Source organism: Erwinia mallotivora (genome assembly GCF_000590885.1).
GTDB classification, from domain to species: domain Bacteria; phylum Pseudomonadota; class Gammaproteobacteria; order Enterobacterales; family Enterobacteriaceae; genus Erwinia; species Erwinia mallotivora.
Genome location: NZ_JFHN01000044.1, coordinates 1 through 57671 on the forward strand (window position 1 = coordinate 1; position 57671 = coordinate 57671).

General features: G+C 53.5%; 57 protein-coding genes and 2 pseudogenes (1 of these 59 running past the window's edge). 28 read left to right on the forward strand and 31 right to left on the reverse strand.

The genetic code is table 11. The features are described 5' to 3' along the window. Together BG55_RS22505 and BG55_RS08465 are read left to right on the forward strand one after the other, a co-directional pair. Window positions 1-158 (forward strand): annotated as a pseudogene (locus BG55_RS22505) (IS630 family transposase); the annotation flags it as partial. A 60-nt stretch (window positions 159-218) separates the two neighbouring features. Continuing rightward, on the forward strand, window positions 219-1124 hold the full coding sequence (locus BG55_RS08465; RefSeq protein ID WP_071994998.1) for a T3SS effector OspC family protein: 906 nt from the start codon (window positions 219-221) through the stop codon (window positions 1122-1124). Between the two features lie 549 nt (window positions 1125-1673). On the opposite strand, the gene BG55_RS22510 is transcribed toward BG55_RS08465, so the two are convergent. After that, window positions 1674-1904 carry a hypothetical protein gene (locus BG55_RS22510; protein ID WP_160170841.1) on the reverse strand — a complete coding sequence of 77 codons (231 nt, stop codon included), beginning with the start codon at window positions 1902-1904 and terminating at the stop codon, window positions 1674-1676. After that, window positions 1891-2046 carry an FMN-binding negative transcriptional regulator gene (locus BG55_RS22805; RefSeq protein ID WP_160170842.1) on the reverse strand — a complete coding sequence of 52 codons (156 nt, stop codon included), beginning with the start codon at window positions 2044-2046 and terminating at the stop codon, window positions 1891-1893. Before BG55_RS22805 ends, BG55_RS22510 begins: the two co-directional genes overlap by 14 nt. A gap of 272 nt (window positions 2047-2318) precedes the next feature. On the opposite strand from BG55_RS22805, the gene BG55_RS08480 reads away from it, so the two are divergent. Further along, window positions 2319-4229, forward strand: a complete 1911-nt coding sequence (locus tag BG55_RS08480; protein ID WP_052018755.1) for a diguanylate cyclase domain-containing protein — start codon at window positions 2319-2321, stop codon at window positions 4227-4229. Between the two features lie 117 nt (window positions 4230-4346). Here the strand turns inward: BG55_RS08480 and BG55_RS08485 are convergent, their stop codons facing one another. Together BG55_RS08485 and BG55_RS08490 are read right to left on the reverse strand one after the other, a co-directional pair. Beyond that, window positions 4347-4766, reverse strand: a complete 420-nt coding sequence (locus BG55_RS08485; RefSeq protein WP_034936486.1) for a type III secretion system chaperone — start codon at window positions 4764-4766, stop codon at window positions 4347-4349. A gap of 55 nt (window positions 4767-4821) precedes the next feature. Further along, entirely contained in the window at window positions 4822-10560 is a 5739-nt protein-coding gene (locus BG55_RS08490; RefSeq protein WP_034936488.1) for an AvrE-family type 3 secretion system effector, read from the reverse strand. A gap of 200 nt (window positions 10561-10760) precedes the next feature. Here BG55_RS08490 and BG55_RS08495 point away from each other — a divergent pair, with 200 nt between their 5' ends. Both BG55_RS08495 and BG55_RS08500 read left to right on the forward strand, forming a co-directional pair. Then, window positions 10761-12287 (forward strand): pectate lyase, encoded by a 1527-nt coding sequence (locus BG55_RS08495; protein WP_034936490.1) that lies wholly within the window; start codon window positions 10761-10763, stop codon window positions 12285-12287. Beyond that, entirely contained in the window at window positions 12284-12613 is a 330-nt protein-coding gene (locus BG55_RS08500) for a DNA-binding protein (RefSeq protein ID WP_420889613.1), read from the forward strand. Before BG55_RS08495 ends, BG55_RS08500 begins: the two co-directional genes overlap by 4 nt. Window positions 12614-12736: 123 nt before the next feature. On the opposite strand, the gene BG55_RS23580 is transcribed toward BG55_RS08500, so the two are convergent. The 3 genes from BG55_RS23580 to BG55_RS08510 all read right to left on the reverse strand — a co-directional run bounded on the left by BG55_RS23580 (window position 12737) and on the right by BG55_RS08510 (window position 14643). After that, window positions 12737-12907, reverse strand: coding sequence for a YopJ family acetyltransferase (locus BG55_RS23580; protein WP_478210294.1), 171 nt, complete (start codon window positions 12905-12907; stop codon window positions 12737-12739). 22 nt (window positions 12908-12929) lie between these two features. Beyond that, window positions 12930-13157 carry a hypothetical protein gene (locus tag BG55_RS23585; RefSeq protein ID WP_478210293.1) on the reverse strand — a complete coding sequence of 76 codons (228 nt, stop codon included), beginning with the start codon at window positions 13155-13157 and terminating at the stop codon, window positions 12930-12932. Between the two features lie 91 nt (window positions 13158-13248). Beyond that, a complete protein-coding gene (locus BG55_RS08510) occupies window positions 13249-14643 on the reverse strand; it encodes a harpin HrpZ family protein (protein ID WP_034936492.1) in 1395 nt (464 codons plus the stop codon). Window positions 14644-15192: 549 nt separating this feature from the next. On the opposite strand from BG55_RS08510, the gene BG55_RS08515 reads away from it, so the two are divergent. From BG55_RS08515 to BG55_RS08545, 6 genes are all read left to right on the forward strand, one after another. Continuing rightward, on the forward strand, window positions 15193-15381 hold the full coding sequence (locus BG55_RS08515) for a hypothetical protein (RefSeq protein ID WP_034936495.1): 189 nt from the start codon (window positions 15193-15195) through the stop codon (window positions 15379-15381). Between the two features lie 257 nt (window positions 15382-15638). Then, entirely contained in the window at window positions 15639-16028 is a 390-nt protein-coding gene (locus BG55_RS21425) for a CesT family type III secretion system chaperone (RefSeq protein WP_052018759.1), read from the forward strand. Between the two features lie 10 nt (window positions 16029-16038). Then, complete coding sequence (locus BG55_RS08525; protein ID WP_034936497.1) at window positions 16039-17175, forward strand: T3SS effector HopA1 family protein; 1137 nt, start codon at window positions 16039-16041, stop codon at window positions 17173-17175. 127 nt (window positions 17176-17302) lie between these two features. After that, a complete protein-coding gene (locus BG55_RS08530; protein WP_034936500.1) occupies window positions 17303-17527 on the forward strand; it encodes a hypothetical protein in 225 nt (74 codons plus the stop codon). Window positions 17528-18016: 489 nt separating this feature from the next. Further along, on the forward strand, window positions 18017-18628 hold the full coding sequence (locus BG55_RS08540; protein WP_034936505.1) for a DUF8812 domain-containing protein: 612 nt from the start codon (window positions 18017-18019) through the stop codon (window positions 18626-18628). Beyond that, window positions 18625-19011, forward strand: a complete 387-nt coding sequence (locus tag BG55_RS08545) for a lysozyme inhibitor LprI family protein (RefSeq protein ID WP_034936508.1) — start codon at window positions 18625-18627, stop codon at window positions 19009-19011. The genes BG55_RS08540 and BG55_RS08545 overlap by 4 nt, the downstream gene beginning before the upstream one ends. Before the next feature lie 18 nt (window positions 19012-19029). Here the strand turns inward: BG55_RS08545 and hrpV are convergent, their stop codons facing one another. The 14 genes from hrpV to BG55_RS08615 all read right to left on the reverse strand — a co-directional run bounded on the left by hrpV (window position 19030) and on the right by BG55_RS08615 (window position 29375). Then, window positions 19030-19380 (reverse strand): HrpV family type III secretion system protein, encoded by a 351-nt coding sequence (hrpV, locus tag BG55_RS08550; RefSeq protein WP_034936511.1) that lies wholly within the window; start codon window positions 19378-19380, stop codon window positions 19030-19032. Continuing rightward, on the reverse strand, window positions 19373-19567 hold the full coding sequence (hrpT, locus tag BG55_RS08555; protein WP_034936514.1) for an HrpT family type III secretion system protein: 195 nt from the start codon (window positions 19565-19567) through the stop codon (window positions 19373-19375). The genes hrpV and hrpT overlap by 8 nt, the downstream gene beginning before the upstream one ends. A gap of 13 nt (window positions 19568-19580) precedes the next feature. Next, the gene (sctC, locus tag BG55_RS08560) at window positions 19581-21620 is read right to left on the reverse strand and encodes a type III secretion system outer membrane ring subunit SctC (RefSeq protein WP_034936517.1); all 2040 of its coding nucleotides are present in this window, start codon (window positions 21618-21620) and stop codon (window positions 19581-19583) included. Next, complete coding sequence (locus BG55_RS08565) at window positions 21613-22029, reverse strand: type III secretion system chaperone (RefSeq protein ID WP_034936519.1); 417 nt, start codon at window positions 22027-22029, stop codon at window positions 21613-21615. Before BG55_RS08565 ends, sctC begins: the two co-directional genes overlap by 8 nt. Before the next feature lies 1 nt (window position 22030). Further along, entirely contained in the window at window positions 22031-22255 is a 225-nt protein-coding gene (locus tag BG55_RS08570; protein WP_034936520.1) for a serine kinase, read from the reverse strand. Window positions 22256-22333: 78 nt separating this feature from the next. Then, on the reverse strand, window positions 22334-22933 hold the full coding sequence (gene sctL / locus BG55_RS08575; RefSeq protein WP_034936522.1) for a type III secretion system stator protein SctL: 600 nt from the start codon (window positions 22931-22933) through the stop codon (window positions 22334-22336). After that, the gene (locus tag BG55_RS08580; RefSeq protein WP_034936523.1) at window positions 22927-23517 is read right to left on the reverse strand and encodes a hypothetical protein; all 591 of its coding nucleotides are present in this window, start codon (window positions 23515-23517) and stop codon (window positions 22927-22929) included. Before BG55_RS08580 ends, sctL begins: the two co-directional genes overlap by 7 nt. Then, window positions 23510-24289: a type III secretion system inner membrane ring lipoprotein SctJ gene (gene sctJ / locus BG55_RS08585; protein WP_034936525.1), complete on the reverse strand. Its 780-nt coding sequence runs from the start codon at window positions 24287-24289 to the stop codon at window positions 23510-23512. The genes BG55_RS08580 and sctJ overlap by 8 nt, the downstream gene beginning before the upstream one ends. 6 nt (window positions 24290-24295) lie before the next feature. After that, complete coding sequence (locus BG55_RS08590) at window positions 24296-24661, reverse strand: EscI/YscI/HrpB family type III secretion system inner rod protein (RefSeq protein WP_034936528.1); 366 nt, start codon at window positions 24659-24661, stop codon at window positions 24296-24298. Window positions 24662-24725: 64 nt separating this feature from the next. Further along, entirely contained in the window at window positions 24726-24962 is a 237-nt protein-coding gene (locus BG55_RS08595; protein ID WP_034936530.1) for a type III secretion system major pilin HrpA, read from the reverse strand. A gap of 250 nt (window positions 24963-25212) precedes the next feature. Continuing rightward, entirely contained in the window at window positions 25213-26187 is a 975-nt protein-coding gene (locus tag BG55_RS08600) for a sigma 54-interacting transcriptional regulator (protein ID WP_034936533.1), read from the reverse strand. A gap of 361 nt (window positions 26188-26548) precedes the next feature. Beyond that, window positions 26549-27190 carry a response regulator gene (locus tag BG55_RS08605; RefSeq protein WP_034936534.1) on the reverse strand — a complete coding sequence of 214 codons (642 nt, stop codon included), beginning with the start codon at window positions 27188-27190 and terminating at the stop codon, window positions 26549-26551. Further along, on the reverse strand, window positions 27183-28679 hold the full coding sequence (locus BG55_RS08610) for a PAS domain-containing sensor histidine kinase (protein WP_034936536.1): 1497 nt from the start codon (window positions 28677-28679) through the stop codon (window positions 27183-27185). Before BG55_RS08610 ends, BG55_RS08605 begins: the two co-directional genes overlap by 8 nt. A 147-nt stretch (window positions 28680-28826) precedes the next feature. Further along, window positions 28827-29375, reverse strand: a complete 549-nt coding sequence (locus BG55_RS08615; protein ID WP_034936538.1) for an RNA polymerase sigma factor — start codon at window positions 29373-29375, stop codon at window positions 28827-28829. A 278-nt stretch (window positions 29376-29653) separates the two neighbouring features. On the opposite strand from BG55_RS08615, the gene sctW reads away from it, so the two are divergent. The 14 genes from sctW to BG55_RS08685 all read left to right on the forward strand — a co-directional run bounded on the left by sctW (window position 29654) and on the right by BG55_RS08685 (window position 41693). Further along, window positions 29654-30817, forward strand: coding sequence for a type III secretion system gatekeeper subunit SctW (sctW, locus tag BG55_RS08620; protein WP_034936539.1), 1164 nt, complete (start codon window positions 29654-29656; stop codon window positions 30815-30817). After that, a complete protein-coding gene (gene sctV / locus BG55_RS08625; RefSeq protein WP_034936543.1) occupies window positions 30818-32971 on the forward strand; it encodes a type III secretion system export apparatus subunit SctV in 2154 nt (717 codons plus the stop codon). After that, window positions 32950-33876, forward strand: coding sequence for a type III secretion system inner membrane ring subunit SctD (sctD, locus tag BG55_RS08630; protein ID WP_034936546.1), 927 nt, complete (start codon window positions 32950-32952; stop codon window positions 33874-33876). The genes sctV and sctD overlap by 22 nt, the downstream gene beginning before the upstream one ends. Then, the gene (gene sctN, locus BG55_RS08635) at window positions 33870-35234 is read left to right on the forward strand and encodes a type III secretion system ATPase SctN (RefSeq protein ID WP_084276254.1); all 1365 of its coding nucleotides are present in this window, start codon (window positions 33870-33872) and stop codon (window positions 35232-35234) included. Before sctD ends, sctN begins: the two co-directional genes overlap by 7 nt. Next, window positions 35221-35664 carry a hypothetical protein gene (locus tag BG55_RS08640; RefSeq protein WP_034936551.1) on the forward strand — a complete coding sequence of 148 codons (444 nt, stop codon included), beginning with the start codon at window positions 35221-35223 and terminating at the stop codon, window positions 35662-35664. Before sctN ends, BG55_RS08640 begins: the two co-directional genes overlap by 14 nt. Beyond that, window positions 35661-36140, forward strand: a complete 480-nt coding sequence (locus BG55_RS08645; RefSeq protein WP_034936554.1) for a type III secretion system HrpP C-terminal domain-containing protein — start codon at window positions 35661-35663, stop codon at window positions 36138-36140. Before BG55_RS08640 ends, BG55_RS08645 begins: the two co-directional genes overlap by 4 nt. Then, window positions 36140-37156 carry a type III secretion system cytoplasmic ring protein SctQ gene (gene sctQ / locus BG55_RS08650; RefSeq protein ID WP_034936557.1) on the forward strand — a complete coding sequence of 339 codons (1017 nt, stop codon included), beginning with the start codon at window positions 36140-36142 and terminating at the stop codon, window positions 37154-37156. The genes BG55_RS08645 and sctQ overlap by 1 nt, the downstream gene beginning before the upstream one ends. Continuing rightward, window positions 37153-37806: a type III secretion system export apparatus subunit SctR gene (sctR, locus tag BG55_RS08655; protein WP_034936559.1), complete on the forward strand. Its 654-nt coding sequence runs from the start codon at window positions 37153-37155 to the stop codon at window positions 37804-37806. The genes sctQ and sctR overlap by 4 nt, the downstream gene beginning before the upstream one ends. A 7-nt stretch (window positions 37807-37813) precedes the next feature. Further along, the gene (gene sctS, locus BG55_RS08660; protein WP_031590837.1) at window positions 37814-38074 is read left to right on the forward strand and encodes a type III secretion system export apparatus subunit SctS; all 261 of its coding nucleotides are present in this window, start codon (window positions 37814-37816) and stop codon (window positions 38072-38074) included. Between the two features lie 2 nt (window positions 38075-38076). Next, the gene (gene sctT / locus BG55_RS08665; protein ID WP_034936562.1) at window positions 38077-38874 is read left to right on the forward strand and encodes a type III secretion system export apparatus subunit SctT; all 798 of its coding nucleotides are present in this window, start codon (window positions 38077-38079) and stop codon (window positions 38872-38874) included. A 1-nt stretch (window position 38875) separates the two neighbouring features. Continuing rightward, entirely contained in the window at window positions 38876-39958 is a 1083-nt protein-coding gene (gene sctU / locus BG55_RS08670) for a type III secretion system export apparatus subunit SctU (protein WP_034936564.1), read from the forward strand. Between the two features lie 106 nt (window positions 39959-40064). Next, window positions 40065-40511 (forward strand): GNAT family N-acetyltransferase, encoded by a 447-nt coding sequence (locus BG55_RS08675; RefSeq protein WP_034936565.1) that lies wholly within the window; start codon window positions 40065-40067, stop codon window positions 40509-40511. Window positions 40512-40638: 127 nt separating this feature from the next. Next, the gene (locus tag BG55_RS08680; protein ID WP_034936568.1) at window positions 40639-41022 is read left to right on the forward strand and encodes an acyl-CoA thioesterase; all 384 of its coding nucleotides are present in this window, start codon (window positions 40639-40641) and stop codon (window positions 41020-41022) included. 290 nt (window positions 41023-41312) lie between these two features. Continuing rightward, on the forward strand, window positions 41313-41693 hold the full coding sequence (locus tag BG55_RS08685; RefSeq protein ID WP_052018760.1) for a hypothetical protein: 381 nt from the start codon (window positions 41313-41315) through the stop codon (window positions 41691-41693). A 122-nt stretch (window positions 41694-41815) separates the two neighbouring features. Here the strand turns inward: BG55_RS08685 and BG55_RS08690 are convergent, their stop codons facing one another. Together BG55_RS08690 and BG55_RS22810 are read right to left on the reverse strand one after the other, a co-directional pair. Further along, complete coding sequence (locus BG55_RS08690) at window positions 41816-44305, reverse strand: type III effector HrpK domain-containing protein (protein ID WP_034936619.1); 2490 nt, start codon at window positions 44303-44305, stop codon at window positions 41816-41818. Window positions 44306-44619: 314 nt separating this feature from the next. After that, window positions 44620-44772 (reverse strand): hypothetical protein, encoded by a 153-nt coding sequence (locus BG55_RS22810; protein ID WP_160170843.1) that lies wholly within the window; start codon window positions 44770-44772, stop codon window positions 44620-44622. Window positions 44773-44851: 79 nt separating this feature from the next. Between BG55_RS22810 and BG55_RS08695 the strand changes: the two genes are divergently transcribed. Further along, window positions 44852-46048, forward strand: coding sequence for a diguanylate phosphodiesterase (locus BG55_RS08695; RefSeq protein WP_034936570.1), 1197 nt, complete (start codon window positions 44852-44854; stop codon window positions 46046-46048). A gap of 69 nt (window positions 46049-46117) precedes the next feature. Here the strand turns inward: BG55_RS08695 and BG55_RS08700 are convergent, their stop codons facing one another. The 8 genes from BG55_RS08700 to pdhR all read right to left on the reverse strand — a co-directional run bounded on the left by BG55_RS08700 (window position 46118) and on the right by pdhR (window position 55168). Further along, window positions 46118-46372 (reverse strand): biofilm development regulator YmgB/AriR family protein, encoded by a 255-nt coding sequence (locus BG55_RS08700; protein ID WP_034936573.1) that lies wholly within the window; start codon window positions 46370-46372, stop codon window positions 46118-46120. 56 nt (window positions 46373-46428) lie between these two features. After that, window positions 46429-46704, reverse strand: coding sequence for a hypothetical protein (locus tag BG55_RS08705; protein WP_034936574.1), 276 nt, complete (start codon window positions 46702-46704; stop codon window positions 46429-46431). Window positions 46705-46765: 61 nt separating this feature from the next. Next, window positions 46766-47005, reverse strand: a complete 240-nt coding sequence (gene ycgZ / locus BG55_RS08710; RefSeq protein ID WP_034936577.1) for a regulatory protein YcgZ — start codon at window positions 47003-47005, stop codon at window positions 46766-46768. Window positions 47006-47525: 520 nt separating this feature from the next. Further along, complete coding sequence (locus BG55_RS23215; RefSeq protein WP_235192738.1) at window positions 47526-47693, reverse strand: hypothetical protein; 168 nt, start codon at window positions 47691-47693, stop codon at window positions 47526-47528. A gap of 388 nt (window positions 47694-48081) precedes the next feature. Further along, complete coding sequence (gene lpdA, locus BG55_RS08720) at window positions 48082-49506, reverse strand: dihydrolipoyl dehydrogenase (RefSeq protein WP_034936579.1); 1425 nt, start codon at window positions 49504-49506, stop codon at window positions 48082-48084. A gap of 187 nt (window positions 49507-49693) precedes the next feature. After that, window positions 49694-51574 (reverse strand): pyruvate dehydrogenase complex dihydrolipoyllysine-residue acetyltransferase, encoded by a 1881-nt coding sequence (gene aceF, locus BG55_RS08725; protein WP_034936582.1) that lies wholly within the window; start codon window positions 51572-51574, stop codon window positions 49694-49696. 14 nt (window positions 51575-51588) lie between these two features. Then, a complete protein-coding gene (aceE, locus tag BG55_RS08730) occupies window positions 51589-54252 on the reverse strand; it encodes a pyruvate dehydrogenase (acetyl-transferring), homodimeric type (RefSeq protein ID WP_034936585.1) in 2664 nt (887 codons plus the stop codon). Between the two features lie 151 nt (window positions 54253-54403). Continuing rightward, the gene (gene pdhR / locus BG55_RS08735; protein WP_034936587.1) at window positions 54404-55168 is read right to left on the reverse strand and encodes a pyruvate dehydrogenase complex transcriptional repressor PdhR; all 765 of its coding nucleotides are present in this window, start codon (window positions 55166-55168) and stop codon (window positions 54404-54406) included. 360 nt (window positions 55169-55528) lie between these two features. Between pdhR and aroP the strand changes: the two are divergent. Continuing rightward, a pseudogene (aroP, locus tag BG55_RS08740) lies at window positions 55529-56884 on the forward strand (aromatic amino acid transporter AroP). Between the two features lie 673 nt (window positions 56885-57557). Then, window positions 57558-57671, forward strand: the start of a protein-coding gene (locus BG55_RS08745; RefSeq protein ID WP_152542706.1) for a hypothetical protein. The gene runs 162 nt beyond the window's last position; the window shows 114 of its 276 coding nt (coding positions 1-114); its start codon is at window positions 57558-57560; the stop codon falls past the right edge of the window.

Consider the following 57671-nt stretch of genomic DNA (forward strand, 5'->3'; position numbering starts at 1 on the left):
GGGTGAACCACGTTGAACGGCTATGGCAGGCACTGCACGACACAATAACCCGGAATCATCGGTGCCGGACAATGTGGCAACTGCTGAGGAAGGTTAGCCATTTTATGGAAACCGTCAGTCCATTCCCCGGGGCGAAACATGGGCAGGCAAAAGTGTAGCGGTATTAGGCGCACCTATTTAGTCAGATTAGCACTGAAAAACATACGAACTCATCAGATATAAAACGTTTAAGCAATCATGATTTTGTTTTTTTTGGTGTCGAATTTTCTGATGATAAGGCTAACCTCCCTCTCAACACCCGGCATAAAGCCCTGGATTTTGGAGCTAATGCTTACATAGTAGATGAGCAGTTTCCTCATGGGTATCTGACGCTAACCGATCATTTATATAACGATGTACCTCATGCATCCAGGCACGAACATCAGGAATTCATAGCTCAATTCTCTGGGGTAAAAAAAGAAGTTTTCCGTTTAGTTCATGGGAATAAAGGTACAACAGATATTCCTGTTTTTAATACCAAGGACATGAGGCTGGGACTGGGGTTGCACCTCATCGATTTCCTCAGAAACAGCAATGATACAGAGTTCAAAAATTTTGCCCTGAACAAAAACCTGAACGGCAAAAATTTAGACAGAATTTTAAATTTTGTATTTCAACCAGAGTTCCATGTTCCGAGAATGGTTAGCACGGATAATTTTAAAGAAGTAAAATTACGTGAAATGAGTGCAGAGGAGGCAGTCAGAGCATATAATTTTGCGGCTCTCTCAGCACATATGAAAAACAAGGATGATGCATGTAAAGTTATGGGGATTGCTATAAATAACGCCAGGAAAGATGTTATTGATTTATTATTTTCAAAATTCAGTTTTACTCGAGAAGATCTCATAAAAAAGACAAATATGTATTATGATATTGAGTACTCACTAAGCGACAGCGATGCGGATGAAAAAATTCTGAAAGATTTTTTAGAACGTGGGTTAGTGGAACCGAACCATGTATTCAGGAAAATTAATTCTGGTGATACAATGTTAGATAATGCGATAAACAATGATAATAAAAAAATGATTAATATATTACTTGAATATGGTGCCATGACCGGAGAAGAAATTAATAATCACAGCTAAGTAAAATCCAGGCTACAATTTCTAAAAAAGCTGGTATTTTGTAATAGGTGAAAATTACCCGTCTGAATGCCTTCACAAGCGGGTAATCATAACAATATGAAAACACATCTTTTTATCAATATTGATCGGTTATGGCTGATTAATAACTGCACTCAGCGTACATTTTCGAACGGTTGAGCTTCAGACTCCGGCAATCAACGGCACAGAATGTGGCCTGACGGGTCTTTTCTGCCGCTGGCAATATCTCAGGATGGAATTCGCCAGCGGCGCTGATTACCCGGAACAGAATAAGCGGGAGTATGTTTTTTATATCCCGGAATGGCTGAAAAATATGCCACCTGTCAGTAACAGCTGTTATTTTCACTACGCCAGTGTTTCCGACCCCAATCCCGCGCTGAATTATCAGGTACGTCTTTTCGGCACAACGGACAGCCACCTGCCTGGTCGCTGGCTGGAAAAAAACGGCTGTAAAAAACCGGGAGCTGTAAAAGCAACGACTATTCCGTGCCCTTCGCGTGTTTCAGCATATATTCCGCCAGCGCCTGGGCATCAGGGTGAGAGCTCTCTGAGCGTCCCTCTCTGGTCTGCGACCGGGCGGTACTGTCCCAGCTTCTCCTTTGCCTCGAGCCTGCTGATATCCAGACTGAAACCGACGATGCCCGCCAGCTGCCGTTGCCAGAATGCTTCCGGCATCAGCTGCGGATAGTGTTGCAGCTCCAGCTCATAGTGGTTAACCCGTTTCTGCATCATGGCTGCCAGCTCGCTGTCAGTGAGTTTCACCACCGTCCCGTAACAGTGGATGGCGACAAGGCAGGTGGCTGGCTGCCAGCGAAGACGAAACCAGCATGGCAAAACCATTTTGCTCAAGATATTGGTAAATCTTATCGTTATCTTTCATCTTCATTGCTTCAGGGATATACACCTTTCGCTCCGGCAGGGACAGAAATTATCTCTCTGCATCATAACGATAAAATGCCTGCCGTGGGGGGTCTGCATCCCCTGTCTGGCAAACATGATGCCAGTGCGCCCCGGCACCCGGTCGGTTTTCAGCAACGACAAACCGCCACCCCGGCTAAAGATATAGCGCCCCTGACCGATAATTAATCGATATAACAACTCAACGATGGTTACTGACCAGATTTAACGTTAATTATTTCGATTTTGTCAGTTTTTTATGTTGCAAGGGGGAGTGAATTGATTAGTTTTCTGAAAGGAAAGACGGTAGCCAGTCAGGCCCTGCTGCTGGCCGCACTCCGCACCACGCTCGTTGTGGCGGTGGTGGGGTCGATTTCTTATTATTTTGATTACTCCACCATTCTTAAATCCAGCCAGACCCAGCTGTTAATATCGACTCAGCAGAAGATTTTCCGCGAAAGCCTTCCTTTTCAGGAAATTATTCAGACGGAAAAAAACTTCCTCGAAGAATTTAAATATTTATATCATGAAGATAATAAAATTATAAATTACGAAAACTATTTCCAGGAGATATTCGTTAAACACGAAGATAATTCCTGGACCCAGAATGATAAAATGTATGACGGCCATATTTTACCCGGCGGTCAATATATCTATGGCACCTCAGCTACCTATGCACCGGATATACAACCTGATGCAGATACGCGAAAACGGTTTGTGCTGGCCTATTTATTATCCTACAAATATGGCATGGTATTAAAAGACCGCTTTTTGAATTTTTACGGCGTGGTCCCTGAAAAAGGATTTACTATTTTTCAGAAAGAAGATATTGCCAAAGCCTTTCACTATTCCGGTGCTGATGCGCTGGACCTCTCTGGCTACGAATTTTACAGCAGAGGCTTTAAACAGAAAGGTGAGGATACTATCTTCACCAGCATCTATTACGATTATTCCAACAAAGCCTGGATGACCACCATTGCCACACCCGATGCGCCTTCCGCAGATGGGAAGCATAAAATGATGGCCTGCGTCGATCTGCTGTTAACCAATTTAATGAAGAGGACCTCCGAGCCTGAAATCAAAGGCACCCGCAGCACTATTTTTGAAGTGACCCCACAGGGCAAGCTGATATCGGATGAAAAATATCAAAAAGAGATCTTTTCCAGCCAGGGCTCGGCATCAATAAAATCACTGAAAATTGAGGATTATTATCCACTTATCAACGCCACGCTGAGTAACAAATCAGGCAAAGTCAGATTACTCAATTTAAAAAATGAGATTGTTGCGGTAGGGCAAATCCCCTCCACCCCGTGGGCCATTGCGGTACATTATCCAAAATCATTGCTGTATACCGAAGTATTATTCAATATTAAGGTTATTATTTATCTGGCGATGACCACCCTGGCACTGGAGCTGATTATTCTCTCCAGCGTGTTGAAAAATAAAATAACCATACCGTTAAATAACCTGATTGAGCTCTCTTCAAGGGTGGTGCCTTCAGGAAAAATCAGCCATTTCGCCAGTAAAAGAGATCATAAGGATGAGATTGAACGGCTGCAATATGCCTATATTGACATGATGGACAGGGTTAAAAAATCGCAGGAATCGCTGGAAGAAAAAATTAACGAACGAACCCGCGAGCTGGAGAAGGCCAATCAGGAGCTGTTTGTTATTTCTCATACCGACCCATTAACCAAAATCGGCAACCGTCGTTACTTCTTTAATCAGGGCGAAGGTTTGTTATTAAAACTGGGCGAGATAAAAGACCGGATAGTGCTGGCAGTAATCGATTTTGACTTTTTCAAAAAATATAATGACTTCTACGGTCATCCCCAGGGAGATGAATGCCTGAGAATGGTCGCCAATATTCTTGCAGAAAATATCGAGGCTGAAACGGATATTCTCGCCAGAATCGGCGGCGAAGAGTTTGCGCTGATAAAAACCGTTTCGAATGAACGGGAAGCAGAAGAACAGATCACCAAACTCTGTGATTCCGTCGTATCAGCAGCGATACCCCATACCGCCTCAGAAACCGGTATCGTGACCATCAGTATCGGCTATGTGACAGAGAGTTACAGCAAAAACACCACGCTGGATTCGCTGGTATCAAGAGCCGATCGCGCGCTGTATGTCGCCAAAAACTCAGGCAGAAACACCGCGGTTAATTTCAGTAATATTAAGGCAGAATAATCTGTTGCTGCACACGGCAAAGCGCCTGGCGTGAGCCATTACCAGCATGCTGAAAGGCCACAGCGCTGAACAGGCGGGGCCGGGATCGTTTTCCCCGCTCCGCCTGTTCAGACAGCCTCAGGCCGCGCTGCGTCCGCCGATCTGCCCGATAAACTCGCGCACTTCAGCCGCCTGTTCGATAAAGCCGCTGACCACATGGCTGAAGGTGGCCTCATCAAGCTGGGTCAGCGCCTGCTGGAAGCAGAGACGCACTTTGTACTGCTCATCCATCGCCAGCCAGCAGCCCCGCATCGCGGCCATCTCAAAGTTCAGCTGCAACAACAGCGGATAGAGCGTCAGCGAGGACTGCGGATCGGTCTCGGTTAACTGACAGTGAATCAGCAGGCTGTCACTCTGTTCCGGCACCTCCAGCACCGCGGCTTCCTGCCCCTGAGCATCGTACAAGGCGCAGACCCCGTCCTTCAGATGCAATGGCGTTTTGCAGCCCGCTGAGAAGTACTGTAAAAATTTTTCCACCTGCCGTTGTGATGCTGTCATCCTCTCGCTCCTTAATTCTCTGTTTAACGGTCTGGCCGACGACGATTAACGGCGGTCAGCTTTTCATTTCAAACCCTTCTTTTCTCAGCTCAGAGAGAGCCGATGCCACTTCCGGATTGGCTTTAGCAATTTCACCCTCAAGCGTGAAGCGCCGTGGCGTGTCCTGGTCCTGACCGTATTTGAAGTTAATGGTGCCGATATTGCGTTCCATACTGACGCCCGCGCTGTTGCTGGCACCCAGTAACAGCGTCGGCGTGTTGAATCCTTCGCTTTTGGTGACGTTCTGGCTGACGCTGATCGAGCGGATGCGCAGGTTATTACGATCCTGGAACAGCAGCCCCAGCTCCTCGCGCCCGACTTTACCGTCAAGAATGGCTCTTTCGGTCTGATCGCGCAGGCCATCCTTCAGCTCCATCGAGACGCTGGCGCTACTGAACGGCGTGCTTTGCAACTGTTTGATCAACCCCTTCAGTACCGGATCGTTGTCCATCATCGCGCTCAGACGGGTGGCATTAGTGGGCGGCAGGGCGGCATGAAAATGCTGCTTCAAGGTATCCACAATGCCGTTCTCATCCAGCCGGGACAGATTGCTGTAAGAGGTACTGTGCCTGGCCGAGCCTAATCCCATCACGTTAGTTTCAGCGGCCCGCTGACGCAGCGTCAGCTGTTCCAGGTTGCGTATTGCCTCATAGCGATCGTCACCGACCACGTTACTGCGGCTGAAATGGCGATGCAGATCGTTCAGCTGTTTTACCGGATCCGGGTTTTCCTGCTTTTTCAGATCGGCCAGCAGTTTGGTGCTCTCGCTGTCCTTGAAATGTTTACCCAGTGTCGAGGTCAGCTCGCTGATATCGTTGCTGGTGATCGGATCGGCCTGTTTCATCTCCACGCTGATCCTTTGGGTGGTGCGGTTATCCATCGCCAGCGACACCGCCACGTTAGTGGAGGTAAAGGCCGGGAAAGTCCCGACCGATTTAGCCGGCTCTTTAGTGGCATTGCCCATCGCCTTGCCATCACGGGTAAAACCGTGGGCAACCCCCACACTCAAGGTGAGGTTGGCGCCAACGTTGGCCGAGTTAAGGAAAGTCGCACGGTTGTCACTGGCCGCTACCGTGCTGCCAAACTCGCCTTTTTGCGTACTGCGTTCCCGTTTAGCGGTCACCAGGTTGGCCGAACCGCTTATCCCGGTGGAGGCACGGAAGGTCACGCCGTCAGGTTTTGCGCCGTCGTTGGTGATGTTAATCCCGGCACGCAGGTCAAACGCCGCCGAGGTATCGACGTTGAACACCAGTATGGTGCCCTGCTTCATCTGATGTTCAATCCCTTTTTTCATCAGTTCGGTCGGCGTCAGCGTGCCGTGCGTCAGGCCATGCAGAAAATCAGGCAGTTCATCTTCGGTCAGTTTGAAATTCAGACTGTTTTGCAGCGTTCCCTGGATGTTACTGCTGATGCTGCCGCCGATACGAAAATCCGGGCTGATCTTATGTTTTTTACTCAGCCAGTCGCTGGCGTTTTCGGCGGTGGTTTTTTTGCCGGTCATATAGGGCATCAAATCGTGGCCGGTGGCGACAGAGATGGTGCCGGTGGCCCCGCCGTCACGACCAAAGGTGACATCCAGTCCGCCGCTGGTACGGCCAAAGCTCAGGTTATAAGCCCTGTCCAGGGTGATCCCCGCGCCGGGCACAATCGGCACCGGGATTTTGTTCAGCGTCGGTACAAAAGCGGTGCTGAGGCCGCCGCCGTAGGCGCGGCTGAAACTCATGCTTTCGCCGCCGTCCAGCGACAACAGCGTGTCTTTTAATTTTTTCTCCAGCTGCGCGTTGCCCTGGGTGTCAAGCACGGTACGGGTGGTCAGGTTGACGCCATGGTGCTCTTTCTTAAAGGCGTTGATAAAGGCTTTCACCGCATCGTAATTGGCCTCCAGCGGTGCGTTATGGCTGAAGCCCATGTCGGTAAACTGCTTAATCGGGTTAGCGCCATACTGCTTTTCGCGCAGGGTATCGAACTGCTGACGCAACTGCTTGATCTGGCCGGGATCGGGCTGATGTCCCGATACCAGCGCCGCCTTATCCGCCAGCTGATGCAGATCGCCGATGGTAACGGTGTCCAGAATCAGCCGCGATTTGGTGAGGGATGTTTCGTCGTTGGGATCGCGCTGACGCCCCATCGGCACGTCACCTTTCTGGTGACTCATGTTCACCCCGGCTTTAACGAAGTGGCTGAGCAGCGTTTGCAGCTTACTTTCTGGTGACGGTGCGGCTGAACTGACCGCTTTTTCTAACGCTTTACTGAGGTCGCGTCCCGAACGGTTAACGTTAAAGATCTGTATCACCGCCTTGCTGGCTGAAGGTTTAAACTCTTCGTTAATCTGGCCGTTGCTTTTCAACACCCCCTGATGCTGTCCCAGTTCGGTGGCCGAGCGCACGGCACTGTGCTCCAGCTCTTCACGGAACCGCTTCATATCATTCAGCAAGGCCGCACCATGCTCACCTAAATCCAGCGCTTCCATTTTGCTGTGCAAATCCATTTGCGTGCCGCTGTTACGCACGTTGTGCGCTTCCAACTGCTTAATCAGTGCGCCCTGCATTTCGTAAACCGAGTTCAGACCACGCCGTCCCTGCCAGTTGTGCTGCATGTTATAGGCCGCATTTTTGATCGGACGCGGCGTCGCCATGGTCGGATTGAAAATATAGGCGCGCACCCGATCGGTGAATTTACTGGCGATTTTGCGGTTTTCCATCCCGGTCTGCCCACCGACCTGCGCGGTAAGCTGCATGTTCACGCCGGTTCCGGGGATCAGGCGGCCTTTGAGGCCCTGATTTAAGCGGGCAAATACCTGTTCCGAACCACGCTGGCCGACTTCCAGCGGCGCAGGCTCTGGTGCGGTATGCGCGTGCCACTCACCCTCCCGCAACTGATGCAGGGTGCCGTCGGTCATGGTGGCGACCGGCTGGTTTTCATGGTCCATCTCCAGGCGTTCCAGCTCACTTTCGCTGTGCGGCATCGCCAGTTTTTGCCAGCTACCGCCAGCTTCGCCGCTCTGCCACTGCTCACGCGGCTGATGGAAAATCTCGCCGTCGTGGTTTACGGCGTACAGATTCTGCTGGTGATCGACATGAATATCCTTCAGGGTGCCGGTAATGCCTTCACGGCTGAGGGTTTGCGCCGGCCGCGCCAGTTGCTGGGTGCCAGGCTTGATCTGAAATGAGCGAATATCGCCTTTTTCCGACAGCGCCAGGTATTTATTCACCCCAATCACCGCCATCGCCTGAGCTTTATCGGCTTTATCCAGCCCCTGTAGTGCGCTTCCCGGCTCCGGCTTGTTGCGTACATGCGGCAGCGTAAAGAAGTTGTCTTTGCCCTGACTGATGGAGGAGGTGCTCTGGTTAATATCCAGCCGCTTGACCTCACCCTCTTTGAGAATATATGCCGCGCCGTCCAGCCCTTTTTTCAGCTGCTTACAGTCTGATTCTGCGGCGGTCCAGCCTTTGGTCAGCTGGTCGAAGTAGTGAACCTTACCTTCCTGAAGCGTCAGGCTGCCTTCACGCCCCATATTGAGAATCTGGTGCGGCTCCGGGTTAACATTTTGCAGGCCAAGATGACTGTTGATCACCAGCGTGTCGCTGAGGTTCCAACCCGCATGGAACTGGTGGTCGTCGCCCAACGGGCAGGCGTGCTGCTGCCTGAAGTTATCTTTCACCAGCGCATTCAACTGACCGTGATTGTCAGTGAAAAAGCCTTCAATACGGTGGTCATGTCCGAAATGCTGTTTGAGCACCTTTTGTGACATGCTCTTCATCGGCAGCTCGTTATCCCTGACCTGCGACAGTACGCCGCTGTAGAGTTTGCCCTCGCTATCGGCGGCGTATAGCTTGCCATTGCTGATACCAATCGATTGTGTTTCCAGATGCGGTTCACCGCGCTTCAGCATCTGCATGGTATCGGCAAGATGCAGACTGAACTGGACACGCTGTTCCGGAGAAGCATTGGACGACGGCATCAGACAGATATGATGCGGGCTCTCAGTGTCGGTCAGGACGGCCACCTGCCCATGCTCACTGACGGCAAAGGATTTGATCTTATCGACGAATTTTTCCGAGGTGTGATTATCGGACAGGTTGTGCAATGTCCGGCTGTCCTGCACCGCATAGAGTTTGCCATCGGCCTGACGGGAAAGCTGGCCGTGCGACTCTTTACCGGCGGTCTGCCAGACGCCGATTTCCGGATTGAGAATATGGATCTTATCGTCATGCAGACGAATTGACTCTCCAGCAGGCTGTGCTCCCCCTGCGGGATGCTGCCAGACGCCGCTCAGCAGTGAGCGGTGAACGTCGCCCGGCTGATTGACGTTCAGTTTATTCTGGCCGTCAGTCCCGATGCTGATCTGAATTTTGCCGTTGTTATTCTCCAGACTGACCGGCGTATCGCCAACCTGCGCCAGCTTTGTCCTGATCGCAGAGGACTGGCTGTTATGCAGCACGCTGTAGCCGCTCTCATGACTTTTGATATCAAACAGCCGTCCCTGCTTGTCCAGTAACAGATGCTGACGCCCATCGCTGCTGGCCGAATGGGCCAGATAGTGCTGATCCTCTTTACCCAGCGTTTGTGACAGTAACGTATTGATCGCCGGAGGATTGCTGGAGGCCAGCTGCAATTTACCGTTCGCCAGCGCCATCCCCAGCGGGGCGATCGGCGTGGTGGACAGCGTCGACGCTCCCTGAAGGGATGACGGTTTTATGCTGCTTTCCGTTTCCAGCATGCTCTCGGCAATCGTTGACAATGTCGGCTGGAATTTGCGGGTAATGGGGGTCGCTTCGCCCAGTCTTGGCGGCTGCGTGGGGTTTTCCCGCTCGCGCGCCAGTCGCTGTTGATTCAGTTGCTCAAACTCGCTGTCGTCATCTTCCTCGGTAATTTCTGAGGTGCCGGAAGAGGTGGCGGCAGCAGGCTGATGCGCTTCGATCTGCTGGTGGTGACCATGGCCGTGCGTTTCACCCGCACCGTGCGTTGTTTCGGGACTGCCTGGCGGCGTGGGTGGCAGCTCTTCGATTTCATGGTGACTACCGGGAATATGGGCCGTAGTCGGAGGGGAAAGCGGTTCTTCTTCAATTTCGTGATGACTGCCGGGGATATGTGCCGTGGCAGGCGGGGAAAGCGGCTCTTCTTCAATCTCGTGGTGGCTGCCAGGGATATTGACCGGCGTCTGGCTGGCCGTGGTGGAAGAAGGCTGGTTGATTCTGCTCAGCATGTTCTGGCGCATCTGGCTGAAGTTTTGCAACTGTTGGTGCTTCAGATGCGTCGGCACGCTGTCGCTGTGGCCCTCTTTTACCATCGGCCGACCGTTCATATCCCCCAGGCTGTGGCGTTTCACACCATCGGAGCGGGTCAGACGCGCGGCGGCGGGCGGCGCGGCGGTTTCTGGCTCATCTTCTGCCTGAGGCTCTGCCAGTAAATCCCCCAGGGTGGGACGTCGGGTGCGGCCAGCTTCAGGCGCTGCCGCGCTGGAGGTGGCGGTCTGTGCTGAGGTTCTTTCGGACTTTTTAAACCCGAACATGCTTTTCAGACTGAACGATTTTTTCTGCTGGCGACCGGCGCTTTTGCCATCCTGTCCTGCGGGTTGCTGATGGACATCGGGCAACTTTCCACGATTTTTACCATCGCTCGCCAGCGACCCGGCAGCGGCCTGCGGCGCACTGCTGCTGCTGCCCTGTTGCAGCGCGGCCCCCTTTCCGGTTTTTTTCTGCTCAACGTTCTGTACTACGGCTTTCTGATCAGTTCCATGCAATCTCAACTTCATGACCTGCCCCCGTCCAACATCCCGCGTAAAACATTAATGAAAATTATGTAGCGAGCTAAAGCCAAAGGTTCCCGCCAGAGGCAAAAAAAGTCTGCCTTAACCGCACAAAATGAGGAACCCCAGAGACGCTCCTCCCACTCACCCCTTGCAGCCGACGCTGCATGTTCTCGGGTAGTTAACCTTCAATAAGGGGAAAATCTATGTCAGGTCTTACACTTAGCATTACTATCCCGAACTCGCTGGGGCATTTTCAGCCCGGAGAGAACAACGGGCTTTCCACCGGTAACAACACAAATTCCTCGCTGGGCCAGCAGCCCTTTGATCAACAAACCATTGAACAGATGGCTCAGCTGTTGGCGGAGCTGTTAAAGCCCCTGCTCACCTCCCAGAGCGGTGATTCCTCCAGTGATGCTAATGGGACCAGTCCGATATCCGGGCTGGGCAACACCGGCGGAACCAGTGGCGCATCGGGCAACAGTCTGCTCTCCGGCCTGGGTGGCGCTGGTGGCCTGTCGGGCCAGAATGGCAGCGTCAGCGGCACATCACAGGATGACAGCCAGTCAACGCTGAATGATATGAGCAGCAACGGACTGGATCAGAGCCTCAGTTCTGACGGTCAGGGCGGCGGTAATATCAGTGATAATCCGTTACTGAAAGCGTTACTGAAGCTTATCGCTCAGATGATGGACGGGCTGAACGGTCAGTTCGGGCAGCCGGACGGCAGTGACGATTCGTCTTCTTCCGGCGGCGGCACCTCGGGGGCGGATGGCTCGGGTGGTGGAGGATCGGGCGGCAGCTCTCCTTTTAGCGGTACTTCACTTGCCGATGGCTCAGGCGGCGGTTCTTCTCTCGGCGGTGGCTCGCTGAGCGGCGGCGGTTCTCCCTTTGGCGGCGGTTCACTGACCGGCGGCGCTGGCGGGGGTTCTTCTTTGGGCGGCGGTTCTTCTCTCGGCGGCGGATTCTCTCCCAGCACCTCACCGGTTTCCAGCGGTCAGGGTGGCACTTCACTGCTTTCCGGCAATCCTGCGGTGGGTTCCACCACGCACACCCCGGTCAGCGATCAGGCCGATCCGCTGGGTAGCGCAGGCACCGGCGCGGCGCAGGATGTCGGTTTCCCGACCGCCAGCGCTAATCCTAATGTGGTACACGACACCATTGTGGTTAAAGCGGGCCAGGTATTTGATGGTAAAGGGCAGACCTTCACCGCCGGGAAAGAACTGGGCGATGGCACCCAGTCCGAAAGCCAGAAACCGTTGTTCAAACTGGAAGACGGTGCCAGCCTGAAAAACGTGGTGATTGGTGATAACGGCGCAGATGGTATTCATCTGTACGGTGATGCCAAAATCGATAATCTGCATGTCACCAATGTTGGCGAGGATGCGATTACCGTGAAGGCCAATAAAGAGGGCAAGAAATCCAACGTTGAAATCAGCAACAGCACCTTCCAGAACGCTTCAGATAAGATTCTGCAACTGAATGCGGATACCGACCTGACCGTTAACAATGTGAAAGCGAAAGACTTTGGCACGTTCGTGCGTACTAACGGCGGCCAGCAGGGCGACTGGGATCTGAATCTGAGCCATATCAGCGCGCAGAACGGCAAGTTCTCCTTTGTGAAAAGCGACAGCGAAGGGCTGAAAGTCAATACCAGTGATGTCTCGCTGGACAACGTTGAAAACCACTACAAAGTTCCGGCGTCCGCCAAACTGACAGCGGTGGCATCATGATGACCTCTCAACAGCACCCCCCGGTCACCCGCTGGGTGGACGTGGTGGAGAATCAGCAGCGTCTTACTCCGGCGCAGTATCAGGCCTTTCAACTGGCGATTGCCCAGGTGAAAGAGCGACTGCATCAGGTGTTGAGTCGTCCGACGCCGCAACGCCAGGGCCGCTTTGAGCTGAGCGCGTTTGTTGACAGTCTGCACACCGATTTTCTGCACGGTGAGCAAGGCACTGCCACGGACGTGGGCCAGACCGCGTGGTGGGTAACCCGTTATCTGGCCGACCGGCTGCTGGAGCTGCAACAGTTAGAACAGGCGCGCAGCAGGATGTAATTGTGCCAGTGCGTCGGCCGGGAGCCCACGCACTGGCATTATTGATGCGCAAATAAAAAAGCACCGGGCGTTACTCCGGTGCTTTTTTTTACAGCAAAAGTCAGGACGTCTGACTGTCTACCACTACTTTTTGCCTCTTTGCGCCGCCAGAAACTCGCCGGCACGCGCTATCTCCTGAAAGCGGAAGCCTTCAATTGAGGTGCTGTAAGCTTTGTTATAGCGCTGTGCACGCCAGGCCAGATTACGGTGCTTAAGGGTTTCCGCATGCAGGCCGCCTTTGTCTTTTGAGACAATCGAGTTCTGATGCTGACCATTCTCAACACGGGTTTTGGATTGCGTATGTTTGAGGAACTACGGCGGAAGGTGTACTCATCATGGTGCTTAAAGGATTTCGGGCATTACTCAGTGCAAACATGGCACTGTCCCACTCTGAGTCCTGCGTAATATCAGATATCATCTCGACTTTGTCCCCTTCAGGGCCGTTCTTTATGCCTACCGCCATCGACTCCATCATGCGGGGAAGTGCTGACTCAAAACAAACCACTGAGGGACGATGTCCGGGACGCAGCTGGAGCGTTACAGCCGTTAACCCAATAAGGGAGGCGGACAGGCGTACCTGCCCGCCCTGCGACAACTTATGCCGCGCTCAGTTTGCCCAGTGCCATATTGTTGATGGCATCACCGGCCAGCATTGCATCAATACCCAGCGACGAACCTCCTGCACCGCGTGCCTGGAGGTTGGTGTTGCCGGTATCGCCCGCCATCGCACTTTTGATCATGCCTTTGGCTTTGCTGAACTGGTCCATGCTGGATGGCGTCATACCGTCATCATCTGGCTTGCTCAGTGCTTCTGCCCAGGATTTGGTGTCGGTTTTGGCTTCTGAACCGGCACTTTTCTGGTACTGAGGTTTACCGAAGGTTTCAGGATACTGGTCCATAAACTGACCAACTTCCTTCGCCATTCCACGATCTTCTTTGTTAACGAAAGAGCGGGTGCTGCTGTCGCTGTGCGTACCGATGTTGTTCAGCGCTTCGATACCCGCTTTCATGCCGACACCGGTTCCTACCGCATTGCCCAGCTGCTGGAAGTCAGCCGGACCGCTCAGGTTTTGCAGGCTCTTGCCGCCAAGACCGTTACCGCCACCCAGACCACCGCCCAGACCTGAACCACCACCCAGGCCAGTGCCACCGCCCAGACCGCTACCGCCGCCCAGGCCAGTACCGCCACCCAGACCGCTGCCGCCGCCCAGACTGTTACCCAGGCTCTGGCTCAGGCCGCCACCCATCAGGGCAGTCAGTGCATCGGTAACGCCTTTGTTATAGGCATTTTGTTCATCCTTAGTTGGCTGGCTGCCGGTGCTGCTGCCCGATGATGAGCCATCCTGATCGCCAAACATGCTTTGCATGATTTCAGCGAAGATTTTCATCAACTGTTCCATCGGGCTCATGCCAGAACTGGAGTCAGAACCAGAAGTAGAGCTGTCACCATAGGTGGTTGGATCCAGACCCAGCGCCTGGTCCAGTGAAGAACCCAGCGTCGATCCGGTGTTGCCGCCCAGCGTTGATCCTGCGGTGCCACCCAGCGTTGAGCCGAGCGATCCACCCGCGGTCGCGCCCAAAGGACCACCCAGCGCGCCGCCAGCAACGGTGCCTAAACCACCACCCAGCGTGCTGCCCAGCTTACCACCGGCAACGCTACCCAGACCGCCGCCCAGACCACCGAGACCACCACCCAGACCGCCGCCGAAACCACCGCCCAGACCGCCATTTGAACTGCTACCAGAGCCATTGCCCAGCAGGCTGCTCAGACCGCCGCCGCCCATGATGCTCATCATCATCATCATGCCGGTAAGCATACCTGCCAGCTGATTGATGGTGTCATTCTGGCTGTTACCGCCCAGACCCAGTGAAGAGTTCGAGCTTAAACCTGCATTCTGCAAACTTGTACCCAGCAACCCGTTGCTACCACTTGTACCACCGATGTTGATTTGCAACGTGGTCGCTCCCAGCGGACTCGTATTCAGACTCATACCATCTTCCTCTGTGAATTAATGAAAATTTACCCTGCGGACGAAGCACCTGATGCGTGCCATGCCAAAGCCTCTATTGAGTGCCGTGACAGCGGTGGCGGTTCCTCTGCTATGCGAAAAAATAAGCGATGGCACAGGGGCAGGAACTGCACGCAAATCATTGATGTGTTTCCGTAAGATAAGACTGACCCGCGCATCAGTGCGGACCTGGGGTGGGTAAATGGTGTTGAAACTGCGGCAGGATCTGCGTGGCTGCGTGATTATCTGAATGATTTTTATACCATTACCCTGGTACTTCTCTGTCGCCTTTTCAGCGTGGTGTCGCTGGGATTATTCTTTGCCGGATTACCCGATGTCAGGCGTTCCGTACAGGGATGCAGCCATATTGTCAGGCAGCGCCATCACCCATTTTGCCCCTGCTGCGATGCCCTGCGGCACCACATGCTGCCTGCGACGGTCAAAAAATAAAATTTTTCTTGCTTTTTAGATTTAAAAAAAACAGGGCTGTCCCTTGTCCCGGGACAAGGGACAGGGCATTGAGAAGGATATATGAAAGGCCAGGACATTTTATTGTTGTTAAAACTGATGTCGCTTGAACGTCATGAAAAAACGCTGAGCGGAAACGAAGAGTTGAGGCCACTACCGGAAGTATGGCAGGACTGGGAGATAACCGAAGAAGAGGAATTAAAGCAGAAAGGCATTATCGAATTCAGTGAGATTGGGGCTTATCGCGAATGAAAAGCTATTGAGTTCAGGTGAGCTAATTACCGTATGGCCTGATTAAAGAGCAAAGAGCAAAAAGTGAAACGGTATCAGACGCAGCTATTTAGCACACATCCATCACCTGTTCACATTCATTGCCAGCGGCAGCATGATTAACCAGGGACGGCTCATGGTCTGGCAATCACAAAAAGCAGCAAATCAATTTCCTGACCATGAACTCTTCTCCTGTTTTCGCCACTCATTTGCAGATGGAGCAAACGTACAGGTGAAACATGAGCACGCTTTTTTACGACACGCTACTACGCAATTTCAGCCATAAACTGGGCATCCCGCCACTCAAGCCGGACAAACGAGGCGCCTGTAGCCTGATTATTGATGAAGATATTCCCCTCCGTATACAACAGGATATCGCGAGTCAGCGTGTGCTGCTGATCGCCTTGCTGGGAGATATGCAGGATCATCTGCCGCAACCTTTGCTGGAGGCCAATCTTACTGCAATACGCGATAACAAGCCGGTGATTGCCGCCGATCCTCGTGCCAGCCAGTATTACGCCAGCCATATGCTCGAACAGAGCAGCCTGACTGCCGATCTGCTGGCGCTCAGAGTCGGTGAGCTGGCGGAACATATTCGATTCTGGCGTAACGCCAGCCAGGTTAAATAAGGAAGAGACAATGCAGCCAATTAACAATCGTTTTACCAATACTCAGCAGTTACAGTCATCTTCTGTTGATGTCAAAAAACTCCTCGATCACGGCTCGCTGGAAGTGAATGGGAAGACTTATCGCATCAGTGCAGCGGAAGGCTCGAAAATTAATGTTGAAATGGCCACTAAAGCTAAAGGCTTTTTCAATGCGGTCGAAAATATGATGGGCTCCTCCGGAGAAAGCAAAGCCATCGCGCAGATACTGGAAAGTAAACCGCGTCTGGTGCGCTCGAATGCTCTGCATATGTACGATAAGGGCGATCTGACCGCTGGGCCGTCTGGTCATGCAGGCCGGGCAGAGAGCAGCACAGAAAGCAGCAAAATGCCCGCTGACAATTCGCAACAGCAACTGCAAAAGTGGGCAAAACAGGCGCACAAGATGAGCCATCCCACCGACCGTGATATCTACAAGCTTTATAAGTCTGATAAGCCGAACTTACCGAACGTTAAACCGGAAGAAGGGCAGGCCATGATGCGCCGGGCTGTACGGCTTAGTAACGTTGATGGGGTAGGCGTTTTTCCACAGAAGATAGGGTCGATCCCTAAGGATCAGATGAAAGCATATCTGCAAAATAGTCCGATGGCCGAGAAGGATTTTATTATGTTCCGGCGTAACAACGTTAGCGACGCTGATCCCCACCTCAGCAGAATTACGCTTAGTGTTCATCCGCAACATGCCGGGCAACTGCCAGAGATGCTGCACGGGTTAGTCCGTGACAAAGATTACCTGCATACGGCTAAAATCGCGCATCCCTCTTTTTTTGGTCAGGACACCGACAGCGTCATCCTTTATCTCAACGGTCATCTTGGTGAAGCTCTCAATCTGGCTGATGAAATTCAGAAAAAGCTGCCGCGAGACGCGATGGTTAATCACAATCCTGCCGGAATGTATCGAATGTCAAAAGGCTTTTCCTATGCTGAAATCTCGGAAAATGATGTGTCCAGTTATGGTATGTCACGCGCCGCAATCATTGGCAGTGCACTGACAGATAAAACGCAGGGTAATTTTGAAAAACGTCTTGATTTCCAGTTGGCAGCCAAAGGCTATGATCCTAAGCATCCGGCGTTTATCAAAGACTCGCCCAGCCTGGACATCATTAAATAAGCCTGTTAATGGGGTTTAAGAACGGACGGTATTAAAATCGGTTTCTGACACCCCTTAACGTGATTTTTTACATTTCTGACCGTAACCTCTGCCCCATTCGGCATTATCTGCATCATCAGGGGATAGTTTGCTGGTTACCTACAACAACGGAGAACACCGCACGGATTCTCATGCGCGTATTGAGGACTGGCTGCGACACCCTCAGATGCATCTGGCCCTCGCGTCTGAACAGGCCTTTCGCCTCGGCACAAGGCCCGTCACCGCCGGTATTGTCCAACAGATTTGTCGCGCGCTATTGACGATTCAGAACCGATCGTGTGCCGTTGACGCTGATGATGCCGCAGCGCCTTGATTCCTCAATTGTTATTTTTCCAAAAGGGAAAAGGTCCCTGTTAAGGTGCTGGACAATCGGACCATACCTGACGCTTTGTTAAATCCCCGCGATTAAAACACACCTCAACCCGCCAGCTCGATGCCCGCCAGATTAAACAATTGCGCTATTTGCTGCCTGTCGTCTGCGAACTCTTCATCAGGTCTCCGCTAGCAGACCTACAATGCCAGGCCGTGCATAAGGTGGCGGTATGGCCGATCACAAAAATGCCGACCTGTGCACAAAGAAGATAAAATCCAACGACTTTAATTCGTCGTTCATTACATTGATCATTTACAGGCTGTTCTGGCACGGTATGATTTATATCTGGCGAAGAAAAGTTCGCCTGTGTGGACGCATAACATCGGATATAGCATTACGGAATTTTCAGCATCAGCAGAGATATTGACAAGCGTTGTTAGTTTTTTATTGCCAGTGAATGGCGTGATGTGACAAGGAGAGAGGTGGATTATGACAGAACCAAAACAAGGACTTCTGACATTCAGAGCTGAAGGTAATAATATACGTGGCAGCAAATTTTACAGCAGAAAAATACACTTCCCTGAGAATATGAAAACCTGCTCAGGAACACTATCTGGTGTCACTATCGGACGTGGTTATGACATGGGTAAACGTTCTGAATCGCAAGTGATAAGTGATTTGCTTTTTTCTGGCATTGACATTAACAAAGCAAAACTTATTGCAAAAGGTGCAGGTCTGATCGGTTGTAAAGCGGGTGAATTCGTAAGAAAAAACAGGGATGAAATTGGTGAAATAACTGAATCACAGCAAGTGATATTGTTTGAGAAAATTTATCCCGCTTATGAAATAAGAGCACGTAATAATTATAACCACTGGATGAGAAAGTACAGGAATGCAAAAAAGTGGAGTGAATTAAGCCTGCCTATTAAGAATGTTTTGGTTGACTTTGTTTATAACGGATATACGAAAAGCGAACGCCCAATGCTGGCCGGTTCAAATAATAATATTAAAGAATTAATTTTGTACATAAAAAGTTCACCTGTATTGCTGAGTGATGAGCCGGGAAGAAACAGGATTAGCTACCTGGAGGGGATGCAATGAAGAAGATATTAATTATATGTTTATTTTCCTTTGCTGTTTCTGCCCGGGAAGAATGTAATACTATCACAAGCAGCGACCAGGCTCATCTTTGCTCTTTTCAAAAGAAAGATGAAATTTCCGCCAGATTAAATAAAGAATATCACCTTTATATAAATGAGATTAAAAAGAGTTATTCCTCAGACGTAAAACTGGGCAATAAGTTATTAGATAAGGTTCACCTGGCGCAATCTGAATGGATGGCATATATGAACGCATCATGTGATATTTATGCGTTTCAGATTGAAGAAAACAGCAAATCACACACGCTGGCAATTAATCATTGCGTATCAGAAATGTCAGAAAAAAGAATAAAGGAAATAGCCAAAATGATTGAAAATATCTGAGCACGATTAAAACACACCTCAACCCGCCAGCTCGATGCCCGCCAGATTAAACAATTGCGCTATTTGCTGCCTGTCGTCTGTGGATTCGTCATCAAGTTGCCGCCAGCAGGAGAGATTCCGGTCAGCGTTAACACAGAGGTAGCAGCCATCATAACGCTCAGGCAGCTGCGCCCGACGGCGCAGCAGGCGTTGAAAAAGTCCGGACGGCAGGTGGGTCGGTTGCAGGTTGAGCATCACTTCCCGTCCACGCTCACCGCACAACACCAGCAGCTCTACCCCCTGTTGCACCGGCCAGCGACAGTTCTGGCGCAGTTGCAACAGGCTGAGTAGGGCCGCTAACGAGCCGACCTGCGGGCACGAATTACTCATTCACCGTGACCTGAGTAAAATCAGCCACGCCATTACGTAACTCAGGCTGCCACCAGATAACCAGCTGATGGGAAGCAGACTGTGGGCGGCAGTCCACGGAGGTGCAGGACAATCCGTTATCCTGACGTTTGGCACAGCCGGTCAGCAGCAGCGCCAGACCCAGCAGGACGAAAGAGGCTTTTTTCATGATGTTCCTCTGCTCAGCGGCTGATTAAAGATTGACGTGATTCAGTCAACACGCGGTTTGGATTAAGTGCCATATACACCTCTGCCGACTGGCCCGGAGCCAGTGAACTGCGCGGCCATACCGCCACCGCCATCGTTCGTTTGCTGGCACAGTTGGACTCGTCAAAGCGCAACGGTTTGTTAGTGATATTGCGTACCACGCCCACGCTCAGCTGCACGCTACCGTTGGCCCCGGTGTACCACTGCGCACGGGAGTTATCGAACAGCAGTCCCGGCACTTTCTGGCAGACTTCACTTAAACGCGGTCCGTACAGCTGCGACTGGAAACCGGCAGGCGTCTGGCGTTCGGCCAGGTCGCGCATGGCGTTCTCCACCACGTCGTGCAGATTGACATTGCTGTGACGGCGCTCGACACGCTCCATTGCATCGCTCAGTTGCTGACGATTATCGGCAGTCACATAGCGCGTTGGATCGGTCTGATCGCCAATCAGGCGCGGCGTCAGAATAAATAAGCGCTGACGCTGGGAAATCTCATGCCGGGTCGAGGTAAAGAGTTTGCCGATCCACGGAATATCGCCCAACAGCGGAATGCGCTGGCTACGATCGCCGCTCTCTTCCACATGGAAGCCACCCAGCACCAGCGCACGGTTTTCGCTGATCAGCGCCTGGGTGCTGACCGTGCCGCGTTTCACGCCGGTGGCCTGACCGTCGCTGTTGGTTTCCACATGACCATCTTCAATATCGATCATCAGCTGGATACTGTTGTGCCCGCTGCTTCCCACCGCGCGCGGCGTGACCTGAAGACTGGTGCCCGCCGTCACCGGCTGAATATCCGCCACGCGCTCACCGGTGGCGGTGATATAAGCGGTCTGGCTGAAGTCAATCACCGCCGGCTGGTTTTCCAGCGTCAGCACCGAGGGATTCGCCACAATCGATGCGTTACCGTCCCCTTCCAGCGCCTGAATATCGGCAAAGAAGCGTTTGAAATCGCTGACAAACAGCGTGCCGCTGCCGGACATCAGCGAGGTGCCGCCGGTAACGCCACCCAGCGTCGCCTGCCAGTTCGCCTCCAGACGGTTCAGAGCGGTACGGTCGATATCAAGGATGACCGCATCGATTTCCACCAGATTCTGCGGCACGTCGATTTTGGCAATCAGCTGAGCATATTCATCGCGCCGCTTGTCATCATCACGGATCAACAGCGCATTGTTACGCACGTCCGCCGAGATGCGGCCGCTGAGATCGTCAATGCTGCTGCCCCCGCTGTCCCGATCGGACGGGCGGCTGGTGCCGTTGGTACGGCTGGAAAGGCGCGCCAGCAGTGACTGGGTGTTCTGCATCATTGCGTTGTTGTCAGGCACGCCGATACTGCCTTCAACGCCGCTGGCGCTGGTCGGTGCCGCCCGCTTGCCGTTCATCAGCTCGTTGAGCATGGTGGCCACACCGGGGATCACCAGCGTCTGATCGCGGTAATGAATGGTCCTGTCGGCCACCGAAGCATATTTCAGTGGGAAGGTCATCACTTTACGCCGGTCCTCTTTTTTCTCGCGCTGCTCACTGAAGCGCTTGACCAGCTCAAGATACTGCGGCGGTCCGGTGACCAGCACCACGCCGTCGTCCGGCAGCTCACCCCAGCCAAAACGCGGATCCAGCAGGCCGATGCCGCTCAGCGCCTGCTTGATATCAGGGGCAGCATCCGGCGAGATCTCCAGACGTTCTGAGCTTTGCTCATCCTGGGCACTGACATACAGGGTGTTGTTGTAGACGAACCACTGAAAACGGTGTTCCAGTGCCAGACGATCCAGAAAGGCGCTGGCGTTATCGGCGCGGATCTTGCCATTGACTTCGGTATCTTCGACGTTGCCCAACTGTAAATCGACACCGTGCCCGCTGGCAAAATCCTGGAGTACGGTGGATAACGGCGTGTGGTCGGCAGAATAGGCGTAGGACTGTTCTTTCCAGTCGGAGGGGGCCTGTGCCCCAGCCTGATGGGATACGCACAGCATTAATAACGCGCCCAGCAAAAGCCCGCGCGATTTACTCTTATCAACCATGGTTTCCCCTTGGTAAAAATGCCAGGCTGTGCAAGGGCACTGCGCCATGGGTTGCTGCTTTTTTTCGCTGCTGTTGCAGCATGGTCTGCCAGACGTCACGCTGATTCAGCAATGACTCCAGCTGTTCACACACCGCATCAGCATCAGCCTCGCGGAGGCTTAACACTAGTACCAGACTATTATCCTGTAAAGCAAGCGCAGCGGCATCGCGACCGAAATATCGCAGCGCCGGGGCTGACAGCTGTAAAGCTCGAGCCAGAAAAGCCTCATCCAGCGGCGCAGTGACCGTCAGTTCGGCCAGTGCAAACAGCTGCCCTCCCCGTTGCTGCAACCAGAGGGTGCCCTCATCCACTACTAACCGCTGGTCTTCGCCAGGATTGTCCAGCCAGCGTTGCGCCCACTGCTGCAATTCAGTTGATCTCGTTAATGATGGCTTTCGCCAGCCCGTGCTTTACCGTCAGCTCCTGGCTGGCTGCCCAGCTGGCGTTGGACAATCCCATGCTGGCCTCAAAAAAAGCGAAACTGTCGGCCTGACTGTATCCCTCACTGGCATTCATGGTGGCATCGTCGAGTTGGTTTTGCGCCCGGTCAAACTGGCTGTCCAGACGGTGTTGCAGCGCACTGAGTGATGACATAGTTAAACTCTCTTATTGAGTGGACCTGTCATTGAGTGGCGTTGCGCACGCGCGGGTTCCGTAGTGAAGCGAAGATTTTTACAGCGCTGGTGACTCGCTTTGAGGCGGGAGCAACTGGCGTACCGCCTGCTGCCAGTCGAGGTGTAATTCACCCTGCGCGGTGACCAGTTTCAGGCTGTCATCGGCAAGGGTTTCATCCGGTTGCAGTTGCCAGCTCAGATGGGAATGCATGGCTAACCAGTCAGCAACCGGCTGTTGTTGTGACGGATGACAGCAGAGGCTGGCCTGCTCCGCCTGCATTTTGTCGCGCAGCAGCTGCCGTAACAGCGCGCTGAGCCGCTGGGGTTCGGGCACCTCGGTCAGAAGCTGTCCCAGCGCCTGCGCCAGCACGCCGTCCATCACCGCCAGCACCTCTGATTCAATCTGCTGTTGCTGCTGCCGCCAGTCCGCTAACAGGCTGTCGGCCTGCTGCCAGAAATCCTGTTCAGCGCGTTGCTGTGCGAGCAGCTTACAGGCTTCCGCCTCCTGTTCGGCGGCGGCGAGGATCGCCTCTGCCTGCTGCTGTGCCTGCCGCAGAATATCCTCGCCCTGCTGCTGTATCACCAGCATGGCCTGCGAAATCACCGGGGCCAAATCGTCAGCGCCATTCAGCAGGGTGATTCTTTTGCGCGTCAACATAGTGGCTCCTGTGAGGCATACCATAAAACCGCCTGCCAGAGCGGTAACAGACGCGGCGGGAAGGCGTCAGGCTGTGGAAGCGATTCCATCCTGCGCACCTGCTCCGCCGGGAAAGCCAGCCGCATTCGCGGCCAGCAACCCGGACCGGCGCGTAAACGCAGCAGCCACAGGCCGTTAATATCGCCGTCGTTAACCGGTAAACCTTCGGCTTCCGTCAGCCAGAGTCCTGGGCGCATCGCCTGAGCGATACGGCGGCACCAGCGTTGTTGCTCCGGCAACAGCAGCGCCTCTGTGCAATCCCGCCAGCACACTTCTGCCGCCAGCCGCAGTGCCAGCTGGCGCTGCGACTCCGGAAGATCCCGCCACGCCAGCAGTTCGTTGTCCGGCGCACTGACCACCGGACTCAGTTGCAGCTGCTGACAGATAACAGGATGGTGAGTCCGGGCCAGCGCCGCCAGGCGGCTATCATCCAGTTGATAAAATTCTGCCTGACGCCAGCTGGCATCGGCGCTCAGCCAGCAGTCGATGCACCACCAGCGCAGCCAGCGCAGGGCGGCTTCATCGGCCGGAGGCATTTCACTCATCCTGCGCTTCCGACTGCGACTTCTTGCCCTGACGTAGGCGTTTCAGATGCGGCCAGCCGAATACTCCGGCCACCACCAGCAGGATCAGCCCGCCAATCATGCCGCTCAGCCAGCTCAGTTGGGCTGAGCGCTCTGGCGTGACCATAAACGGGCCGAAAGAGACTTCCGGCGGCTTGTCCTGATAGGTTTCAGCCGGAACAAAGACAATCGCCAGATCTTTGTCTGCACGTCCTGCCAGTCCGGGCAGGCTGCTGGCGACCATCTGCCGGATACGAGGCTCGATCACATCGGGATCGAGGTCCGGCCGGTATTTAATAAACACTGCCGCACTGGCGGGTTGCACCGGCTCACCCGGCGCGACGCGCTCCGGCAACACCACATGCACCCTGGCAACAATCACCCCGTCAATCTGACTGAGGGTGGCTTCCACTTCCTGCGACAGGGCATAAATGTAGCGTGCCCGCTCTTCCAGCGGCGTGGAGATAACCCCGTTTTTCTGGAACACTTCGCCCAGATTGGTACGCGCCGGACGTGGCAGACCAGCAGCGTCGAGAATATGCACGGCGCGGTTTAATTCAGCGGCATCAACCAGCACGGTGATCCCGTCTTTGTTGGTACGTTTTTCAGCCTGGATGTGATAACGCCCCAGCTCCGCCGCAACTTCGTTGGCGTCGTTTTCTGTCAGGCCGTGATTCAACTCGACCTGGTCATTACAGCCGAGCAACAGGAATACCGGCAGTAAGAGCAGTAACTTGAAAGATAATTTAGCCATAGGGAGTTACTGCAAGTTGGTGAGTTTTTCCAGACTCTGGACGCCTTTGCCAACCAGTTTTGCGTTGAGCAGGCTTTCCAGATAGTAGGAGGACAACGTACGGTTAGCATCCATCACAGTGCGGGAGTCCAGACTGCGTGACGCTTTCGCCAGTGCCCTGTCAGCCTGATTAGACTGGCCGCTGGCCGCATCCGTCAGACTGGTGAGTTTGTTAATCCAGGATTGGTTATCCTGAGTGTCCGCCTTTTTTTCAGGCGCCTGTAATGCTGAGCTGAACCAGGAAGCATCTGCCGTGTTGCCAGCAACGGAACTGAGGTCATTATCCCCGGTACTGATGGCTAAAGAGGGGGCGTTTCCGCTATTGATTTTCATGGCTCGTCCTCATCGTCAGCAAAAAAACCGGGCGAAGGTGCTATACCTGCCGCCCGGTCACAAATCAGAACTGAATGGCTTTCGCGGCGTTGTGACCAGAGTTGATCTCTTTAGTCGCGGAGTCCATTTTTCCATCCAGGATGGAGTTCTGAGTATCCAGCTTCATTTTCTGTGCCTGAGCATTGGCAGAATCAGTCAGTGAACTGCTCATTGCTGATTCCAGAGTTTTTGATGCAGAGTTGCTGGCGCTAGTCAGTGAACTTCCGCCGAGGGTGGTAAGGCTGCTAAGAAGACCGCTCATATTAATCTCTCCAATTGTTTAGGTTTTTTGTGCCCTGGAACATCACACAATGTTCGTATATTAAGTGGAGAGACGTCTGTATCGGTTCCAGGCTGGTGCCAGTTTTTTTCATTTTTTTTTGCGTTATTTTCACAACCTGCGTTGGCGGTGCAGTTTACCGCCGTTTTCCCGCAGAATGGGGAGCGCACACGTTTGCTTATACAGGGATTTTCCGCCGACCCGGAGCGTTCCGGGCCGATGGAACAGGAGGTTACTGGGCGATAATGCGGTTGGTAGCGACGTTGAGTAGTTTAATGCGGTGATAGAGCGTGCGTAACGGCATCCCCAGCTCCTGGGCTGCATCATCAATGCTGTGACCATGGCGTACCAGACAGTCGTGGATCAGACTTTTTTCGATACGGCGCATCATCTCTTTCAGCTGTGGCCGCTGCTGATCGCCTTCACCGGGGAGGTTAAGTGGTGGTAATCCCAGCGCGAAACGCTCAGCGGCCGCTTTCAGCTCACGGATATTGCCCGGCCAGCTGTAGCTGAGCAGCGACTCGTAGTGCTCCTGGGTCAGTTCCGGCGGAATGCATTGCAAGGCACAGGCCGCTTTGTCGGTGAACTGCCGGAACAGCGGGATGATCATTTCAATGCGTGAACGCAGTGGCTGTAACTGAATATTGACCGTATTGAGGCGGAAGTAGAGGTCGCGGCGGAAGGTGCCCCGCTCAACCAGCGTGAGTAATGGCGTCTGGGTTGCGACGATAACCCGCATGTCCACCGGCGTAAAACGGGTGCCACCCAGACGCTCAACGCCACGGTTTTCCAGCACACGCAGCATTTTGGCCTGTAACGACAGGGGCATACTGTCGATTTCATCGAGGAACAGAATGCCGTTATTCGCTTCTTCAACATAGCCTGCACGCGCCTGTCCTGCGCCGGTATAAGCACCATTGTTGATACCAAAAAGCTCACTTTCCGCCAGCGTTTCCGGTATTGCCGCGCAGTTAACCGCTACCAGTTTTCCGGGGCAGCCAGAAAGTTGGTGAATTTTTCGTGCCAGAGTGTCTTTGCCGGTGCCGGTTTCCCCCTCCAGAACTAAATCAATTTTCAGCGGCGCAACGGTTTTAATCATCGCCGCCAGCGAATCGTGGATATCAATGGGTTGCTCTTCTGTCAAAGAGATGTGCTCCCCCTGTTCCGGCCATGACCGAAACGAGTGCTCACTATTCCTGGTATTCATAAAAAGTTACCCCTGCCCTATCTATTATTTTATTTAACGTCACTCACATGCACAGCAATGTTACAGTTATTGTATCGGTAACAATTAATTACAATTGCAACCTTATTATTTACTGTCAGCTTACACTGCCAGATAAGAATGGCCCATGCTAACGTTAAGAAACCATCATCATATGCTGAAGATTAAGTAAGGGATTTTCAGGGTTTCGGGTAGGGATCTCCTTACTTCTGGTCAGTAAAATGGTAGCGGTTACACACTGCAGCCATTTTATTGACATGAAAAATAAGGAGATTTTTTTGGCGATTCTGAAGAGAATGAATAACTACGACGGGTACTACCAGACAGTAATATAGGAGCAATCCTACGCGATCAGCCGGTGGCTGATAGCATATTTCACGATGTCGGCATTGGTAGTGAACATCATTTTGTCCATTAAGCGCGATTTATGGGTACTGACGGTTTTGTTGCTGATGGCCAGCGCCTCAGCGATGTGGTTCACCCCTTCGCCGCGTGCCAGCATCAACATAATCTGCATCTCGCGCGCCGTCAGGCGCTCGTGCAGCACTTCGCCTGCCTGGGTGTATTCATCAAAGACAATCTGCTCGGCCAGCACATGGTCGATAAAACGCTGTCCACGCGCCACGCGATGGATGGCCGCCAGCAGCGTCTCCGGATCATTGTCTTTGGTGATGTAGCCCAGCGCGCCGCATTTCAGTACCCGGCGCGCAATTTGTGGTTCGCTGTACATAGTCAGAATTAAAATGGGCAGCTTGGGATATTGCAGGTGGATACGGGTGATCAAATCCTCACCACATAATCCAGGCATACTCATGTCCAGCAGCAGTAAATCAACCTGCTCACTGCGCAGGCCTTCCATCACCTGCGTGCCATTGCCCGCTTCAGCCACCACCACCAGACGTTCGTCCAGCGAAAATATTTGTTTCAGCCCTTCACGCATGATGACATGGTCATCCACTACCATCAGGCGAATATTATTATCCATTGTACGATTCCAAATCCTCAATATTAGTGGTCACCTGGTTCAGTGGAATGGTCAGCGTTACCCTCGTCCCCACGGATGGGTGACTCTCAATTTCCACATTGCCCCCCAACATCCGGCCCCGTTCTCTCATACCCATCAGGCCAAACGCATTGTCTTTACGCTGATCGCAGTCAAAACCACGCCCGTTGTCACGCACCGTCAACACCACGGAATTCGTGTGGCGAACAATCAGGATGATCACCTCGCTGGCCTGCGCGTGACGCGAAATGTTGGTCAGGGATTCCTGCGCCACGCGGAAGGCCGCCGTCGCCTGCTCGTCATTCAGCCTTACTTCCTGTTCCGGGGCGATAAGCCGGCAGCAGCAGCCCATATGACGGCTGATAAACTCATCACGCAGCCACTCCAGCGCCGGGGTCAGTCCCATATCCAGCACGTTTGGTCGCAGCCGCGTAGCAACGTTACGCACCACCTGAATGGTTTTATCCGCCAGCCCCATCAGATGCACCACCCGCTCATGCAGCAGCGGATTGTCCTTGCTGAACTGAATACGCAGCAGTGAAATGCCCATCCTCAGCGAGGTCAGATGTTGTCCCAGCTCATCATGGATCTCACGCGCAATGCGTTTACGTTCCTCTTCGCGGGAGACTTCACGCTGTCTGGCGAGCAGCCGCAAACGCATATGCGAATCTTCCAGCTTCTTCTCGGCATAATGAATCGCGGTGATATCGCGGCCAACCACCATCACCGAGACCAGATTGCCGTGCTGGTCAAACTCAGGCACACAACGGGTATGGTTAATCACGGTTCCGCCAGTAAGTGGACTGTCGGACTCAACCAGTTCCCCTTCCGCCTCAATTTGCGTACTGACCACCTCTTTAATCAGACGTTCGATATGTCCGACACAGGAGAGATCCCCCAGCAGTTCACGCAGGCTGCGCCCGCGTAACTCTTCAGCCGACAGATGCAGATGACGCAATGCGGCCGGATTGGCGTACTGACATTTCAAATCGGTGTCAAAACGCACCACCATATCGGGTGAGTTCTCCACCAGGACGCGGAATTCCTGTTCCCGGACATGAGCCATCTGCTCAAGATGTTTGCGCTCTCTGATATCCTTTACCACGCACATGCTGTAATTGCTCTCTTCATAAACAAAAGGATTGGAACTGACCTCAACCGCGATCATCTCGCCTTGTTTGCTTTTGTGATAGGTTTCGAAGGTGAATGATCTGCCGCCGCTCTGTTCCCGCACCCGCTTCCACATGGCGAAGATATCGTCGATGGTCCATGCCGGATCAATATCGGAGACGGTCATATTCAGCAATTCTTCGTTGCTGTAGCCAAGCATGCGGCACGATTCATCATTGACGTAAAAGAAGCGGGTTTCACTGTCTATCAGATAGACCGCGTCTCGTACCATGTTCAGTGCAAACTCGACCAATTTGAGCGGTTCATCACTGGTTTTTAAATGTCGCTCGGAAAATTGCATCTCGTCTCCTTTAAGTAAACATCGTTTACCCGTACTGGCGGCACATCTGCACGCAGGCAGAGTGACATCGAGTGAGTGTCCGGACAGCACAACAGGACACGCTGCAAATCACTTTACGATTTAGTGGATTTTTCGTCCATCCTGCTTTCAGGAAAATACTGACTGTTTTAACGATACGCGCACCCGCGACAGGCGCGAACGTACCGTACCAATGGGAATGTTCAAATCTTCAGCGATATCCTGATAGCTGCCGTCCTTCTCAACCAGCATACTCAGCAGGTGGCGGGTATCTTCCGGCAATACGGCAATCGAATTCAGCGTCGAGTTCAGGATGCGTTGATGTTCGGTAATCTGGCTGGGATCGTCGCCATGCGCCAGCACAATATCATCTTCCAGCTCGTCATGGCGCGGCCGGCCGGATTGCATCCAGAAATGGTTGCGCACTAAATTCAGGGCAATGCCAAACACCCAGGTTTCTGGCCGCGAGGCACCGGCAAACTTGTCACGATTACGAAACACTTCCAGCCAGGTCATCTGTACCAGATCTTCTGCATCCTCCCGGTGGGAAACACGCTTGCGGATAAAATGGTGTACGCGTCGGCCATGCTCACGAAAAATCCGCTCCCAGTCGATGTTCATCGGAACAACATTATTGACTGACAACTGTTCGGTGTTCTGCAAGTGAATTTCTGACATAACAAGCTCCGTTACTTTACCCATTGATGCCCCAGCGGCTCAATGGCTATAGCAAGGCCTGTGCCAGGCGAAAAATAATTTATAATCAATTGAAATTATTGAATTATTTTTTTTCACCCTGTCATTTTCTGGCAATTTCTTGCCAGGGGTGTCGGGGGGAATTTGCAACTCTTTGCAAAGCCCGATTTGGACTTTTTAAGAAGGCAAAATCATCAGGGAACCGCAGCGCCAATCACGCCACACACTTGCAACAGCTCTCATATTTGAGGTTCGCCAGGATGAAAATTGCTCCCGTTATACCCGGCATTCAACCGACGCTGCCGGTAGCCGCCAGCGTGGTGGATGATGTTCTGCCGCCGGTCAGTATTGCGCCCTCATCGGCGGGTGCATCATCACGTATGCCCACCTCTCCGCTGGAAGACTCGATGGAAGAAGTCTCGATGACCTTCGCGGAACACGTTGAGCGGAAAAGTAAGGCGTTGAATCAGCGGAAAGTGGTGGCGCAGCCGGGTAGCCGGGCAATGCAACATATTGAACGCATTGAGAAGTTAGACGAGCTGATGAAGCTGCTGGAGCACCCGCAACATGCCCAGCTGGAAACCCTGAATCAGAAGATGCAGACCCTGTTGCAACGCTCGCCCTCTCCGCATCTGGATGAGCTGCTGGAAGCCGCAGGCCATGACCCTGTGCGCTGTGACGTGGTGTTACGTCACACCCTGGTCCAGGCGCAGCGGGCGCAAAACACCGAACTGGCCAGCAGCGCAGTACAGAGTCTGGAGATGCTGCATAAGGAAAAAGGCGCCGAAGTCAGCGCCGGGCTGAATACCGCCAGCGCCATTGCCAGTTTCAGTACCGATCCAACCCAGAAACAGGCCATGCGCCAGCTCTACTATCAAACCATTGTCCACCTGCAATCAGGTAACGCGATGCTGGATGCGCTGCTGAACAGCTTTGGCAGCGTGCACTTTAATCAGGGATTACGCACCTTACAGCGCGCCTTGTCGGACGATCTTGCCGCGCGCAGTTCTTCCATCCCACGACTCGCGCTGCAAAAAATCCTCGCCAGCCTTCAGGACGCGGGCAATATCAGCCAGACGCTGACCGCCAGCAAAATTTTGCTCAAGCGGCTGGGCGGCAAGCTGCCGGACGTCAACTTCAGCCCGTTGGAGCTGACCCGCCGCCTGCTGAATCTGAGCGGCAACGGTGCTTACCTGCGCGACCTGCAAAACCTCTCGCGCGATGTGGCTGGTCAGCAACCCCATCACCAGGTGCTGTTTCTTAGCGGGCTGGTGCCGCTGGTCTACCACCTGCCGCTGGGACTGTGGCGGGATGATAAAAGTAAAAACCGCCAGATGGCGTTAAATCTGCTGCGCACGGTGATCAGCGAATACGCTGCACATGAGCCGCGCGCCACTCTGTCACAACCCAGGGCGGCGTTATAAATGAGTTCTCTGTTTGTCTGGCTGAACCGTCTCGCCATCAGTGCGATGCAGCGCTCGGAAGTCGTGGGTGCCACCATTGTCATGTCGATTGTCTTCATGATGATTATCCCGCTGCCTACCGGCCTGATCGACGTGCTGATCGCGCTGAATATCTGCATTTCCTCGCTGCTGATCGTGCTGGCGATGTATCTGCCGAAACCGCTGGCCTTCTCGACGTTTCCGTCGGTGCTGCTGTTAACCACCATGTTCCGCCTGGCGCTGTCGATCTCCACCACCCGACAGATTCTGCTGCAACAGGATGCCGGTCATATTGTTGAAGCCTTTGGTAATTTCGTGGTTGGCGGCAATCTGGCGGTCGGTCTGGTTATCTTTTTAATCCTGACCGTGGTGAACTTTCTGGTGATCACCAAGGGTTCGGAGCGTGTGGCAGAAGTGGCCGCGCGTTTTACCCTTGATGCGATGCCGGGCAAACAGATGTCGATTGACAGTGACCTGCGTGCAGGACTGATTGAAGCGCATCAGGCGCGTCAGCGCAGGGAAAACCTGGCAAAAGAGAGCCAGCTGTTTGGTGCGATGGATGGCGCCATGAAGTTTGTCAAAGGGGATGCGATTGCCGGGCTGGTGATTGTGTTTATCAATATGATCGGCGGCTTCGCTATCGGCGTGCTGCAAAATGGCATGGACGCCAGCGCGGCGATGCATATCTACTCGGTACTGACCATCGGTGACGGCCTGATCGCCCAGATCCCGGCGCTGCTTATCTCACTGACCGCCGGGATGATCATCACCCGCGTGTCGGCTGACGGTCAGCAGGTGGATGCCAACATTGGTCGCGAAATTGCCGAGCAGCTGACCAGCCAGCCGAAAGCCTGGATTATGTCTGCCGCCGGGATGCTGGGCTTTGCCCTGCTGCCCGGTATGCCCACCGCAGTCTTTATCGTTATCAGTATCGTGGCGCTCGGCAGCGGCCTGTTTCAGCTGTGGCGCACTAAACAGGAAACCACCCAGCAGGAGGCGAACCAGCGCCAGGCGCAGCAGCTGGCCCCGGAGGAGAACGGCCATCAGGATTTGCGTCGCTTTAACCCGACCCGCGCCTATCTGTTGCAGTTCAGTCAGGGCCATCAGAACAGTGAAGCGTCCACGGCACTGATCCAGAATATCCGTCGGCTGCGTAACCGGCTGGTTTACCACTTTGGCTTTACCCTGCCCAGCTTCGACATTGAATTCTCGCCGATGCTGGCTGATGACGAATTCCGCTTCTGCGTTTATGAAATCCCGCTGGTCACCGCCACCTTCGCCGTTGAACATCTGGCGGTAAGAAAAAACAGCTTTGACGCCTGGCTCAGTGAACAGGCTGACGGTGCTGAGCATCCTATGATGCAGGGCGTGGCGGAGCGCGATGAAACGCACTGGTGCTGGCTGCCGCCTGACCATCCGCTGCTGCAACAGGATGACCAGCGGATGTGGAACGCCAGCGACCTGATTATGCTGCGCATGGAGCAGGCGATTCATCAGAGCGGATCGCAGTTTATCGGCTTGCAGGAGAGCAAATCGATCCTCAACTGGCTGGAGAGCGAGCAGCCGGAGCTGGCGCAGGAGCTGCAACGTATTATGCCGCTGTCGCGTTTTGCCGCCGTACTGCAACGGCTGGCCTCCGAACGCATGCCATTGCGTTCCGTGCGAACCATTGCAGAAACGCTGATCGAGCACGGCCAGCATGAGCGTGACAGCGCTGCGCTGACCGATTTCGTGCGTATCGCGCTGAAAGAACATATCTGCCACCAGTATCTGCAACCCAACGGGCTGGATGTCTGGCTGCTGACCCCGGAAACCGAAGAGCTGCTGCGTGACTCCCTGCGCCAGGCCCAGAGCGAAACCTTCTTCTCGCTGGCCCAGGATTACGGCATCAGCCTGCTGCATCAGATGCGCCAGGCCTTCCCGGCTTATGACAATAATCAGGCGCTGATCCTTGTCGCCCAGGATTTACGCAGCCCGCTGCGCGCGCTGCTGAAAGATGAGTTCCACGCCGTGCCGGTCCTGTCCTTTGCGGAATTAACCAGTAATGTTGCCATCAATGTGCTGGGACGGCTCGATTTACAACAGTCACCGCCAGACCTCCAGGAAAATGACTCATGCATGAATTACGCGTACTGACCGGGCTGCATCGCGGTGCAGCGTTGCCCCTGAGTGGCGAACAATGGTGGATAGGTGCCGCAGAGGATGCCGATCTGGCCCTGTACGACCCGGGGATCAAAGATCGCCACTGCCAGCTTCTTAAAACCGTGCAAGGCTGGGTGGTAAAGGCACTGGAGGGACCGCTGAACGACAATGAAGGCCAGCGGTGTGAAGAACTGAGCAATCTGCAACCGGGGACGGCTTTCGCCATCGGCCATATCTGGCTGAGCATCGTCAGCGCCGCCACGCCGTGGCCGGAAGAAGCCAGTGAGCCGCAACCGGCAGAAGAAGCCACGGTGATGGCTGAACCGGCGGTAACCGCCGCTGCGGAGAGCGCCCCGGCGGTGGTGATGCAGGAGAAAGAGCCGCTGCCGTTCTGGGCAAAAGTGATTTATGCGGTGCTGATCCTGCTGCTGGTGATGATGCTGGGAAGCTGGCTGCTGAACGCCAGCGTGGCCTCGCCTTCTGCGCCGCCGGCGCCGGGTAAACCCCAGCTGAACAGCGTGGGACGCACGCGGCAGATCATCAACAGTATGCTGCTGGATCGCGGGCTGGAAAAACAGGTTGCTGTTGCTTCGGACAACAACAGCCTGACGTTAAGCGGCAACCTCTCCGACGACGATAATCAGCGTCTGCAACGCATGATGCGCACCTTCTATCACCACTATGATGTACGCCTGGCCATCCATAACAAGGCCAGCACCGTCAGCGCAAAACTGCCGTTTAACATCGTGCAGATCACCAGCGGCACACACGCCAATATCGTCACCGACGGCGGCCAGCGCATATTTATTGGCGATGAAGTTGACCAGCTGCGCCTGGTGGCGATTAACAGCGACAGCATTGAATTTGCCGGACGCGAAAACATCAGGGTGAGGTGGTAATGAGCGCGCTACGCCAGCAGCTGGCGCAGTGGGAAGAGCAGCAGCAGCAGCGCCTTGGCCGCTATGCGCCGGTCAGGCGCTACGGTCGGGTGACCGGCATCAGCGGGATCCTGATCGAATGCAGCCTGCCCGATGCGCGCATTGGCGATCTGTGCCGCATCCTGCGCAGCGACGGCGGCAGCGTCCTCTCTGAAATTGTTGGTTTCAGCCCGCAGAAAATTCTGCTGTCGGCGCTGGGCGCGCTGGACGGTATTTCTCAGGGGGCGATCATAATTCCGCTCTATCTGCCGCACAGTATCTGCGTCAGCGACCAGCTGCTGGGCAGCGTGTTGGATGGCTTTGGTCGGGCGCTGGAGCCAGGCGGATGCAGCGCATTTGCCGAGCCGGGCAGCACGGTCCGTTCAGTACCGGTGCTGAACGATGCCCCGCCGCCCACCGAACGCCCACGCATTGACACCCCGCTGCCGACCGGGCTGCGTGCCATTGACGGGCTGCTGACTATCGGTACGGGGCAGCGGGTAGGCATTTTCGCCGGGGCGGGCTGTGGTAAAACCACCCTGCTGGCAGAGCTGGCGCGTAACACGCCGTGCGATGCCATCGTTTTCGGGCTGATTGGCGAACGTGGTCGTGAACTGCGCGAATTTCTCGATCACGAGCTGGATGACGAGCTGCGCAGCCGCACCGTGCTGCTGTGCGCCACCTCTGACCGCAGCAGTATGGAGCGCGCCAGAGCCGCGTTTACCGCCACGGCGATTGCCGAAGCGTTTCGTGCCGAAGGCAAAAGCGTGCTGCTGATTGTCGACTCCCTGACCCGTTTTGCCCGTGCCCAGCGCGAGATTGGCCTTGCTCTTGGCGAGCCGCCGGGACGTGGCGGGCTGCCCCCGTCGGTTTACACCCTGCTGCCACGGCTGGTGGAGCGGGCGGGACAGACCCGCCAGGGGGCCATTACCGCGCTCTATTCGGTGCTGATTGAGCAGGACTCGATGAACGATCCGGTGGCTGATGAAGTCCGCTCGCTGATTGACGGCCATATCGTGCTCAGCCGCCGCCTGGCTGAACGTAACCACTACCCCGCCATTGATATCCTTGCCAGCCTCAGCCGTACCATGAGCAACGTGGTGGACCGCGAGCATATGATGCAGGCCGGACGTATTCGCAGCCTGATGGCGGCCTATAAGCAGGTGGAGATGCTGATCCGCCTGGGAGAGTATCAGCCGGGCAACGACATCCTGACCGATGCCGCCGTCAATGCTAACGACGTGATTAATCACTATCTGCGCCAGTCAATGCGCGCCCCCGACCCGTTAGAACATATTCTCAGTCAACTTGCCGAGGTCAGCGCCCATGCCCCTGATTGAAGATGAGCTGGAACAACAGGACAGCCAGCTGGAAAGCCTGCAACAGGCGCTGAATGTGCTGATGCCCATCCGCCGCCAGCGTCTGAGTCGTGCGCAACGCCAGCAGCGCCAGCATCAGACGCTGCTGGCCGAGGCGCAGGCACAGCAGCAGGCAGAAGAAGAACAGCTGGTGCAGGACCAGCAGCACTATCAGTTGCAACGCGAACGCCTGCAACAGCAGCAATCCTCAAGGGAAAAACTGACCCGCCATGTCAACAATGAGCTGAGCGCCTTACAGGCGGTGGGTCAGCAGCAGCAGCAGTGTCAGCAGGCAGAACAGAGCTGTCAGCAGGCCGCTTATGCGCTGGAACAGGCGACAGAATGGACGCGTGAACAGCAAAAAGCGGTAGAGAAGCTGGAATATTTATCGGAACACCTGGAGGACGCGTGAAGAATACCAATACAACGGGATACCCGGACCGGGTGCCATCCCCTCAGCGCCAGGCTCAGCCGGATGAGCGCTATCGCGAGCGTATCCCGGCAACCCGCCTGCGTCAGCAGGAAAGCAGAGAGTCGCTGAGCGCGCTGGGTTCGCTGTTTTTTGCCAGCACCACCGAATTTATGCCTGAGCACCAGACGGTGCAGGATGAAGCCCCTTCGCCGGACTGGCAGCAACTGCACGAGGAGTTGCACGAGCGCATCGCCAACAATGCCGACGAGGATTGCGCCTTTACGCTGCTGTTGCCGGAGGCCGGTGAAGTCGATGTCACGCTGGCCCGTGGTCAACCGGCGGGCTGGGAGATTTCACTGCGTTTTTCGCCGCAGGTCTGGCGTCAGTGGCAGCGCCGGGAAATCCTCTGTCGCCGTCAGTTAAGCCAGTCGCTTAACGCCCCGGTACGGCTGAAAATTGAGCAGGGAAGCGCATAATGAGTGAGGTCACCCGGCTGCATTTTCCCCGTCTTACCCGCACGGCGGTCCGCTCACAGAACCTGCTGGCACGCGCGCACTGCTTTCCTTTCACTCTCGGTGACGAAGCCGGTGAGCTGTATCTGCTGCCGGGCGAGGCATCATCCCCGGCAACCTTCAGCCACTGGCGCTGTGCGCTGGGCCACTTTTCGCTGGCAGACGCCACACCGGTGCTTAATCTGCTGTCGCTGTCGCCTTTCAGCGCCCTGCACGGCCTCTGCGCTGAGGATGAATGGCAGACAATATTATTTAATCAGTACCTCAGTCCGGAACTGGCGCGCTTATTTGGCGACATAACAGTAAGTGACGTGCAGGAACAGCATGAATTATGCGCCAGACTCCATGTCCGGCTGGGTGAGCGTCATGCAGAGTGCCCGCTACAGCTAAGCCATTCAGGGCTGGCACACTGGCTGAAGCAACCCGGCTGGCAGAAGAGCCACAGCACGCTGCCAGATACGCTGGTTTACAGCCAGCCGCTGGTTCTGGGGCGCATTACCCTGCACACGCCGCAGTTGCAGGCGTTGAGCGCAGGCGATGTGCTGGTTCCTCCGGTCAGCTATTTCACCCCGGACGGTCAGGGCAGCCTGATCCTCGCCGGGCAGCAGTTACACGGCGAATTGCAGTTGCCTCACCACTTTTTGCTTACTCATATGGAGAGTACCGCCTTGGATCCTTATGCTGCTGATGAATTTGACGCTGTGTCCCAGCCTGAAACGCTTACCACCGATGAGAATACGCAGCTGGCCTCGCTGCCGCTGTCGCTGGAAGTGCGCTGTGGCCGTACCCGACTGACGCTGGGCGAACTGCAACAGTTACAGGCAGGCAGCGTACTGACGCTTGATAATGTGACGCCCGGCGAGGCCGGTCTGTACCACGGCGATACGCTGATCGCACACGGTGAGCTGGTGGATGTGGAAGGCCATCTTGGATTACAACTGACCCGGCTGCTGCTGACCTCGCAGCAGGAGGCCGGATGAATACCGAACAGTTCGATCCGATGACCTTTGCCCTGTTCCTTGGGGCATTGTCACTGATCCCGATGCTGATGATCGTCTGCACCTGCTTTTTGAAAATCTCGATGGTGCTGTTGATCACCCGCAATGCGATCGGTGTGCAGCAGGTGCCGCCGAACATGGCGCTGTATGGCATTGCGCTGGCGGCAACGCTGTTTGTGATGGCCCCGGTATTTAACCAGATGCAGCATCAGTTCAGCCAGGCTCCCGCCGATTTATCCAGTATGGATAACCTGAAAACCAGCGTCACCAACGGGGTGGCCCCGCTGCAGAAATTTATGACCCACAATACCGACCCGGACATCCTGATCCATTTGCAGGAAAACAGCGTGCGGATGTGGCCAAAAGAGATGTCGGACAACGTCAGCAAAGACAATCTGCTGCTGGTGATCCCGGCCTTCGTGCTGTCGGAATTGCAGGCCGGATTTAAAATCGGGTTCCTGATCTATATCCCGTTTATCGTTATCGACCTGATTGTCTCTAACGTACTGCTGGCTCTGGGTATGCAGATGGTGGCCCCGATGACCCTGTCGCTGCCGCTGAAGATGCTGCTGTTTGTGTTGATTAATGGCTGGACCCGCCTGCTGGACGGCTTATTTTACAGTTACCTCTGAGGCAAGCATGGAAATACTGAATCTGTTCAAACAGGCGATGCTGCTGGTGGTACTGCTCTCCGCTCCGCCGCTGCTGGTGGCGGTGATTGTCGGGGTGCTGGTGTCATTGTTACAGGCGGTGATGCAGTTGCAGGATCAGACCCTGCCCTTTGCCATTAAGCTGGTGGCCGTGGGTATCGCGCTGGCGCTGAGCGGCCGCTGGATCGGCGTTGAGCTGCTTGAACTGGCCCAGCAGGCCTTCGCCATGATCCCACAGACCGGGGCATAGCCATGGCTAACGATGCCATCCACACCCTCTATCAATACCTGTTTGCCCTGACGCTGGGCACCGCGCGCATCTACCCCTGTCTGATTCTGGTTCCGGTATTTTCATTCAATATTCTGAAAGGCATGGTGCGCACCGGCGTGGTGCTGGCGCTGGCGCTGGTTCCGGCGCTGGGTTTACAGGCGCAGCTGGCGGTGCAGATGCCTGACTGGCCGCAGCTGATCGCGTTGATCCTGAAAGAGGTGGTGATTGGTATCCTGCTGGGGCTGATTATCGGGATGCCCTTCTGGCTGTTTCAGTCGGTGGGGGCACTGTTCGATAACCAGCGTGGTGCCCTGATTGGCGGCCAGCTCAACCCGGCGCTGGGCAGCGATGTCACCCCGCTCGGCCTGCTGCTGCAACAGACGCTGATTTTGCTGCTGATCCTTGGCGCGGGTTTAAGCGGCGTCACCCAGATAATCTGGGACAGCTACCGTATCTGGCCGGTGATGCAGTGGTTGCCGTTGCCGCATCAACAGGGATTTGAGCAGTATCTGAGCCTGCTGGCCGACACCTTCAGCCATATCATCATTTACGCCGGCCCGCTGGTGGCGCTGCTGCTGATGCTCGATTTCAGTATCGCCATCCTCAGCCTCTACAGCCCGCAGTTGCAGGCGTTTGTGCTGTCCGTTCCGGCGAAATGCCTGGTCGGCCTGCTGTTTTTTGTGCTGTATATCCCCACGCTGAATGCGCTGGGAGAGGGACGTCTGGAACTGCTGCCCGATCTGAGCAAGATGATGCCACTGCTGCTGGGAGGTCATTAGCATGTCGGAAAAAACGGAAAAACCCACGGCGAAAAAGCTTCAGGATGCGCGTCGCAAAGGTCAGGTTCCGCAAAGTCAGGACGTGCCCAAACTGCTGATTTGCGCCGGGGTGGTGGAAACGGTGCTGGCGCTGGATGACGTCGGGATGCAGAAGCTCCAGGCACTGATGATGTTGCCGCTTGCCCGCCTTAATCAGCCTTTTGAGCTGGCGCTGAATGAAGTGGTCGGCAGCGCGCTGGTGCTGGTTGCCACCTTTTGTGGCCTGACGGTGGCGGTGGCAGCGCTGCTGCGTATTATCGGCGGCTGGGTGCAGTACGGCCCCCTGTTTGCCCCGGAAGCGCTGAAGCCCGATTTCAACCGTCTCAACCCAATCAATCAGTTCAAGCAGATGTTTTCGGTGAAAAAACTCACCGATATGCTGAACAGCATCCTTAAAGCAGCCGCCATCTGTACCATTTTCTATCTGGTGCTGACGCCGGATCTCGAATCCCTTTCCCGGCTGGCTTACGGCGATCTGGACAGCTTCTGGCCTGCGGTAGAGGTGATGCTGACCCGCGTGTCACGCCAGACGCTGATGACGCTGCTGGTGCTGACCATGCTGGACTTTGGTCTGCAAAAATATTTTTTCCTCAAGCAGCAGCGGATGAGCCATCAGGATATTCGTGACGAGCACAAACAGTCCGAGGGCGATCCGCATATGAAAGGCCACCGTCATGCGGTAGCGCATGAGTTGCTGAACGCCCCGGCGGCCCCGGTGAAAAGCAAACCGGTCGAGGAGGCTGACCTGCTGCTGGTCAACCCCACCCACTATGCGGTGGCGCTCTATTACCGTCCGGAGCTGACGCCGCTGCCGCGCATTATCTGTAAAGGCGAGGATGGGGATGCCAAAGCGCTGATCGCCAGGGCGCAGAAAGCCAATATCCCGGTGATCCGCTTTATCTGGCTGGCACGAACGCTTTATCGTTCTGAGGAAGGCCAGATGATCCCCCGTCATACGTTGCAGGCGGTGGCGCAGGTTTATCGGGTGCTGCGTGAGCTGGACGATCAGATAACCGATGAGGTGATCGAGCTGGAAGCGGAATAGCGGGAACTTTTGTCTGCCGTACACCACCTATATGCTGAATGAGTCGGGCAGAGAGCCTGAAACATGCCGGGTCAAACCACAGCATATTGTGTAAGGAACATGGCCAATGAATATGATAATGACCGCCACACCCCACCCTGACGATGTTAATCAAATCCGCCAGAAACTGATGGCGTTCAATGCACAACATGTTGATGTTGGACAGATAAAAGATATCGCCGTTTTTCTCAATGACGCTGAGGGCAACAAAATCGCCGGCCTGCTCGCCGTCACCTGGGGGAACTGGATGCATATTCATTTTTTGTGGGTCGATGAAGCGCTGCGCAGAACCGGTCATGGGGCCAGGCTGTTGCAGGCCGCCGAGCAGGAAGCTATCGTACGTGGCTGTCAGCGCGTTTGTGTCGATACCTTCAGTTTTCAGGCGCGGGAGTTCTACGAGAAGCAGGGCTACCGGCTGCAAATGACGCTGGAGCAGATGCCGCAGCATCATCGCCAGCATTATCTGGTTAAGCAGCTGGACGCTGCCAGTTGTGCGCTTTCCACCACGAATTAATCGCATCCGGACGCAGTCAGTGTATACGGACAGCGCGCAGGAACCGCAGCGTACAGGCAGTACGTGAGGACTCCGGGCACTGCCCGGAGTCAGAATGACAAGAAAACCAGCCTGAGGGACAGGAACTATGTTTTGCAAACACTACACCGTCGACCCAAACCACGTTGATTTTCAGGGCGTGGTCGATGGCCTTTACTACCCGTTCTATCTGGAATGGGCACGCCATGCTTATATGGCTGAAGCGCTGGGACTGGATCTTGAAGAGGAATTTAAACAGGGGCGTATTCATATGCTGCTGGAGTATACCCTCAGCTTCAAAAAAAGCCTGAAGGCAGGTGACGAGCTGGTGGTGACCTGTCAGCCGGTAAAAAACGAAAAACGCAGCCGGGTGAATTTTTTCCAGCAGATTCTGGTTAACGATGTGGTGTATGCCGAAGCAACCTTTACCGCTACCTGTCTGACCAATGGCCGTCCCGGCATTCCTGCCAGCCTTGCGGCTATCCTCGAATAATCTGTACTGGATACGGGCGCAGCCGCGCCTGTATTCATCGTAAAAATCAGCAGTCATTTAAGCCATGCTGCCATTCTGATTCGTGCAGTCAGGCCGTCATACAGCACTACGCTCTCTGAGTTTACCCAGCGATCTCACCCCGGTTTTGTCATTCCGTCCGGCATAGCAAAATTCAGATTCCTCCTGACTGGCAGCCTGTTTTATCGGTTTTTGATATCTTTCCTCGCCGTTTTTTATCAAAGTTAATTTTCATAAAAAATTGCTTACAAACTCGATAAACAGGAGATTTTATGAAAATAGCGAATTATTTATGCGCCCATTTATTTAACAGTAGCAAGGCTGCTTTCAGGCTGGCAATGACTGATACAAAATACCTTCCCATGGCGGAAGACATTATTTCAGTAAAAAATCAGAATGCACACAAGCGACTTATGAAAGAAGGGATCGGTGCAAAGGAATACTTCAGGTTAAATTCTAAGGTAATGAAATATGGAAATTTTTTGGAAAAAATTTCATATATTACCCACGGTGACAATGCCAGAAATGAAGAGATCGCTTTTGTCGATAAAGTCACAGGGGAGCCGGTAATAAAAAAGAAATTTCATATTAACCACCAGGCCGACCAGGGTATTTCACCGCAGCGTTACAGAAATTTCAGTTCAAATAATTAAAGCATTTTTAGTTGCATGAAAAAAATGGACGCGCCACAGCAATGTGCAAAAAATATAACGTATAAAAGACGTTAAGTTATTGCACATTGACTGTGGATCATATGTCAGATGTACCAGACATTTTAGTGCGCTTTCGGAATACCAAACTGATCCAGTACCGGATCAACGTTATGATCAAAGCGCTTCTGCTCTTTGTGCTTATTGACCGCGCTGACGATAGAACTGATGCCAAAACCAATCGCTATCGCGCCATCAACCACCCAGCCCACCGGACCGGCTGCGGCACCAATGGTGCTGGCTGCGGCCATCGCCGTGCCTTCACCAGCAACCATCCCGACCGCACGTCCGGCCGCCATACCCGCCATACGACCAAAGCTGGCGGTGGCTTCGCGCCCGGTGCTCTTCAATGCAGTATCCACGCCCAGTTTAGCCAGTTCGCTACTGCCATGAACACCGTCGTAGATCGCTTTCGCGGCCCCGGCTTTGTTGCCGCTTGCCAGCATGCTGGATACGGAGAACAGTCCGGCCACCCCGGCTGCGCTGCTCATGCCGGTTTTCATCAGCCCTTTCATGCCGGTAGCGGGACCATCTTTATTCAGCGCTTTGTCTACTGAACTCAGCATCTCTTTACCGCTCATTTTTTTCACATCGCCAGAGAGCAGGCCAGCCTGCTTCAGAGTTTTCAGCATATCAACTCCTCTCTTGCCCACCTTCAGTGAATCCATTACCGCTTCGGTATAGCCGTCCTGCTTCAGGTTCGTCACTTCCTTTGGCAGAACCGATTCATACAGCGATTTTTTCATATCGGAGAGCTGAAGGATTTGCTGGGCATCGGCATGTTTGCCCTTGATGTTGTCTTTGACGTAGCCGCCCTGAGCAATCTGTTGCTGAAAAGAGGTGTTCAGTTGCTCGCTCAGCCCCGGTTGTCTGGCCACCACCTCTTTCGCCGTCGGCACGCTGTCACCACGCAGTGAATGCTGCAAACTCAGTTCATCTGTCAGCCCCTGAAGTGCATCGCTGTAATCCGGCGCAGACTTTTTATCCTTCTGTCCCGCCTGTATGCGCTGCATGTCGTCACTGAGGGTTTTGCCTGAGGCAACTTCGCCATAACGCTGATCGAGCGCCTGACGCAGTCCCTTATCGCCGTTGATCAACGCTTTGCTCTGGGCCGGAACCGCCTTGTTCAGATAGGTATTCACCGCCGGATCTTTTTGTAGCTGATCGATCTTTTCGTTCAGTGCCTGTTCTGTTTTTGTGGTGTTGCGCAGGCTGCGCCCGGCCTGCACCGTTTTCAACGTCTGTTGCAGCTTAACCATCACCGCCGCTTTTTCTGCGCCGCTGTATTTATCAGGGTGGTCAAACACATCTTTATTCAGCCGGCTGGTGTCAACATTGGCAGTGGCATTTACCAACGCCGCCTGATTAATCAGCTGGGCAAAATCGCCCCCGTTGGTGGGTGCCTGTTTTTTAATCCAGTTATCAATATTTTTATTGCTGAAGCGACTGTCAGGACCGTGCTCGGCCAGTTTCTTTCCGGTCACGCCGCCCTGATCAAGCTCGGCAAGCAGCCCCGGCGAGGAGAAACTGCGGGCAGCCTGACGCAGGGAACCGGACAGCCCTGGATTCTGTTTCACCAGGTTGTTCAGGTCGTCAGCCGACATATCCTTACCGGCTTTACCGTTTTCCAGTCCCGCCACCCGCAATATTGGCCCGTTGGCACGCAGCATTGCCGCCTCTGCCACCATCTGGCGGGAGCCTTCATCGGCGTTCGGGTTCTTTTTCAGGTAGTCGGAAATGTCTTTATCCGCGGCATCCTGCGCTTTGTTCATCCGTGAAATAAAGCCTTTGTAATCGTCTTTGGTGACTTTGCCGTCCGGATTATCGCCATGTTTGCCTGCATCAATGGCGTTTTTCAGCGCCGGATTGGCATCGATATAGGCCTGTGCCCGCTGCGCATCAGGGCCGCCGTCCAGTACCATTTGCGCGGCGGCCATCGGACGATTGAGCTCCTTTTCCGCCTGCAAACGTTGATCGGCTGGCAGGTTAGCCACCATCGGCTCCCATTTTTTCAGTTTATCCGGGGAGGAGAGCGGTGAGTTATCAAGAAAATCTCCCGAATGGTCAGCACTGGCGACCTGACCTGAAGCCGAAGTCGTCTGCCCACTGGTGGGTGCTGCCGGCGCAGATACCGTTGAGGTCGGCTGGGCGGGTGCTGCCGCCGTGGCTGTCGGCGCTTCGTCGGTTGAACCTGCGGCGGTGGTGGTCGGCGCTGTGGCCGTGGTGCTACCCGCGACAGCACCTGCTGACGGATTCGCAGTGCTGGTTGTCTGGCTGGTTTTGCCGGGCGCAGCAGGGGTACTGCCCTGCGGCGCTTGTCTCAGAGCGGCAGGTGCTTTCGCTGCATCCCCCCGTTGTGCCACAACCGCCTGCAAAATAGAGCGGATCATCCCGGAAAGAGTTAACGCAACCGCAACATCCTGCTGCATTCCGGGCATAGCACCAAACTGGATATTCTGACCCGCTGGCGTTTTAACCGCCGTCTGCTGCGAGGTTGTTTCAGGCGAAATAAGTGAGTTCTGACTGAATGATGATGGTGTTGACGAAACGCGCATGCTGACTTCCCCCAATAAAAGGCCGTGTCGCTTACCACGGCGACAAAATTTCTTTACCTGGTTTATGTTGCCTGCTGTGAGACTGGGTTCCCGAAAAAATCTCATTCTGCCCTTTCCGGGACTTTATGCTGTGCCTGACTCGGGTTGTGGATTTAATAACCAGCCAGGCCGTTATTCATACTGGCCTGTCGCCACCCTGTTGGCATCGAGTGGCTTTACGCCAGCGTAACCTGAAGCCGGAGAGTGATAAGTGATTCTGCTGCGTGGCGGAAAAGCGTTGTCGCCTGTTGAAGAGCGGAGATGATGATTTGATATCATGCTAAGTCCGGCGAAAAGTAAAAATTCTGGCCCGCAAAGGTACACAGGGCGCAGGGTCCGCTTAGCGCCAGCAAATTGTTCAAAAAAAATAATAACTTCGCGTTAGTAACATATTGATAAATATCACCATTCACCTTTTCTTCGGCCATATTTTAATTTTCCGGCACCATGTTCTGTACGCAGATTTAATGGTACTGTGAGCGCACGCCTGAATAACCGGAACGTCAGATGCTCACCACCCTGATTTATCGCAGCCATATTTCCGATTTTGTTCCCGTCAAAACCCTGCCCGCCATGGTTGAGGCAGCCAGTTTGCTCAATGCCTCTCATGATGTGACAGGTATTTTGCTGTTTAACGGCACCCATTTTTTCCAGCTGCTTGAAGGGCCGGAGGAGGGAGTGCTGGCGATTTATCAGCGCATTTGCAACGATCCCCGCCACCATAATGTGGTTGAGTTATTGCGTGACTTTGCGCCTTCCCGACGCTTTGGCAATGCCGGCATGGCGCTGTTTGATCTGCGTGAGCATCACCCTTCATCCGTGCTTGAAGCCGTGCTGGATAAAGGAACGTCGAGATATCGCCTGACTTATGACGACCGCGCACTGAAATTCCTGCGCACCTTTGTCGAGTCGCGGGAAAAGGAAAATTATTATGAGGTGCAATCGGCGGATCTGTGGGAATTCATTGCTGAGCAGCCGGATGACGAAGCGTACCTTACGGCGTCGATCCCCAAAGAGATAGCGCTGCATCCGGTGGTCGATCCGCTTGCCAGGCAGATAACGGCGCTGACGGTCAGTGCCCTGCGGGTTGAAGAACATGGTCAAGCAGGCAATGAGCTGTATCAGGCTGATTTTGCGGCGTTGAAACAGGCGTTAGCAACAGCAGGAAAAATCTGTCCGCCCGACACCACGCTTCATGTCAGTCTGTTGCCGATGACGCTGGTGGTTATTCCTGACGCGGTACAGGCTATCGTTGCGGAGATTAAAGCCGCTGGTCTTGTTCCGGAGCAGGTGATGATTGGGGTGAGTGAAACCCGAGTCATTTCGCAGCTGGATACCTTTTCTGACGCCGTGCGCGCACTAAAGGCCGCAGGTATCAGCCTGTCACTGGATAATTTCGGCAGTGGTCCGGCGGGACTTTCACTGCTGACCCGTATCCAGCCAGACCGTATCAGCATTGACGCCAGTATTACCAGTAACGTTCATCACAGTGGCCCGAAGCAGGCGGTAGTACAGGCGATTGTCAGATGTTGTTCGGCGCTGGAAATTTCGGTGATGGTCACAGGTATCACCCGGGCAGAAGAGTGGATGTGGCTGGAAGCCACCGGGATTATTCACTTCCAGGGTGCCCTTTTCAGCGCTGATCACGCGCATTCCCTCTTAGCCGTCGCCTGGCCGGAGTATCGTGAACAGCCTGAGGCATAGTCGTACGGCCGTTACATGGTGTTCTGCATAGTGCAAGCGGGCTGCATTCGCTCGCAGAACACCCTGCGTTCAGAGATCCGGATTGCCCTGCGCGCAGCCGACTACCAGCTTCAGGCAGCTTCTGAGCAGCTCGAGATCGGCAGGATCGGTTGCGCTGTCCAGCTCACCTATCAGGTAAATGATCAGGGTTTTACTGGTAATCTTCCCTTTCTGCGCCAGCAGCATTTTAATAATTTTTCCCAGAATTTCCTTTTCTGCGGCGTACTGATCACCGGCAGCCATGATGCAGCCGTGGATTTCTGTTGTAGAGGTTATCTGTTGCATGACTGTGTATTCTCAGGAGCTGTATTTTTATAATCAGTCAGTAATCTGACAAAAGATCAATGTTTTGTGGGGGCAGAGAGGTTGGCAGACATGCCAATCACACTTTCCATCTCCATACTGATACTGCCGGAAGTACTACGTGAGGCCATCCCGGCTTTGACTTCCTCAATCGCCATCATCACTATGCGCGGATCGCTGTTACCAGCTTCCAGCATGGCCTGTAGCTTTTTGAGCAGTGAACTCCATGAAATGGCCTTATCACCAGCCAGCAATTCCATCACGGCTTCACCGATAAGGATGTCACAGAGTTTCTCGTCATCACTGTTTTTCATAACCTGTCTCTTGACGCCTTCCCGTTCGCCTGAGCGACGGGATTAAACCTGTACTGCCGGATTACTTACGGAAAAGCAAATTAAACAGCTCGTGATAATGACGCTCTTCTTCCGGTCCTGATGCCAGTTCAAAGCGTTTAAGCAGCTTACAGCAGATGGCTTTACGGTTAAGATTTTGACCTGCACGCAAAATCTCAACAACAATCGAACCCAACGTTTCCTGCTGTGAAGGCAATGAGACCTTACTGAAGTAAGCGGCAATATCGCTGGCAGAGCTTGGAATACTGGTCGTCTGGCGCATAAATAGTTCCGGTTGTTTATAAAGTGATCGGTTGGTGTGAGATAAAGTTATACAAAACAGATTATTTTGTACAGGAATTTCTAAAATTAATCACGTCAGTTATCTTATTTATATTATTTTTATTATATTTCAGATAGTTAAATGAATTTAAAAATGGGAGACTTGTTGGAAAAAGTGATACAAACATCCTCTTGCATCGGTTTTCATTGAAGAAGAGTCTGGCCAGACACCAGTATGCCATGGTGTGATCAGTGAGGGCACGGACTGTGCCCATCACCGAAAGTAAAAGGTAGTAGATGAGGATAGTAAGTACTGCCCGCAGCCGAATGGTCAGCGAAATAGCCTGATTTCCAGGCTCTTAATGATTTATGTCACTTTTGGAAATAAGATAGCTGTTCACTTCGCTAAGTGAACATTCCTCATTTGATGCATCACTTTCAGTGATCACCTGCCAGCTATTACCCTTTGTATCGTGAAAAATAAACCGATAGATCTGTGTATATGTATCGTTATTTTTTTCTCAGATGCCGGACGTTTTACTTTCGTCAAGGCGGATTATCCCGACAACACCCGTATTTTTTAACCAGACTTCAGCCATATTCATCGGCCAGGAATGACAGTCAGGTATTTTTGCCATTGAGAAAAATGGAATAAAAAAGAGGATTAAAGCTAAGCTTTTTATTTTCATCTGATCACCTCAACTTAGCGATCGCCGCTGCTCCATATGGACTGCCTGATGTTAAGCGGCATAATTATGCAACCATTTGATGCCATACTTGGATGTCTTGCGCTTTCACCATGAATCAGAAAGCCAGCCCTGCCATACATAATATTTCGAAGAGTGGGTTGCAACGACCCGTCCATTTCGACTTAACTTTCCTGAGCTTTGTTGATATATCCAGGGCATATTTCATCCTTAAATACGCATATATAAAAATCCCGGAGACAGGCTACGCCGATTTTATAACCTGTGAAACAGATTTCTACAGATAGCAGGCAATAAAAAACTGCACCTTAATTTGTTGGTCAGCCAACATTTAAGATGCAGTTTCGTTTAAGTACTCTTATTGCTTAATTTACTTTTTCTTCGCTTTTGCGTTTGGCAGGTCGGTGATACTGCCTTCAAAGATTTCTGCCGCCAGACCGACGGATTCGTGCAGCGTCGGGTGCGCATGGATGGTCAGCGCGATATCTTCAGCATCACAACCCATCTCGATGGCCAGGCCAATTTCACCCAGCAGCTCGCCACCATTGGTGCCAACAATCGCACCACCAATCACCCGGTGAGACTCTTTGTCGAAAATCAGCTTGGTCATGCCGTCAGCACAATCGGAAGCGATAGCACGGCCTGATGCCGCCCACGGGAAGGTGGCCGTCTCGTAACTGATGCCCTTCTCTTTCGCTTCTTTCTCGGTCAGACCAACCCATGCCACTTCCGGCTCGGTGTAAGCAATAGATGGAATGACTTTCGGATCGAAGTAGTGTTTTTTACCGGAAATGACTTCAGCGGCAACGTGGCCTTCATGCACGCCTTTGTGTGCCAGCATCGGTTGGCCGACGATATCGCCAATAGCAAAAATGTGCGGTACGTTGGTACGCATCTGTTTGTCGACACGGATAAAACCACGGTCATCGACTTCCACGCCCGCTTTGCCCGCATCCAGACCTTTACCATTTGGCACGCGACCAATCGCCACCAGCACCGCATCATAACGCTGAGGCTCAGTTGGCGCTTTTTTGCCTTCCATGCTGACATAGATACCGTCTTCTTTTGCTTCAACGGCGGTCACTTTGGTTTCCAGCATCAGGTTGAACTGCTTACTGATGCGTTTGGTGAACACTTTCACCACGTCTTTGTCGGCAGCCGGGATAACCTGGTCAAACATTTCGACCACATCAATCTCCGATCCCAGCGCATGATAAACGGTGCCCATTTCCAGACCGATAATACCACCGCCCATTACCAGCAGGCGCTCCGGCACTTCTTTCAGCTCCAGCGCATCAGTGGAGTCCCAGACGCGGGGATCGTCATGCGGGATAAAGGGCAGCTGAATCGGACGGGAACCGGCTGCAATAATCGCATTGTCGAAGTTGATGGTAGTGGCACCGTTCTCACCTTCCACCACCAGGGTGTTGGCTCCGGTAAATTTACCCAGGCCTGTGACGACTTTCACTTTGCGGCCCTTCGCCATTCCCGCCAGACCGCCGGTCAGCTGGGTGATAACTTTTTCTTTCCAGCTACGAATTTTGGTGATGTCGGTCTGCGGCTTACCAAACACGATGCCGTGTTCTTCCAGCGCTTTAGCCTCTTCAATCACTTTTGCCACGTGCAACAGTGCTTTGGAAGGGATACAGCCTACGTTCAGACAAACCCCACCCAGGGTGCTGAAACGCTCAACGATGACGGTCTCAAGACCTAAATCAGCAGCGCGGAAGGCTGCGGAATAGCCTGCGGGACCTGCCCCAAGTACCACGACCTGAGTTTTAATTTCAGTACTCATCATGACCTCTTAGTTAACTGGGGGATGCCCCTCCCCCGGTTCGTATTCAGGGCAAGAGTTTACAGAATTGTTAACAGACTGCAAACAGCCTGGTTGCCCTGATTACCCGTATCCTGATCCATATCAGATTAACGTCGCCGCTAAAGCCAATATGCGAGAAGGCCGGCATAAGCCGGCCTTGTTGCTGTTACATCACCAGACGGCGGATATCCGCCATGATGGTGGCAATATACGCCGCGAAACGCGCACCCGCCGCGCCATCAATCACCCGATGGTCAAAGGAGAGTGACAGCGGCAGCATCAGGCGAGGAACAAACTCTTTACCGTTCCACACCGGCTCCATCGCCGATTTGGAGACGCCAAGAATTGCCACTTCCGGTGCGTTAACGATAGGCGTAAACGACGTCCCGCCAATACCGCCCAGGCTGGAGATAGTGAAACAGCCACCCTGCATATCGCCAGCGGTCAGTTTGCCATCACGCGCTTTCTTCGAAATCACCGCCAGTTCGTTGGACAGCTCAACAATGCCTTTCTTGTTGACGTCTTTGAACACCGGAACCACCAGACCGTTTGGCGTATCGACTGCCACGCCAATGTTGATGTATTTCTTCAGCGTCAGCTTCTGGCCATCTTCAGACAGAGAGCTGTTAAAGCGTGGGAACTCTTCCAGCGCTTTGGCCGCCGCCTTCATGATGAACACCAGCGGGGTGATTTTCAGATCCTGCTTCTTCTTCGCCGCTTCGTCATTCTGCTGCTTACGGAAAGCTTCAACGTCAGTGATATCGGCTTTATCGTGCTGGGTAACATGTGGGATCACCACCCAGTTACGGCTGAGGTTGGCACCAGAAATTTTCTGGATGCGCCCCATTTCAACTTCTTCAATTTCACCAAACTTGCTGAAGTCAACTTTCGGCCACGGCAGCATGCCTGGCAGACCGCCGCCGCTTGCCGCTGCGGGCGCAGTCTCTGCGCGTTTTACCGCATCTTTAACATAGGCCTGAACGTCTTCTTTCAGGATACGACCTTTACGGCCGGTGCCTTTCACCTTCGCCAGGTTGACGCCAAATTCGCGGGCCAGACGGCGGATAACCGGGGTGGCATGGACGTAAGCGTCGTTCTCAGCGAACTCGCCTTTTGCTTCCGCTTTCGCCGGAGCAGCCTTCGCTTCCTGTTTCGGTGCAGGGGCAGGTGCCGCTTCTTTCTTCCCGGCTGGTGCTGCTGCCGGCGCCGCGCCTTCCACCTCGAAGACCATAATCAGCGAGCCGGTGCTGACTTTGTCGCCGGTAGCAATTTTGATCTCTTTTACCGTACCGGCAAAGGGTGCCGGCACTTCCATTGACGCCTTGTCACCTTCAACGGTGATCAGCGACTGCTCAGCAGCCACTTTATCGCCCACTTTCACCATCACTTCGGTGACTTCGACTTCGTCGCCGCCGATATCCGGCACCTGAACCTCTTTCACGCCGCTGGCCGCTGCCGGTGCAGCTTCTTCTTTCGCTTCCGGCGCAGCTTCTGGAGCCGACGAGGAACCTGCCGTTTCGAAGATCATAATCAGCGAACCGGTGCTGACTTTGTCGCCGGTGGCGATTTTGATCTCTTTCACTTTACCGGCGAATGGCGCAGGCACTTCCATTGAGGCTTTGTCGCCTTCCACGGTGATCAGTGACTGCTCGGCTTCGACGGTGTCGCCGGGTTTAACCAGGATCTCCGTGACTTCCACTTCGTCACCGCCGATGTCCGGCACGTTAACTTCTTTACTCTCTGCTTTGCCCGCCGCAGCCGGTTTCGCTTCTTCTTTTTTCTCTTCGGCTTTAGCCGGTGCCGCAGCGGCACCGTCAGCAGATTCAAAAATCATAATCAGTGAGCCGGTTTCCACTTTGTCACCGGTCGCGATTTTGATCTCTTTAACCACACCAGCTTCTGGCGAAGGGACTTCCATTGAAGCCTTGTCGCCTTCCACGGTGATCAGTGACTGTTCCGCTTCAATCTTGTCGCCGACCTTGACCAGGATTTCGGTGACTTCCACTTCGTCTGCACCGATATCCGGTACCTTGATTTCGATAGCCATTAATCTCTTACCTCTTATGCCAGACGCGGGTTGACTTTATCGGCATCGATATTGAATTTGGTGATGGCTTCCGCAACCACTTTTTTATCGATCTCACCACGTTTAGCCAGTTCACCCAGCGCCGCAACCACTACGTAAGATGCATCCACTTCAAAGTGGTGACGCAGGTTTTCACGGCTGTCCGAACGACCAAAACCATCCGTGCCCAGCACGCGGTACTCGCTGGCTGGCATGAAGGTACGGATCTGCTCGGCAAACAGTTTCATATAGTCGGTTGACGCCACGGCCGGTGCATCGCTCATCACCTGAGCAACGTATGGCACACGCGGTGCTTCTGTCGGGTGCAGCATGTTCCAGCGCTCACAGTCCTGACCATCACGGGCCAGTTCGGTGAAAGAGGTCACGCTGTAGACATCAGAGCCGACACCGTAGTCTTTCGCCAGGATCTGCGCCGCATCACGGACATGACGCAGGATGGAACCTGAGCCCAGCAGCTGTACTTTGCCTTTGCTGCCTTCAACCGTTTCCAGCTTGTAGATACCCTTTCGGATACCCTCTTCCGCACCCTGCGGCATCGCAGGCATGTGGTAGTTTTCGTTCAGCGTGGTGATGTAGTAGTAGATGTTTTCCTGTGCTTCACCGTACATCCGCACCAGACCATCATGCATGATCACCGCCACTTCATAAGCGTAAGCCGGATCGTAAGAGATGCAGTTAGGAATAGTCAGCGACTGAATGTGGCTGTGACCATCTTCGTGCTGCAAGCCTTCACCGTTCAGCGTGGTACGTCCGGAGGTGCCGCCAACCAGGAAGCCGCGCGCCTGCTGGTCGCCTGCCGCCCAGCAGAGATCGCCAATACGCTGGAATCCGAACATCGAATAGTAGATGTAGAACGGGATCATCGGCAGATTGTTGGTGCTGTAAGACGTCGCCGCCGCCAGCCAGGATGCGCCCGCACCCAGCTCGTTAATCCCTTCCTGAAGGATCTGGCCTTTCTCGTCTTCTTTGTAGTAAGCCACCTGCTCACGGTCCTGCGGGGTGTACTGCTGGCCGTTCGGGCTGTAGATACCAATCTGACGGAACAGACCTTCCATACCAAAGGTACGCGCTTCGTCAGCGATGATCGGCACCAGGCGATCTTTGATCGACGGGTTCTTCAGCATCACGTTCAGTGCACGCACAAAGGCGATAGTGGTGGAGATCTCTTTGTTCTGTTCATCCAGCAGCTGACGGAAATCTTCCAGCGCTGGCATCTCTAACTTCTCGCTGAAGTTGGGCTGGCGGGTTGGCAGGTAGCCACCCAGCTTCTCGCGCTGGCCGTGCAGGTATTTGTACTCTTCGGACTCTTTTTCAAAAGTCACATAAGGCAGGTTTTCAATGTCGGCATCCTCTACCGGCACGTTGAAACGATCACGGATATAGCGCACGCCATCCATGTTCATTTTCTTCACCTGGTGAGCAATGTTTTTACCTTCTGCGGTGTCGCCCATACCATAACCTTTGATGGTATGCGCCAGAATCACCACCGGCTTACCTTTGGTGTCCTGGGCTTTTTTCAGCGCCGCGTAGATCTTCTTCGGATCGTGACCGCCACGGTTCAGCGCCCAAATCTCGTCGTCGGACATATCTTTCACCAGCGCAGCGGTTTCCGGATATTTACCAAAGAAGTGCTCACGCACATAAGCACCATCGCGTGATTTAAAGGTCTGATAGTCGCCGTCAACGGTTTCGTTCATCAGCTGGACAAGCTTGCCGCTGGTATCTTTACGCAACAGCTCATCCCAGCGAGCGCCCCAGATCACCTTAATCACTTCCCAACCCGCGCCACCGAAGATGCCTTCGAGTTCGTTGATGATTTTACCGTTGCCGGTTACAGGTCCATCCAGACGTTGCAGGTTGCAGTTGATAATGAAGACCAGGTTATCCAGTTTTTCACGGGTGGCGATAGTGATCGCCCCTTTGGATTCCGGTTCGTCCATTTCACCGTCGCCGAGGAAGGCATAAACGGTCTGCTGTGAGGTATCTTTCAGACCACGGTGTTCCAGATATTTCAGGAATTTTGCCTGATAGATGGCACCCAACGGACCGAGTCCCATAGAAACGGTCGGGAACTGCCAGAATTCAGGCATCAGTTTAGGATGCGGGTAAGAAGACAGCCCTTTGCCGTGAACTTCCTGACGGAAGTTGTTCATCTGCTCTTCAGTCAGACGCCCTTCCAGGAAGGCACGCGCATACACACCTGGCGAGATGTGGCCCTGGAAGTAAACCAGATCGCCACCGTCTTTTTCGCTACGTGCGCGGAAGAAGTGGTTAAAACAGACTTCATAAACGGTTGCAGAAGACTGGAAGGAGGACATGTGGCCACCCAGTTCCAGGTCTTTTTTGGAGGCCCGCAACACGGTCATAATCGCGTTCCAGCGGATCGCAGAGCGAATGCGGCGTTCCAGTGAAGTATTGCCCGGATAGTCCGGCTCATCTTCAACGGCAATGGTGTTGATGTAGTTGCCAGCTCCAGTGCCTGCCGCTACTTTCACGCCACCTTTGCGTGCTTCGCTCAACACCTGGTCAATCAGGAACTGCGCACGCTCAACACCTTCTTCACGGATGACCGATTCGATCGCCTGTAGCCAGTCGCGGGTTTCGATCGGATCCACGTCATTATGTAGACGTTCTGACATGGGGGGATTCCTTATCTGTGTCTGATTCATTGAATTATCTGGAGCCTGTCTCTCTGGACTCTGCGTTGCAAAGCTCAGGGAGACAGGCCCATCGTTATACCCAACCTGCTGACGTGAATGACCTCAGTGGCGATTGGGCCAGGTTGCCGCGTTATTCCTCACGTTGTTGTAAACGCCGTAAGGAGCGCTCTCTGCGGCTCTGCTCCCGACTTCTGTCGAGCAGTATTTCCTCAATAAACGCCAGGTGACGGTGTGAGGCTTCGCGCGCCTGTTCAGGTTCGCGTGCCACTATCGCCTCAAAAATACTGGCGCGGTGACCGCTCACTTTCGCCAGCATTTCGCGGCGCGAGTAGAGCAATTCAAAATTCTGACGGACGTTTCTCTCAAGCATCGGTCCCATTGAACGGAGCAGATGCAGCAGCACCACATTATGCGCCGCTTCTGTGACAGCAATCTGATACTGCATTACCGCATCGGCTTCTGCGTCGAGATCGCCACTGTCCTGTGCCGCCTGAATCTGCACGTGGCAATGACGAATGCGTTCGATATCCTCTTCTGTACCGCGCAATGCCGCATAGTAAGCAGCCACGCCTTCCAGCGCATGGCGCGTTTCCAGCAGATCGAACTGAGTTTCAGGATGACAGGCCAGCAGCTCCACCAGCGGATCGCTGACGCTCTGCCACAAACTTTTCTGCACAAAGGTGCCGCCGCCCTGACGGCGCAGCAGCAGACCTTTAGCTTCCAGACGCTGAATGGCTTCACGCAGCGAAGGGCGGGAAACATCAAACTGTTTAGCCAGTTCACGCTCAGGGAGTAACTTTTCACCCGGACGCAGCGTCCCTTCCATAATCAGGGACTCAAGCTGTTGCTCGATGGCGTCGGATAGCTTTGGTTGGCGGATTTTGCTGTAGGCCATCATCCCTTCTTTATAAATGCGGATGCCTGAGTTAATTGGTAATACCAATTACATAAAGGTGCCCGTAAACTAACAAAGTATTCACCTCATGTCTATATGGCTGGCGGCCAAAAGTGAACGCCTGTCTCGTTTTATTGCCTTAACCACGATGGCTGCACGCTGTTTTTTTCACCACTTCCACGCACAAAAATAGAAAGCGAGTGCATTGCGCAGCGCTTATCACTATTCTGGATGAGAAGGTAGTATCACCCACTTTTTCTCGCCCTTATTACTGTACATATTTCGGTACAGCCAGGGATTACAGCGCCTGGCTAAGGCGTATCCTGAGTTAAAACAATAACGAAACCATGGGGTTTAGATATGGAACAACAGCACGGCGAAACGCTGAAGCGCGGGCTTAAAAACCGCCATATTCAGCTGATCGCATTAGGGGGTGCCGTCGGTACCGGCCTGTTTCTGGGAATTGCTGACACCATTAAAATGGCCGGTCCATCGGTTCTTCTGGGCTACGCTATCGGCGGTTTTATCGCTTTTATGATTATGCGCCAGCTGGGTGAAATGGTGGTTGAGGAGCCGGTGGCCGGTTCGTTCAGTCACTTTGCCTATAAATACTGGGGCAATTTTGCCGGGTTTGCCTCCGGCTGGAACTACTGGATCCTCTATGTGCTGGTGGCGATGGCGGAACTGACCGCCGTAGGCAAGTATATCCAGTACTGGTATCCGGAAATTCCTACCTGGGTGTCGGCGGCGGTCTTTTTTCTGCTGATTAACGCCATCAATCTCACCAACGTAAAAGTCTACGGTGAGATGGAATTCTGGTTCGCTATTATCAAGGTTGTCGCCGTAATCGGCATGATCGTTTTTGGCGCCTGGCTGTTGTTTGGTGGTCATGCCGGTCCTGATGCCAGCGTGTCTAACCTCTGGAACAAGGGTGGATTTTTCCCGAACGGCGTCTCAGGCATGGTGATGGCGCTGGCAGTGATCATGTTTTCCTTTGGTGGTCTTGAACTGGTCGGTATTACCGCTGCCGAAACGGATAATCCGGAAAAAAGCATTCCTAAAGCCACTAATCAGGTGCTGTTTCGTATTCTGATTTTCTATATTGGCTCTCTGACTATCCTGCTGTCGCTTTACCCCTGGACTAAAGTGATCGGCGGAGCCAGCCCGTTTGTGATGATTTTCCACGACCTTGGCGACAGCCTGGTGGCGAATGCGCTGAATGTGGTGATCCTGACCGCGGCCCTCTCGGTTTATAACAGCTGCGTTTACTGCAACAGCCGGATGTTATTCGGTCTGGCGCAGCAGGGTAACGGCCCGAAATCGCTGATGAAAGTTGACCGTCGTGGCGTGCCGGTGGTGGCCATTGGCGTTTCTGCGGCGGCAACCGCCATCTGCGTACTGATCAACTATCTGATGCCGGGTGAAGCCTTTGGCCTGCTGATGGCGCTGGTGGTTTCGGCGCTGGTGATTAACTGGGCGATGATCAGCCTGGCTCACCTGAAATTCCGTCGTAAGAAAGATCAGCAGGGCGTGCAGACACGTTTTAAAGCACTGTTTTATCCTGCCGGTAACTGGATTTGCCTGCTGTTCCTCGCGGCAATTCTGGTGATTATGGCCATGACGCCAGGTATGGCAATCTCCGTCTAGCTGATCCCGGTCTGGCTGGTGATTCTGGCCGTTGGCTACGCGATTAAAAATCAGACGCAAAAGGCATGATGCACCAGGCCGTGTCTCTGGCAGCCAGCTGACGGCACGTTATCGCAGTTGGCCTGATGTATAAAAGTGGATCCGTAATGTTATTTCAAATTACGGATCCTCTCCGGCAGTTCTGTGTTGAACGATTCTTTCCGATTCACCTCAGTCACCACTTTCACTTCCCCCACAACGTTTGAACGCAGGCTTGTTTATCTGCTGTGATTATTTTATTTAACCGTCCGCCAGCATTAATCATGCAGAAATAGCCGATTTAACTTTCATCAAAAAAGGTTTTTTTAATGATCGCAACAGCCAGAAAAAACATCACCTTTAATTTTCAAGACAAAATGCTATTACCTGGCTTAATAATCAGGAAATATTAAAGCCTCTCAGTAATCCTGCTGACGATGAAGATGCATATCTGTTACCCCTGACGGGCCTGCGATACCTGGCTGGCAATATGTCATAAATCGCAGAAAGCACCCACAGCGGCATGACATATAATACATCACTAATCCTTTTAATAAAAAAACCTGAAAATTCCAGTTAATGATAAATATTTAAAACAATCTGATTCTGTTAGTTTGATTTGCCACAATAAAAAGAAAAATTAAAAAATAAATGAATTGCGAAAATTCAAAAATCCATTCTAAGATCGCCGCGCTCACTTTGAGCATTAATAAGGAAATTAATAATGAGAGAACTCTCCATACAGGAAGTCGAAATGGTCAGCGGTTCAGGTGTCATTCGTGATACCACCAACTGGGTTGGCGGAGTCGCAGGTGATTTTATTGCCAGATCTATAGGC

Bases quoted from the DNA above. Each gene is read 5' to 3' on its own strand.
- BG55_RS08485 (WP_034936486.1), bottom strand. From the start codon at position 4,766: ATGACAGCATCACAACGGCAGGTGGAAAAATTTTTACAGTACTTCTCA.
- BG55_RS08490 (WP_034936488.1), bottom strand. From the start codon at position 10,560: ATGAAGTTGAGATTGCATGGAACTGATCAGAAAGCCGTAGTACAGAAC.
- BG55_RS08495 (WP_034936490.1), top strand. From the start codon at position 10,761: ATGTCAGGTCTTACACTTAGCATTACTATCCCGAACTCGCTGGGGCAT.
- BG55_RS08500 (WP_420889613.1), top strand. From the start codon at position 12,284: ATGATGACCTCTCAACAGCACCCCCCGGTCACCCGCTGGGTGGACGTG.
- BG55_RS08510 (WP_034936492.1), bottom strand. From the start codon at position 14,643: ATGAGTCTGAATACGAGTCCGCTGGGAGCGACCACGTTGCAAATCAAC.
- BG55_RS08515 (WP_034936495.1), top strand. From the start codon at position 15,193: ATGAAAGGCCAGGACATTTTATTGTTGTTAAAACTGATGTCGCTTGAA.
- BG55_RS21425 (WP_052018759.1), top strand. From the start codon at position 15,639: ATGAGCACGCTTTTTTACGACACGCTACTACGCAATTTCAGCCATAAA.
- BG55_RS08525 (WP_034936497.1), top strand. From the start codon at position 16,039: ATGCAGCCAATTAACAATCGTTTTACCAATACTCAGCAGTTACAGTCA.
- BG55_RS08540 (WP_034936505.1), top strand. From the start codon at position 18,017: ATGACAGAACCAAAACAAGGACTTCTGACATTCAGAGCTGAAGGTAAT.
- BG55_RS08545 (WP_034936508.1), top strand. From the start codon at position 18,625: ATGAAGAAGATATTAATTATATGTTTATTTTCCTTTGCTGTTTCTGCC.
- hrpV (WP_034936511.1), bottom strand. From the start codon at position 19,380: ATGAGTAATTCGTGCCCGCAGGTCGGCTCGTTAGCGGCCCTACTCAGC.
- hrpT (WP_034936514.1), bottom strand. From the start codon at position 19,567: ATGAAAAAAGCCTCTTTCGTCCTGCTGGGTCTGGCGCTGCTGCTGACC.
- sctC (WP_034936517.1), bottom strand. From the start codon at position 21,620: ATGGTTGATAAGAGTAAATCGCGCGGGCTTTTGCTGGGCGCGTTATTA.
- BG55_RS08570 (WP_034936520.1), bottom strand. From the start codon at position 22,255: ATGTCATCACTCAGTGCGCTGCAACACCGTCTGGACAGCCAGTTTGAC.
- sctL (WP_034936522.1), bottom strand. From the start codon at position 22,933: ATGTTGACGCGCAAAAGAATCACCCTGCTGAATGGCGCTGACGATTTG.
- BG55_RS08580 (WP_034936523.1), bottom strand. From the start codon at position 23,517: ATGAGTGAAATGCCTCCGGCCGATGAAGCCGCCCTGCGCTGGCTGCGC.
- sctJ (WP_034936525.1), bottom strand. From the start codon at position 24,289: ATGGCTAAATTATCTTTCAAGTTACTGCTCTTACTGCCGGTATTCCTG.
- BG55_RS08590 (WP_034936528.1), bottom strand. From the start codon at position 24,661: ATGAAAATCAATAGCGGAAACGCCCCCTCTTTAGCCATCAGTACCGGG.
- BG55_RS08595 (WP_034936530.1), bottom strand. From the start codon at position 24,962: ATGAGCGGTCTTCTTAGCAGCCTTACCACCCTCGGCGGAAGTTCACTG.
- BG55_RS08600 (WP_034936533.1), bottom strand. From the start codon at position 26,187: ATGAATACCAGGAATAGTGAGCACTCGTTTCGGTCATGGCCGGAACAG.
- BG55_RS08605 (WP_034936534.1), bottom strand. From the start codon at position 27,190: ATGGATAATAATATTCGCCTGATGGTAGTGGATGACCATGTCATCATG.
- BG55_RS08610 (WP_034936536.1), bottom strand. From the start codon at position 28,679: ATGCAATTTTCCGAGCGACATTTAAAAACCAGTGATGAACCGCTCAAA.
- BG55_RS08615 (WP_034936538.1), bottom strand. From the start codon at position 29,375: ATGTCAGAAATTCACTTGCAGAACACCGAACAGTTGTCAGTCAATAAT.
- sctW (WP_034936539.1), top strand. From the start codon at position 29,654: ATGAAAATTGCTCCCGTTATACCCGGCATTCAACCGACGCTGCCGGTA.
- sctV (WP_034936543.1), top strand. From the start codon at position 30,818: ATGAGTTCTCTGTTTGTCTGGCTGAACCGTCTCGCCATCAGTGCGATG.
- sctD (WP_034936546.1), top strand. From the start codon at position 32,950: ATGCATGAATTACGCGTACTGACCGGGCTGCATCGCGGTGCAGCGTTG.
- BG55_RS08640 (WP_034936551.1), top strand. From the start codon at position 35,221: ATGCCCCTGATTGAAGATGAGCTGGAACAACAGGACAGCCAGCTGGAA.
- sctQ (WP_034936557.1), top strand. From the start codon at position 36,140: ATGAGTGAGGTCACCCGGCTGCATTTTCCCCGTCTTACCCGCACGGCG.
- sctR (WP_034936559.1), top strand. From the start codon at position 37,153: ATGAATACCGAACAGTTCGATCCGATGACCTTTGCCCTGTTCCTTGGG.
- sctS (WP_031590837.1), top strand. From the start codon at position 37,814: ATGGAAATACTGAATCTGTTCAAACAGGCGATGCTGCTGGTGGTACTG.
- sctT (WP_034936562.1), top strand. From the start codon at position 38,077: ATGGCTAACGATGCCATCCACACCCTCTATCAATACCTGTTTGCCCTG.
- sctU (WP_034936564.1), top strand. From the start codon at position 38,876: ATGTCGGAAAAAACGGAAAAACCCACGGCGAAAAAGCTTCAGGATGCG.
- BG55_RS08675 (WP_034936565.1), top strand. From the start codon at position 40,065: ATGAATATGATAATGACCGCCACACCCCACCCTGACGATGTTAATCAA.
- BG55_RS08680 (WP_034936568.1), top strand. From the start codon at position 40,639: ATGTTTTGCAAACACTACACCGTCGACCCAAACCACGTTGATTTTCAG.
- BG55_RS08685 (WP_052018760.1), top strand. From the start codon at position 41,313: ATGAAAATAGCGAATTATTTATGCGCCCATTTATTTAACAGTAGCAAG.
- BG55_RS08690 (WP_034936619.1), bottom strand. From the start codon at position 44,305: ATGCGCGTTTCGTCAACACCATCATCATTCAGTCAGAACTCACTTATT.
- BG55_RS22810 (WP_160170843.1), bottom strand. From the start codon at position 44,772: ATGGCCGAAGAAAAGGTGAATGGTGATATTTATCAATATGTTACTAAC.
- BG55_RS08695 (WP_034936570.1), top strand. From the start codon at position 44,852: ATGCTCACCACCCTGATTTATCGCAGCCATATTTCCGATTTTGTTCCC.
- BG55_RS08700 (WP_034936573.1), bottom strand. From the start codon at position 46,372: ATGCAACAGATAACCTCTACAACAGAAATCCACGGCTGCATCATGGCT.
- BG55_RS08705 (WP_034936574.1), bottom strand. From the start codon at position 46,704: ATGAAAAACAGTGATGACGAGAAACTCTGTGACATCCTTATCGGTGAA.
- ycgZ (WP_034936577.1), bottom strand. From the start codon at position 47,005: ATGCGCCAGACGACCAGTATTCCAAGCTCTGCCAGCGATATTGCCGCT.
- BG55_RS23215 (WP_235192738.1), bottom strand. From the start codon at position 47,693: ATGAAAATAAAAAGCTTAGCTTTAATCCTCTTTTTTATTCCATTTTTC.
- lpdA (WP_034936579.1), bottom strand. From the start codon at position 49,506: ATGAGTACTGAAATTAAAACTCAGGTCGTGGTACTTGGGGCAGGTCCC.
- aceF (WP_034936582.1), bottom strand. From the start codon at position 51,574: ATGGCTATCGAAATCAAGGTACCGGATATCGGTGCAGACGAAGTGGAA.
- aceE (WP_034936585.1), bottom strand. From the start codon at position 54,252: ATGTCAGAACGTCTACATAATGACGTGGATCCGATCGAAACCCGCGAC.
- pdhR (WP_034936587.1), bottom strand. From the start codon at position 55,168: ATGGCCTACAGCAAAATCCGCCAACCAAAGCTATCCGACGCCATCGAG.